Origin of the sequence: Ensifer sp. M14, from assembly GCF_003355565.1 — a bacterium.
GTDB lineage: Bacteria > Pseudomonadota > Alphaproteobacteria > Rhizobiales > Rhizobiaceae > Ensifer.
This window is the reverse complement of record NZ_QJNR01000004.1, coordinates 3,526,282-3,581,609: the sequence shown is the minus strand read 5'-3', so window position 1 is coordinate 3,581,609 and position 55,328 is coordinate 3,526,282. Positions and strand designations below refer to the sequence as shown.

The window sequence follows — 55,328 nt, the reverse complement described above, 5'->3', positions numbered from 1 at the left end:
GGCATGGGCTCTATACGCTCGAGATGGCGCTGGCGCTGATGGCGCTGCCGATCATCTACCTGTTGCCTTTGACGCCGGTACCGCACGCCAAGGTGATCCAGCGCACGGATATCCTCAGCTACCTCCTGGTGGCCCTCGGCTTCGGCTGCATCGCCATCGTGCTGACCATGGGCCGGCTTTACTGGTGGTTCGAGGCGCCGTGGCTCGGTGTGCTTCTGGCCGTCGCGATCGTGGCTCTGACGGCGGTGGTGCTGATCGAGCTCAATCGCGCGCTGCCGCTGATCGACGTTCGCTGGCTCGCCTCGAAGGAAATTCTGCATTTTACCGCGGTGCTGCTGGTCTTTCGCTTGGTCGCCTCCGAACAATCGGCGATTGCGGCAAACTTCTATCAATTGCTCGGGCTGCAGTTCGAGCAGGTCGCGATGCTCTACTGGATCATTCTTGGCGCATCGATCGCCGGCGGGCTCCTGTGTGCGGCACTGATGAATCCTGACCATGCCGAGTTCGTGCATGTCCTGGCGCTAGGTCTGCTGGCAGCCGGTGCCTATATCGACAGCCAGGCGACCAATCTGACGCGGCCTGAGCAGATGTATATCAGCCAGGGGATGATCGCCGCGGGAACCGCCCTGTTTCTGCCGCCCGCCATGGCCAGCGGCTTCAAGGCGGCGCTGATGAAGGGGCCGAGCTACATTCTTAGCTTCATCGTCATCTTCCTTTTCACACAGAGCATCGGTGGCCTGATCGGCACGGCCGCCTTTGGCAGCTTCATCACGCTGCGTGAGAAGTTTCACTCCAACATACTCGCCGAGCAGGTCGTGATGCAGAACCCGCTCATCGCCCAGCGCATCAGCCAACTGGCGGCAGCCTATGGCCGGGTCATCGGCGACAGGGCCCTGCTGAACGGCGAGGGCATCGCGCTGCTCGGGCAGCAGGTGACCCGCGAGGCGAACATTCTTGCCTACAACGATGCTTTCCTGCTGGCGTCGATCATCGCGCTTTGCGCCTTGGCCGGCCTGCTGGCGCATATCCTTTACAAGCGGATTGCGGGGCGCCTTGTGCCTCCCGCAGCTGCGCTCACGTCTTGACGAACAGAGTTGACGACCATGTTGAAATTCCTGCGTTCACCCACAACGATTATCGTGCTGCTCGCCGGCCTCTCGGGCCTGACTCTGGTGCTCTATGCCTGGCGGCTGCCGCCGTTCCATAGCTCCGTGGAGATGACCGAAAACGCCTATGTCAGGGGCTACCTGACGATCATGAGCCCGCAGCTGTCAGGTTATGTCGCCGAGGTTCCGGTGCACGACTACGAGGAGGTCAAGGCCGGGCAATTGCTCGTCAAGATCGATGATCGCATCTACGTGCAGAAGGTGGCTCAGGCTGAGGCGACCCTTGCCGCGCAGAATGCAGCGCTTGCCAATTCACGTCAGCAGGAACTGTCCGCCAAGGCCAGCATTGCTGCAAGTGAAGCGCAGCTGGACAGCGCGAAGGCGGCATTCAACAGGGCCAGTGCGTCCTGGGACCGGATCCGGCCGCTGGCGGAAAAGGGCATTTCGACACGCAGCGATGCGGACCAGTCGAAAGCCGCGTTTGAGCAAGCCATTGCAGCCGTCAACCAGGCGGAGGCCGGCCTGGAGGTTTCGAGGCAGGCGTTGGCCACCACGCTTGGCGCCCGCGCCGGCCTGCAGGCAGCCGTTGCCGGTGCCGAGGCCGCTGTCGAACTGGCGCGGATCGATCTGGGCAACACCCGCATCGTCGCCCCCCGCGATGGCAAGCTCGGCGAGATCGGCGCACGCCTCGGCCAATACGTAACGCCCGGCTCGCAACTGCTGTTCGTCGTGCCGCACGACGTGTGGGTGCTGGCGAATTTCAAGGAGACGCAGCTCGATGGCATGAAGGCCGGTCAGCCGGTGACCATTTCCGTCGATGCACTGCAAAAGAGCACGTTGACCGGGCATATCGAGCGTTTCTCTCCGGCCGCAGGCTCCGAGTTCAGCATCATCCGCCCTGATAATGCCACCGGCAATTTCACCAAGGTCGCCCAGCGCGTTGGTGTGCGGATCGCGGTTGACCCCGGCCAGCCGCTTGCCGATCTGCTGTCGCCCGGCCTTTCCGTTGTGGTGCGCGTCGACAAGGACGCCGCGCCCGTGGCCGAGCTCGCCCATAGCTGAAGCCACGGCGGTGTAAAAGAAAAAGCCCGGATCCTGGGATCCGGGCTCTCTCAATCAGAATGGCCAGTAAGGCTTATTCTTCTTCGCCGTCGAAGTCGGCTTCCGGGTTGAAGAAGTCTTCCGGCTTCAGCGCGTCTTCGTCAACGCCGTAGATGGCGTCGGCCGAGGTCAGGCTTTCGCCCTTGGACTGGCGCTCAGCTTCTTCTGCCGAACGGGCAACGTTGACTTCAACTGCGATTTCGACTTCCGAATGCAGGTGCAGCGTGACGTTGTGCAGGCCGATCGACTTGATCGGGTGGTTCAGGTCGACCTGGTTGCGGCCGATGTTGAAGCCGGCGGCAGCCAGGATTTCGATAACGTCGCGAGCAGCAACCGAACCGTAGAGCTGGCCGGTTTCGCCAGCCGAACGGACGATGATGAAGGACTTACCTTCGAGCTTTTCAGCAACCTTCTGGGCTTCCGACTTGCGCTCGAGGTTACGAGCTTCGAGCGTCGAGCGCTCGGCTTCAAAGCGGGTCTTGTTGGCAGCGTTGGCGCGCAGTGCCTTGCCGAGCGGCAGCAGGTAGTTGCGTGCGAAGCCGTCGCGAACCTTTACGGTTTCGCCCATCTGGCCGAGCTTGGCGATACGTTCGAGAAGAATGACTTCCATGTTCTTATCCTTTCAGAGTTCAGGTTTGGTGAGGTCAGTTTTTTCCCACCGGGGTGACCGCGATGGTGCGTCGCGTATCGGTCAGTCCCGTCAGGAGGAAGAAGATTGCCGGGATCGTGAACACGAGCACCGACAGGTATGCGATCCACAGAACGGGAAGCCGCCAGGACTTGCCGCGCGTGCGGAAATGGAATGATGCGAAGCCGGCAAGCAGGAAGCCCGCGCCGAAGGTTCCGCAGACGAGCGCACCGATCGTCGCCGGAGCGCCGCCCATAAAGGTCAGGACCAGTCCGCCGAGAAAGATGAAGATCGCATTGCGATGCATGCGCAGCGTCGACGGAATGTCTTCACGCGGACGCAGCGACTTGCCCGACATCTGCACGATGCGGGTGGCGACGTAATAGGCGGTAAACAGCATAACGACCCAGACGGCGCCCTGGATGAGGGGCAGCGCCAGCGTGAAGATCGACTTGATCTGGGAAATTGCCGCAGCGTCGGGGTTGTAGAGCGGTTCTTGTGCCTTCACCGCCTCGATGACGATGTCGACCATGCGGTCCGATACACCGGAATCATATCCGACGATGAAGCCGACGATGATCATGCCGGCGGTCACCAGGCCGGCGAGGTGGCTGAGAATGTCGGAAAGCGGATACCACGCAAGCGCGCCATCAGGGCCGCCGAGTTCGGTTGCCGGGCGCGCCAGGTTGGCGAGATGGCTGAGCCAGCCAGCCGGGATCAGCGTCACGACGAGAATCAGCAGCGCGAAATAGGGTGAGATCAGAGCGGCAGCGGTCGCGCCGGCGCTGATGATGGCCGTGATCGCAGCTGCATTGCCCCAACCGAGGCCGGCAATGAGAATGGGGAGTGCCGAAGCGGCATAGAGAACGATCGCAAGCGACGACTGCGTGTTCGCGCCCATCGACAGGAGGGCAGCGGTAACGCCGGCGAGAGCGCCGGTCAGCAGCGATGTCTTGTTCAAGGTCTTCACGTTCGCTGTCCTGCTTCGTGCAGTTAGGGGATGGCCAAGGCTCAGCCCCAACATGGGATTTTCACGTGTTTCCACACGCGGGTTCCGATCCGCGCCCAACGCGGAAGGGAGAGGGCAAGGCGTCACGTAAAGGGAGCGCCTTGCCCGAGAGTCGGTTTCCGTTGAGTCAGGCGACCAACGGAAGGTCAGCCGTTGTTACGAAACGACGTAAGGCAGCAGGCCGAGGAAGCGGGCGCGCTTGATCGCCTGGGCGAGTTCGCGCTGCTTCTTCTGGGAAACGGCCGTGATACGGGAAGGAACGATCTTGCCGCGCTCGGAAATGTAGCGCTGCAGAAGACGGATGTCCTTGTAGTCGATCCGCGGAGCGTTTGCACCCGAGAAGGGGCAGGTCTTGCGGCGGCGGTGGAACGGGCGACGAACCGGAGCGGAAGAAACTTCAGCCATTGTCTTTAATCTCCTAAAGCTTCTTGATTACGCGCGGTCTTCGCGCGGACGACGCGGGCGGTCTTCGCGGTCGCCACGGTCCGGACGCGGACCACGGTCGCCGAAGCCACGCTCCGGACGGTCGCCATCGCGGCGCGGACGGTCGTCGCGGTCGCGCTTCTGCATCATGGCAGACGGGCCTTCTTCGTGCTTCTCGACGGCGATCGTCATGTAGCGCAGGACGTCTTCGTTGATGCGCATCTGACGTTCGATTTCGTGAACAGCCGCTGCCGGAGCGTCGATGTCCATGAGAACGTAGTGAGCCTTGCGGTTCTTCTTGATGCGGTAGGTGAGGGACTTGAGGCCCCAGTTCTCGACGCGACCGACCTTGCCGCCGTTTGCTTCGAGTACGCCCTTGTACTGCTCGACGAGACCGTCGACCTGCTGGGGCGTGATGTCCTGGCGGGCCAGGAATACGTGTTCATAAAGAGCCATTGTGGCTTACCTTTCTTGCGTTAATCAGCCCGGACATCGGCGGCTAAGCCTCAACGACTGTTCTTAGTGGCTGCGGGCAGCCGGCAAGAAAGTGTTGTATCGAGACGGTCGAGAGCGGAGACACGGGAGGCCGGAAAGACTTGCAATCCTAACGGCTCCCCTCGAGGAAGCCGGCCCTCCGTTCAGCCACCAGCCAGAAGACCGGGCATTTCGAACAGCGCGCTTATACGCATATTTCAGCGAAAGGCAAGGCTTGCGCGGTCTTTTCGCCTCTGTTTGCCTTTCAGGTGGCTCCCTCGGTCTTCTTCCAAGCGCGCAAACGGCCTCGTGCATTGGCATAGGGGGAGGACGTGTTGAACTGGATCATCCTTCCGAGTGGCCATTTCCCGTACCACGCCTGACCATAGAGCGCTTGATCATCGCGCGCCTCGATCAGCGCGACCAATCTATCCTTGCTGGCTGTGAGGCGCGATAGGCGTTCGGCGGGCGAAAGCGCCCGGTAGTCATTATAGAATTTCTGCGCGAGCCGGCCGAGTTCGTTCCACTTGTATCCCGTCTCCGGAAAATCGATCGGCAGACCTTGCTCGCCCCGTTCGATCCATTTGATCACCAGTTCGCCCCAACCGGTGAGGTAGGCGACGAGGTCGCCCACGCTCATCATCGTGCCCTTGGCATGCCCCTCCAGCGACGGTTCCGCGAATCGCTCCGGCGGAATGCCATCGAGTTCACGCCGGAGCTTGGCGAACTCCGTCTCGATGGCATCAAGCAGTTCCGCTTTTGTCTGGGGCACGGGCATGTGCGGGTTCGTGCTCAGATCGGCATGGGGTAGAGGCGGTGCAGGCGGCGAATGCCGTTCATGACGTCCTGTGAGAGCGTCATGCCGGCCGCGCCGAGATCCGTCTTCAGCTGTTCCATCGAGGTCGCGCCGATGATGGCGGATGCCATGAACGGTCGGGAGAGGCAGAAGGCGATCGCCAGCTGCGAAGGGTCGATCCCATGCTCGCGGGCCAGCGCCACGTAGCCGGCGACGGCCGGTTCCTGGTGGGGCGTGAAGCGGCCGCCGAGATCGCCGTTGATGGCAAGGCGCGACCCCGTCGGCCGGACGCCGTCGAGATACTTGCCGGTCAACAGGCCGGCGGCGAGTGGCGAATAGGCCAGCAGCCCGACATCTTCATGATGCGAAAGCTCCGCGAGATCCAGGTCGTAGGCTCTATAGAGAAGATTGTATTCGTTCTGGATCGAGGCGACCCGCGGCAGGCCGTGCCGTTCCGCCATGTCGATGAGCTTCATCGTGCCCCAGGCGGTGTCGTTCGAAAGGCCGATCGCCCGCACCTTGCCTGCCTTCACCACGTCGCCGAGCTTTTCGAGGATCGCCTTCAGGTCGGCGGCCACATGGGCCTTGTTCTGTTTGGCTGGCTCGTAGGACCAGGCATTGCGGAAATGGTAGTGACCGCGGTTCGGCCAGTGGATCTGGTAGAGATCGATATAATCGGTCCCCAGTCGCTTGAGGCTGGCGTCGACCGCCTCGCCGATGCCTTCCGGCGTGATCGGGCCGCCGTTGCGGATATAGGGTCGGCCGGAGCCGGCGACCTTGGTGGCGACGACGACGTCATCGCGACGGCCACGCTTTTGCAGCCACGTGCCGATGAAGCGCTCCGTATCGCCGTAGGTCTCGGCCGAAAGCGGCGTCGTCGGGTAGAGTTCGGCAGTGTCGATGAAGTTCACGCCGTTCTCGAACGCATAGTCGAGTTGTTCGTGCGCCTCTGCTTCCGAGTTTTGCGAACCCCAGGTCATTGTACCCAGGCAGATTTCGGAAACCTTGATGCCAGTCCGGCCAAGCGTGTTGTAACGCATTGCGTGATGGTCCTTGTGGAAGGCGGGTCTCGACCCGGGAGTAGGGGTGCCCGCGATAGAAATGGGTGAGGGCCGCAAGCCCAGGGAGGTCTGTCGAGCAGGGCGGCGATGCGCGGCAAACTTACGCCTTGATTGGCGAAGATCAAGGGCAAAAGGCCGGCCGAAGCCCGCAAAGCCGGGCCTGCGCGCTTGACTCACCGTTCAGGAATGTGAATGGAGAGGAAAACTAGGGAAGGGAAAATCCCATGAGTATTGCATTCACGTTCCCGGGGCAGGGCAGCCAGGCTGTCGGTATGGGCAAGGATCTGGCGGACGCGTTTCCGGAAGCGGCGGCAGTCTTTGCCGAGGTTGACGAAGCGCTCGGCGAGAAGCTTTCCGAGATCATGTGGAACGGCCCCGAGGAAACGCTGACGCTGACGGCCAATGCCCAACCGGCGCTGATGGCCGTGTCGATGGCGGTGATCCGGGTACTGGAAGCCAAGGGCCTTGATCTGAAGAGCAAGGTCTCGTTCGTCGCCGGCCATTCGCTCGGCGAATACTCAGCGCTCTGTGCGGCCGGGTCTTTCTCGATCGCCGACACGGCGCGTCTCTTGCGCATCCGTGGCAACGCCATGCAGGCGGCCGTTCCCGTCGGCAAGGGCGCGATGGCGGCGATCATCGGTCTTGAGCATGCGGATGTCGATGCCATCTGCCGCGAAGCCTCGGCGCTCGGCTCCTGCCAGATCGCCAACGACAATGGTGGCGGTCAGCTGGTGATCTCCGGCGAGAAGGCGGCCGTCGAAAAGGCTGCGGCACTTGCGTCGGAAAAAGGCGCCAAGCGCGCCCTGATGCTGCCGGTTTCTGCTCCTTTCCATTCGAGCCTGATGGCGCCCGCGGCCGATGCGATGCGCGAGGCGCTTGCCAAGGTCGAAAAGCACGATCCGTCGGTGCCTGTCATCGCCAACGTTCTGGCCGCTCCGGTCAGTGACGCTGACGAGATTGCGCGCCTCCTCGTCGAGCAGGTGACGGGCCAGGTTCGCTGGCGCGAGACGGTGGAATGGTTCGCGGCCAACAACATCACGACACTTTATGAAGTGGGTTCCGGCAAAGTGCTCACCGGACTTGCCCGCCGGATCGACAAGTCCGTCACCGGCATTACCGTCAACACGCCTGCCGATATCGACACCGCGCTCTCGGCGCTTCTGGCCTGAGTGCTCCAGTTATAAGGAATCAATCCGATGTTCGATCTTTCCGGCCGTAAGGCTCTTGTAACCGGTGCATCCGGTGGTATCGGCGAAGAAATCGCCCGCATGCTGCACGCCCAGGGCGCCATTGTCGGCCTTCACGGCACGCGCGTCGAAAAGCTCGAGGCGCTTGCCAACGAACTCGGCGAGCGCGTCCAGCTGTTCCCGGCCAATCTGTCTGACCGCGCCGAAGTCAAGGCGCTCGGCGAGAAGGCCGAGGCCGAGCTGGGCGGCGTCGACATCCTCGTCAACAATGCCGGCATCACCAAGGACGGCCTGTTCGTTCGCATGAGCGACGAGGACTGGGACAATGTGCTCGAGGTCAACCTGACCGCCGTGTTCCGCCTGACCCGCGAGCTCACCCATCCGATGATGCGCCGCCGCTTCGGCCGCATCGTCAACATCACCTCGATCGTCGGCGTCACCGGTAATCCCGGCCAGGCAAACTACTGTGCCTCGAAGGCCGGCATGATCGGCTTTTCGAAGTCGCTCGCCCAGGAAATCGCGACCCGCAACGTCACCGTAAACTGCGTTGCGCCCGGCTTCATCGAAAGCGCCATGACCGGCAAGCTGAACGACAAGCAGAAGGACGCCATCATGGGAGCGATCCCGATGCGGCGCATGGGCACCGGCGCCGAGATTGCGTCTGCCGTCGCTTATCTTGCTTCGAACGAAGCAGGTTACGTCACCGGCCAGACCATTCACGTCAATGGTGGCATGGCAATGATCTGATGCGGTGTCCGGGGCCTGTGTGCCATGCACGCCAATTGGGTGTGATCTTGGCCTGCAATGCTCCGGCATCTCCCCTGCCAAATGCCTGAAATTCAATGTTGAGCAAGCGATTGTCAGGCATTTTCGCACTTTGCGGCAGAGTTAAACCGTGTTAATCGGGCCATGACTGTTAGCAGTCGACCGGCCCCGCCAGGTGTCCGGCAGCCTTGGCTGCCTTGGGTTTGCCGCGGTTCCGGTTGGATGGATTGCCCGTTGGACCGTCTTGGTCTATCAGGCGTATTGAGAGTACCGGTGCCAGAAAGGCGCCCAGAGAAACGAAGGTCGAGGAACTCCGACATGAGCGATATCGCAGAACGCGTAAAGAAAATTGTTATTGATCATCTTGGCGTCGACGCCGAAAAGGTCAGCGAAGGCGCAAGCTTTATCGATGACCTCGGCGCGGACTCGCTCGACACCGTCGAACTGGTCATGGCATTCGAAGAAGAATTCGGCGTCGAAATCCCGGATGATGCCGCGGATTCGATCCTGACTGTCGGCGACGCCGTCAAGTTCATCGAAAAGGCCCAGGCCTAATATTTCACGGCTAAGCCGTAGACGGGCCGCGTTCAGCGGCCCGTGCCAGCCCAGGGGAAGTGGGCTGTCCCGTGCTGAGCGCGGGGTTCTCGATCAGCAATGCGGTCCGGCATTTCCCTCTGATCGTTGCTACAAGAACTTAAAATGGATGCACGGATCGGGTTCGTCACACGTGGTCCGATCCGGCTCTGAAATTGAACAGTCAGGGTGGGTCGCGGACTATGAGACGTGTCGTTATCACCGGTACCGGCATGGTATCTCCGTTGGGTTGCGGTACCGAGGCAACTTGGGCGCGCCTGATCGCGGGCGACAATGCTGCGCGCAGGGTCACGGAATTCGAAGTCGAGGATCTGCCCGCGAAGATCGCGTGCCGCCTTCCATTCGGCGACGGCTCGAACAACACCTTCAATGCCGATGACTGGATGGAGCCGAAGGAGCAGCGCAAGGTTGATTCCTTCATTGTCTATGCGATGGCCGCTGCCGACATGGCGCTGGCTGACGCCGGCTGGAAACCCGAAAACGACGAAGACCAGATTGCAACCGGCGTCCTGATCGGTTCGGGCATCGGTGGTCTCGAAGGCATTGTCGAAGGTGGCTACACGCTGCGCGACAAGGGGCCTCGGCGCATTTCGCCGTTCTTCATCCCTGGCCGTCTGATCAACCTTGCCTCGGGGCAGGTTTCGATCCGCCACAAGCTGCGCGGCCCCAATCACTCCGTCGTCACCGCCTGCTCGACCGGTGCGCACGCCATCGGCGACGCGATGCGCCTGATTGCGCTCGGCGACGCCGACGTCATGGTTGCCGGTGGTGCCGAATCGCCGATTTGCCGGATCTCGCTGGCCGGTTTTGCCGCCTGCAAGGCGCTGTCGACGCAGCATAACGACGATCCGCAAAAGGCATCGCGCCCCTATGATGTCGATCGCGACGGTTTCGTCATGGGCGAAGGCGCCGGCATCGTCATCCTGGAAGAACTGGAACATGCCAAGGCGCGCGGCGCGAAGATCTATGCCGAAGTCGTCGGCTACGGCCTTTCCGGCGATGCCTACCACATCACGGCACCATCAGAAGATGGCGACGGTGCCTATCGCTGCATGCAGATGGCGCTGAAGCGGGCCGGACTGACGGCGGCCGAGGTCGACTATATCAACGCCCACGGCACCTCGACCATGGCTGACACGATCGAGCTTGGTGCCGTCGAGCGGCTCGTTGGCGAACATGCCTCGAAGATCTCGATGTCATCGACCAAATCGGCGATCGGCCATCTGCTGGGTGCTGCCGGTGCGGTCGAAGCGATCTTTTCTGCCCTGGCGATCCGCGACAACATCGCGCCGCCGACGCTGAACCTCGACAATCCTTCCGTCGAGACCAAGATCGATCTGGTGCCGCATGTTGCCCGCAAGCGCGAGATCAACGTCGCTCTGTCGAACTCCTTCGGCTTCGGCGGGACAAACGCGTCTCTGGTTCTGCGCCGCTATACCGGCGCTTGATATTGCCGATGTTATCAACGGGGCGATGTTCGTCACAGCCCCGTTGATCCTGCTTTTGCCGCATTGCTCGCTACAAGCATGTAGCAGGAGGACGTGCCGCCTTTCTGAAGGGATTGGCACTGTCTGACAGCTACGTTCGCGCAAGGCACATCTGACAGTCTGTTGTATCGCTATTGCCGCGCGCATGCTGGCTGTCGTCGAGCGAAAATGCCGTTGACTGGCGAGTGCGCCGAAACCATTTATTCCACTGTCGGCCCCGAGGGCTGGCTGCGGCTCAAACGTTTTGATTTATACCTGCCACGGTCCAGGCCGAAATTCGCACCGCGGCAGCTAGAATGAGGATGCGAATTTCGGGTTCGGGACAATCGTGAGCGACTCAAACGAGAACGGCGCGGCGCAATTCGGCCGCAGTGACACCGGGAACAACGGGCCGATCATTCCGAAATCGGCCAGCGAAGCCTTGCGGCCCGAGAAGGCACCGCAGCCGCCGAAGCGTTCGCGCAAGGCGCGCAGCCAGGTTGTGATCTTCCTGAATTTCGTCATGACCGTTATCGTTTTCGCCGCACTTGCAGCGGCCGGCGCGGTCTACTACGCCATGCACCAGTACGAGAAGGCAGGCCCGCTCGAAGCCAACAAGAACTTCATCGTCAGAAGCGGCGCCGGTATCAGCGAGATCGCCAGCGGTCTCGAACGTGGCAACATCATCACCGATGGCCGCGTCTTCAGGTTCGTCTCGGAGGCTTACCTCGACAACGACACGCTCAAAGCCGGCGAATACGAGATCAAGGCCGGGTCTTCGATGCAGGAGATCATGCAACTGCTGAAATCCGGCAAATCCATTCTCTACTCCGTGTCGCTGCCGGAAGGTTTGACCGTGAAGCAGATGTTCGGCCGGTTGTCCGATGACGAGGTCCTCGTCGGCGATCTGCCGAAGGAACTGCCTGTCGAAGGCTCGTTGAAGCCCGACACCTATAAATTTACCCGCGGCACCAAGCGTGTGGAAATCGTCCAGCAAATGGCGGCCGCCCAGAAGGCACTGGTCGATCAGATCTGGGAGAAGCGCGATCCGAACCTTCCTGTCTCGACCGTCGAGGAATTCGTCACCCTCGCTTCGATCGTGGAAAAGGAAACCGGTCGCGCCGACGAACGTCCGCGGGTTGCCTCCGTCTTCATCAACCGGCTCGACAAGGGCATGCGCCTGCAGTCCGACCCGACGATCATCTACGGCATTTTCGGCGGTGACGGGAAGCCGGCAGACCGGCCGATCCTGAAGTCGGACCTCGACAAGGATACGCCCTACAACACCTACATCATCAAGGGCCTGCCGCCGACGCCGATCGCCAATCCGGGTCGCGCAGCGCTTGAAGCCGTTGCCAACCCGTCGCGCACACCGGAACTCTACTTCGTTGCCGACGGCACGGGTGGCCACGTTTTTGCCGTCACATTGGATGAACATAACGCCAATGTTCGCCGCTGGCGCAAGGTAGAAGCCGAAAAGGCAGCCGAAGCGGCAAAGGCCGCCCAGGACGCAGCGACGGCGGCGCAGCCTCAGTAACAACAGCCTTGCATTGTGGACGGACTTACCACGGCGCGGATATCCCTTGCGGGATACCGCGCCGTCGCCTTATTGCTTCTCCAGAAAATGCAACGGAGGTGAGGATGCCGCTCCAATCGATGACCGGCTTTGCCCGGAGAGAAGGCAGCAGCGGCCGCCATCGCTGGGCTTGGGAACTGCGCTCCGTCAACGGCAAGGGCCTTGATGTCAGGCTACGCTTGCCGCAAGGGCTTGAGCGGTTCGAGCCGGGCGTACGCCGGCTTGCTGCGGAATTCTTTTCCCGCGGCAATCTGCAGGTCAGCCTGTCCGTCAGCGGAGCGGAGAACGTTGTCGAAGCGGTGGTGAACCAGGCGGCGCTGACAGCGGTCCTGGGCCTGCGTGAACAGCTCGGCGACCTCGTCGACCCCGCGCCGCTCAAGTTCGACACGCTGCTGGCAATCCGGGGCATCGTCGATTTCCGCGAGCCCGAGGAGAGCGAAGCGCAACGTGCGGCCCTCGACGACGATATCATGACGGGACTCAAGTTCGCTCTGAATGATCTGCGCGATATGCGCGAGGAAGAGGGCGGTGCGCTCTGTCAGATTCTGTTGGCGCAGGTCGATACCATCGAGACGCTGACGGCAACGGTCGAAACCGATCCCTCGCGCAGCCCGGCGGCAATTGCCGAAAAGCTGGCGCAGCAGGTGGCGCTGGTGGTGGGCAACGGCTCTTCGCTCGATCGCGAGCGGCTATATGCCGAAGTGGCCCTGCTCGCCACCAAGGCCGATCTGAGGGAGGAGCTGGACAGGCTTGGCTCTCATGTTGTCGCTGCCCGCGACTTGCTTTCGAAAGGCGGGCCGGTCGGCCGCAAGCTTGATTTCCTGGCACAGGAATTTAACCGGGAATCGAATACGATCTGTTCCAAGTCGAATGCGGCTGCGGTCTCTGCCGCCGGCATCGAGTTGAAAGTTGTGATCGATCAGTTCCGCGAACAGGTTCAGAATCTGGAGTAACGCATGAAACCGGCGACCCCTTCGCCCATCAAGATCGCCCGCCGCGGGCTGATGCTGGTCATTTCCTCGCCCTCGGGTGCTGGAAAATCGACGATCGCGCGCAACCTGCTGGAAGCCGATCCCGACATGAGCATCTCGGTCAGCGTAACCACGCGTCAGCGTCGTCCAAGCGAAATTGACGGGCGGCACTATCACTTCAAGTCGATCCGCGAATTCGAAGCGCTGCGGGCGACCGACTCGCTGCTGGAATGGGCTGAGGTTCACGGTAATTTCTACGGCACGCCGCGCGATGCCGTCGAAGCGGCGATGGCCGCCGGTCGCGACATGCTCTTCGATATCGACTGGCAAGGCGCCCAGCAGCTTCAGGAGAAGATGGCCGGCGACGTCGTCTCGATCTTCATCCTGCCGCCTTCGATGGCGGAGCTGCAATCGCGGCTGCATCGCCGGGCCGAAGACAGCGAGGAAGTGATCGCCACGCGCCTGGCCAATTCGCGTGCCGAAATTGAACATTGGCGCGAATACGACTACATCGTTCTCAACGACGATCTCGACCGCGCCTTTTCGTCAGTGCGCGCGATCGTCGAGGCGGAACGCCTGCGTCGGGACCGTCGTCCGGGGCTATTCGAATTCGTCAACGGACTTCTGACGGAAAATCCGTTCTGAGATCGCAATGACGGCCGGGTAATGCCGGCCGTTCACCCTGCAGCGGGTGCCCCACAAGCGTGCGCGCAAGGCGATGCACCCCACGACAAGTGCCACCATGGTTTCCGTCAGGAAACGCGTGGAAACAAAGAGATAGAGCGTCTTGGTGATTCCGTTTCACCGGAAGCGCTCACGTCCTCTATCCAGCCCCCCCAAAGATCGCTCGTGCGCGAGAGCCTAGAGGAAGTTTGCCAGACGGCAGAATTCTTCCACGGAAAGCGTTTCCGCGCGGCGCTGCGGATCGATATCGGCTTTTGCCAAAAGGGCCTCGCCACCAAGCGGCTTCAGGCTCTGGCGCAGCATCTTGCGACGCTGCCCGAAGGCGGCATGGGTGACCTTTTCGAGCGAGGTCACCGCGCACGGGATAGGATTGGCAATCGGCTCCAGATGCACCACCGAAGACGTCACCTTTGGCGGTGGGGTGAAGGCCTGGGGCGGCACGTCGAAGGCCATGCGTGCATTCGTCCGCCAGCCACACAGGACACCCAGGCGACCGTAGTGATCGTCATCCGCATCAGCGACGATCCGCAAGCCCACCTCGCGCTGAAACATCAGTGTCAGCGATTGCCAGAAGGGGGGCCATGTCTTTGGCAGGAGCCAGTTGACGAGAAGCTGCGTGCCGACATTGTAAGGCAGGTTGGCAATGATCTTGACGGGGCCGCCACCGCTGATCGCCTCGAAATCGATCTTCAGCGCATCGCCTTCGATGACCTCAAGCCGGTTCGGATAGTGATCGGAGATTTCGGCAAGTGCTGGCAGGCAGCGGGAATCCCGCTCGATCGCCACCACCTTCTTTGCGCCCAGCGCCAGGATCGCACGCGTCAGGCCTCCCGGCCCAGGTCCGACCTCGATGACCGTCGCATCCTCGAGTGCCCCGGCCGTCCGGGCGATCTTCTGGGTGAGATTGAGGTCGAGCAGGAAGTTCTGCCCAAGCGCCTTCTTGGCGTCTAGGCCATGGCGCTGAATTACGTCCCGTAGCGGCGGGAGCCCGTCGAGAGCGGCCATCAGACGATAACTCCTGCGGTATTCTTGGAAAGCTCTGCCGCGAGCGTCAGGGCCGCGAACAGGCTGTCGTCACGGGCGATACCCCTGCCGGCGAGACTGAAAGCAGTGCCGTGGTCAGGCGACGTACGGATGAAGGGAAGGCCAAGCGTGACGTTGACGCTGTCGTCGAAACCAAGTGCCTTGGCCGGAATCAGCGCCTGATCGTGGTACATGCAGATCGCGACGTCGTAGGTTGCGCGCGCCCGGTCGTGAAACATCGTATCGGCGGGCAGTGGCCCGGTGGCGTTGATGCCTTCCGCGCGCAACCGCTCGACGACAGGGCGGATGATCGCATCGTCCTCGGTGCCCAGAGCACCGCCTTCACCTGCATGCGGATTGAGCCCGGCGATCGCCAGCTTCGGCTTGTGGATGCCGAAGCGCGTGCGAAGGTCGGTGGCGGTGATTGTGCAGGTCCGGTAGATCAAGTCAGCTGTGAGCTGGGCCGGAACGTCCTTCAACGGGATGTGGATCGTGACAGGCACGGCCCGAAGCTTGGGGCCGGCCAGCATCATCACCGGCAACAGGGTTTCGCCGGTGGCCTTCTGCGCGAGATCCGCCAGGTACTCGGTATGGCCCGGAAAGCGAAAGCCGGCGGCATAGAGCACGGCCTTGGCAATGGGGTTCGTGACCACGGCCGAAGCTTCGCCATTCATGACCAGCCGCACCGCCGTGTCGATGGCACCCGTTACGACCATCGCGTTGGCAGAATCTGCCTCGCCTGCGATGACGGGAGCCACGCAGCGCACGGGCAGAACGGGCAGGGCATCATTAAAATGGGAGATTGCGTTCGCGCAATCGGTCTCACGGATCGAGACCGCATGGCCGAGCAAGTCGGCTCTGGCGGCCAGAGCGGCGGGATCACCGATGAAAAGGAACGGCGGCGTTGAGCGTTCGCGGCGACCCAGCCACGCGGTCAGGCTAACGTCCAATCCGATCCCGGCAGGATCGCCCATGGTCAGGGCGAGGGGTCCGCCGGTTGTATCTCGCATTTTTGCCCGCTGATCTTACTTGTTGACGATCTGCGCCTTCTTGCGCAGTTCCTCGAGATATTTTTCGCTGTTCGGATCTTCGCCGCCGGCCTTCTTCTTGCCGAGGTCCTCGGCGCGGAAGACGATTTCGGCAGCGGTGTCGTCATTGACCTGGCGCTTCTTGCAGATGGCGAGAAACTCGACGCCCTTTTCGGTCACGCGCGTTCCCGTCGTGTTGCCGTCGCCGGCCTTCTCGACCAGTGGCTTCCATTCGTCCGGCAATTGCTGGGCCAGCATGCGGCCGAGATCGCGAATGGAAACGTCGCGATAGTTCGCCGCAAAAGCCTTTGCCGTATCGCATCCCGGGAACTGGGCACGCGCTGCGTTGGCTTCCGCTTGGCGCTTGCCGGTGATGGCGCCGCGCTTCTTCTCCGGAATGACGAAGATGACCTGCTTGAAATAGTATTCCGTCGTGACGGGCTTGCTGCCGCCACCCTCCATCATCCGCTTGACGAGATCGGCGCCCTGCAGGCGGTTTCCACTACCGAAGCGGAAATTGACGGCGCGCGGCCAGCTCATCTGGACGGCAATGAACTGCTTGAAGTGATCGGAGCCAACACCGGCCTGGTCGAGGATCTTGCCAAGCTGCTCGGGAGAGAGCTTGTTGCCGGCCGCAAAGCGCGCAAAGGCCGCGTCCACGTCCTGCGTGCTGACCGACTGGCCGATCCGCGCGATTTCTGCGCGCTTCAATACTTCGTCGACGAGTTGCTTCTTGGCTTCCTCTGCACTGCCGCCCTGGCGTTGCAGGCGAAGGAAGGCGACGCGCTTGGCAATGTCTCCGGAGGTGATCACGGTGTTGTTGACCGTTACCTTCACCTGGCTCGCAGCCTGCGCGCTGGCGCAAACGGCAATGCTCAGGCTGCCGGCCAAAGCCATTACCGAAAGCGTCCTCAAGATCGACATTTTCCCGCCCATCATCTTTTCCTGTCCTTGGCGCGGTCGAAATGTGGTGCTTCGATCCGCATCCCGGCTCACGCCGTTGATCTATCTTGTCGGAGGGAATGCATAATACATGCGGCCAAACGATGACAAGACCGTTTGGCCGGCCCGATAGCGGGCAGAGGGGCAATCCTTTGGCGAATGCCCCTCCGGCTAAAGCGTATCAATAGTAGTCCAGCTCTTCGAACTTGGTGTCGCCGACATTGACGTCGCCGAGTGTACGGAAGCTGATGCGGGCACCGATCGACCAGTCGTTCGCAATCGTGCTGTCGGTATCGCGTTCCTGCTTGTAGACGAGCGAGAACAGCGTGTCCTGATCGTCATAGGTGATGCCGAAGCCGTTGCGCGAAATGACATCGTCGTTGATGTCGTAGGTTATCGCGCCGAAGACCGACCAGTAATCATGGAACCTGTAGGCGGCCGCGGTCTGGATTTCGTCCTGATTGCTCTGCGAGCCATAAAGCGGCTGCGCCTCGATGCGCGTATAGGTCATGGCTGCCTGCCAGGTCAGGCCGAGATAGCCGACGGTGGCATCGGCGCGACGCAGCGCCAAATCCTCTTCGTCGAGACGGCCGGAAAGATTTGCCATCAGGCCAGACGGCGCATCGATACCGAACATGGCGACGTAGTCGGACCGTTTGCTTTCGAGGCCCGAATTCGCTCCCGCCTTGACCAGGTCGTCCGTTGCGAACGAGTTCAGGCCGCCGAGATGGTAGGATTGACCGAGGATGCCGCGCAAGCCGTAGCCGCTGTCGAATGTCCCGGTATAGCGAAGACCGACATTGGCGCGGGTGCCGCCTTCGATGCGATCGAAGCCTGAGAACTTGTCGCGATCGAACAGGTTGGTCGCGTCGAAGACGAAGCTCTGCGCATCCTCGTTTGGCAGACCGCCGGCATATTGCTCGTCGGGACGGGCATAGACCTGGGCGATCGGCTCGAGGACGTGGCTGCTATTGTCGCCCACGAACAGGATCGGGTAGCGCGCCTCCAGGCCTGCCGTCAGCATGCGCCGCGTGGCGGCATCGCTGTTGTTGTAGTCCCCCGTATAGCCGGCACCCGGGGCCGTCATGTTCAGGCCGAGCGCGTCACCGCGAGCGGCCAGCAACGGAGTCAGGACGATCCCGCCCGGAGCGATGTAGGTCCGCTTCCATTCGAGTTCCGCAGTCAGGCGATGCGACGTTCCTTCGAGACCGCGGTACCGATTGACCACGCCTGAAATGGGATCGAGGTCGAGCCGGTTGCGCTTTATGTTGGTGAGGTTCACCGTTCCCGAAAGTTCGCCGCCCAGTACCGCCTGAGGTGCCTTGTAGGAATAGTCCAGAACCTGTGCTGCCGGCTGTTGGTTTTCGGCGACGCTGCTTGCGTCTGCGTCCTGGATGTCGAAATAGAAGGCGCGCAGGTCGAAGTAGTTCCGCTTGCCAAGACCGGTCAGGTACGCCTGGTTGACGTAGGTCGTTCCGTCGAACGTCGACAGTTCATAGGTCTTGGCGAAGTTGTTGTCGGACTGAACGAGGACGTTCCAGCCGAAAGTCCAGCGCGGATTGATCTCGAAATCGCCCTTGGAGGCGATCATGCCGCGATTGGTTTCGAGCGCATCGACCGTTCCGGGCGTAAACCGGCTCCTGTCGAGCTGGCTGATGCCGGCAACGCTCAAGGTGTGAAGGCCGTTGTGGAATCTCTGGCGGAACTCGCCTTCCAGCAGGAAGCCCTGCCGGCTGAGACCTGTCACTGTGGCAGTCGCGTCCATGTGGGGCGAGATCGCCCAGTAGTAGGGAATCCCGACGCCGGCACCGAGCTTCTGCGTGTAGCGGAACTTCGGAAACAGGAAGCCGCTCTTGCGCTTTACAGTGTGGTCCGGAAGTTCCATCACCGGAATGTGGGCGATCGGCTTGCCAAAAAGCTCGAAGCGGGCGTTTTCCAGCCTGATCGTCCGTGTGCGTCCGTTCTGGACGATGCGTTGCGCCTTGATGTGCCACAGCGAACGGTGATCGGGCTTCGTCGTGCACGGTGTGCACGCCGTGTAGACGGCCTCGTTGAGGATGAATTCTTCGCCGTTCCGGCGCTCGCCGCTCGTCGCAGCAAGCCGCGTCAGATCTGTCGTCTCGATCCGCATGGCATCGACGAAGCCGTTGCCGAAGTCGTCGGTCACGTCCATCTTTTCGGCGTAGACGACATTGCCGCCCGGCTCGATCAGCTGGATTTCGCCGGTGGCATGAATGCGGCCCGACTTCTGGTCGTATTCGACCTGCCGGGCCACCATCTTGTAACCGCCGTAGTCGATCTGCACGTTGCCGCGCACGATCACCTTCTCGGCGTCCTTGTTGTAGACAAGCTCATTGGCGGACAGAAGCAGCTTGGCATCTTCCGGCATGTTCGGGCGCAGCGAATCAAGGCGCTCCGAAGTCTGCTGCGCGAGCGCGGGCGCACTCATTCCCATGGCAAGTGTCTGCAGCGCCACGCCTGCGAACAGGGCAGCGTTGATCAGCTTTGTACGTTTGCGGTTGCCTGCCGCCACTAGCCGTCCTCCTGGTTTAAAAGAATCGTCGAGCCCAGCGCCATCGCTACAACAACTGGCAACCAGGCTGCAACGAAAGGAGGCACAATACCGCTGCTCCCGAATGCTTTGACAAGCACGGTGACGACATAAAGCACGAAGCCCGATAGGATTCCACCGAGAATTACCGAGCGCGATTGGTTGAACCGGCTAAATTTCAGCGACACGCACGCGGCGATCAGCGTCATGGCGACAAGTAGCAGCGGCAAGGACAAAAGGGAGTGGAATTGGGTTTCCATGCCGTTGGTCGAAAAGCCGAACGAACGAGCCACTTCAATCTTCCGAGGGAGGTCGAAAAACTGAATGGAATCAGCCTTTGCAAGCCTTTCCTGAACAAACTCCGGCTTCAAATTGGTGCGCAGCTGTGCCGTTTGCAGACGACGAGGCAGCTGTCCGCTGCGTGTTTCCGCCACGTCGTTAAGAAGCCAGTAACCATCTTCCAGTTTCGCCGAAGCGGCATCCTGTCTCAGAATGATCGAACCCTGTGGATCGAAGTGTATCACGGTGACGTTCAGAAGCGTCGTGCCACCGTCCTGAACCGAGCGCGCGCCGATGATCGTATCGGTTCCCTGATAGATCTGTCTGAGCCACGGGATCGAGCCGGCATCCGTGGTCCGCGAGGAACCGAGGGCGGCAAGCATGGCCTCTTCCTTCTTGGCTCCCCAGGCTGCCAGCGGGTTGAGTGCGAGCACGGCGAGCACGCCGAACAGGAAGGCGCCAAGGACGAACGGACGCAGGAACTGCCACACCGAAATTCCTGCAGCCCGGGTGACCACGAGTTCGTAACGCCTGTTGAGCGAGATCAGGGCGGCCATCGCAGAGAAAAGCGCGACGAAGGGAACGGTCTGCTGCAGAATGGTCGGGATCCGGAAGGCACTGATCAGCAACGCGGCCGTTATCGAATAATGCGGCAGGTTGGACAGGCGGCTCGCCTGTTCGCTGAAGTCGATGATGAAGACCAGCGAAAAGATGCCGACCAGAAACCAGAAGGTTGTGACGACGTAACGGGTGAGGAAGTAGCGACCGAGCGTGGTGAAGATCACGATGCGTTGCTCCCGTCGGAGGCCGGGCGCACGAGACGAAGGCGCACCATCAGCTCGGACAGCTTTTCCTGCCAGGTCATGGGAATGTCGAGCCGTCTGTTGCTGGCGAGCTGGTGAATGGCAAGCGCGCCGGTGGCAAGGGGAACGACATACATCAGCGGAACGAACCAGACCGAATCTTCGGCACTGTTGCCCGCATAGAAAGTCATCCAGCGAATGACCAGGGCGGAACCGAGGGCGCTGACCATCGGGTGGACGCGCGCCTCGCGGTGCGAGCGGGCATCGCTGCAGAAGACAAGCGCGACCAGGCCGAACAGCAGCGGGAACGTCCATTCCGTCAGGCGGCGGTGCAGCTCGGCGGTGAAGGCAAGCGGGTTGCCCTGATAGACGGGATCGTTGGGGTCCGGGTTGAAAAGATTGGGAAGGTCGCGATCCTTGGCGCGGATCGTCGCTTCGCGCGTCGTCTTCGTCATGTCGGCGAGATCGAAGGCGTAGGAATCGAACTTGATGATCGACACACCGCCATCGGGCAGCTTTCGCTGAACTTCGCCATCCTTCATCACCAGTGCCGAACTCTTCTCGTCCACGGCACCTTCGCGCGCATAATAGACCAGTTCGAAAGCCGGGTTGCGCGAATCGGCGACGAAGATCCCTTCGAGCACGCCACCGCCGCGTCGACCGCCAACCTGCACATAGAGACCGTCGGTAATCTTGCGGAAGGCGTTCTCCTGGACGACCGAGGAAAGCAGGTCCGCATTGGCCGTTGCCAGCATTTTGCGCACGGCGACGCGCGAATAGGGCTCGACAAAATTGTCGACCACGAAGGAGAGCACGCTCAGGCCGGCGGCGAGCAGGATGATCGGACGGATGATCGTCATGCGCGAGCTTCCGGCAGCATTCAGCACCGTCAACTCCGAATCGGTGTTCATCGTCGTCAGGGTCTGGGTCACGCCGATGACCAGAGCGAAGGGCAGAATGATCGGCACGACCGATGGCAGGATGAGCGTTGCCAGCTTGAGGAAGGCAAAGACGGACTGCCCGCTATCGGTCACCAGATTGACGTTGGTCAGAGCCTGCGTCGTCCACACGATGCCGAGCAGCGGCAAAAGTGTCGCGAGGAACATGGTCAGGGCACGCCGGAAAATGTAGCGTTCGATCAGCTTCATGTCCGTTTCCGGTCCAAATTCCTGCTCATGTTTCTGTGCCGCACCGCCGCATCGAAACGCTTGTTTCTACCGCCGCCATCAGCGGGAACCGTGCTTTCGTCTCACGTCCGGCGTTGCTCAAAGTGTAAAGCAACTGGGATAATTTAAGGCGAAGAACCTCGGTTAACCGCATGTAAACATCTGCGGGCATCTTGCCAAGCCGTTGAAAAGCGAGAAGGGTGCCGACCACAGCTTTGACGGCGGCAGACGCAGCGAATGTTTGTCACTGTAACCGCCCGGTAACAGGGTGGGGCGCGTAAGACCGAGAAATGTCCGGAGTTTTGTAATGTCTATGAAATTTGAGTTCACCTTCGCCAAGTCTCATCGCCCGGCGGGTGGTGTCGCAGTCCTCTTGAAAGCTGCCGCCGGACTGGCAGCGGGCGCCGATGTCGCCGATCCGGAAGGCGTACTGGCCAAGGCGACCAAGGTTAAGAAGTTCAGCGGCAAGGCATTCTCTACCCTCGATATCCTTGCACCGCATGGCTCGCCCGCAGATCGGATCCTCGTGCTTGGCCTCGGCAATCCCGATACGTTGACCGATCACGATTGGCTGAAGGCTGGCGGCGCTGCCGCAGCGAAGTTGCGTGGGGCAGAAAAGGCCACGATCTTCATCGACGTTCCCGAGCTCGAAGTCAGCGGCAAGGCGGCGGCAGACTTCGCACTCGGCATGGAAATGAACGCCTACAGTTTCGATGGTTACAAGACGAAAAAGGCCGACGACGAGGCCAAGCCCGCGGGCAAGCCGGTGAAGGTCACCATTGTGACCGGCGCGGTGATTGCGGCGAAGAAGGCTTTTGCGACGGCGCAGGCGGTCGGCGAGGGCGTTTTCCTCGCCCGCGACCTGGTCAACGAGCCGGCAAACGTCCTCGGCCCGCTGGAGTTCGCAGCCAAGGCGAAGGAGCTGGAGAAACTCGGCGTCGAGGTGGAAATCCTCACCGAAAAGGAAATGAAGAAGCTGGGAATGGGCGCGCTTCTTGGTGTAGCCCAAGGCTCGACGCGTCCGCCGCGACTGGTCGTGATGCAGTGGAAGGGCGGCAAGTCCAAGGAGCGCCCGGTTGCCTTCGTCGGCAAGGGCGTCGTGTTCGACAGCGGCGGCATCTCGATCAAGCCTGCGGCCGGCATGGAAGAGATGAAGGGTGACATGGGTGGCGCCGCGGCCGTCACCGGTTTGATGCACGTGCTTGCGGCGCGTCACGCCAAGGTCAACGTCGTCGGCATCATCGGGCTTGTGGAAAACATGCCTGACGGTAGCGCGCAGCGTCCGGGTGATATCGTGACGTCGATGTCCGGACAGACGATCGAGGTCATCAACACCGATGCCGAGGGACGTCTCGTGCTGTGTGATGCGCTCTGGTATTGCAACGACCGCTTCAAGCCGCAGGCGATGATCGATCTTGCGACGCTGACGGGAGCCATCATGGTCGCGCTTGCGACCCATCACGCCGGCCTGTTTTCGAATGACGACCGCCTGGCCGGCCAATTGCTGGCCGCCGGCATTGCCACGCAGGAGCGCCTCTGGCGCATGCCGCTCGGCAAGGAATACGACAAGATGATCGACAGCAAGTTTGCCGACATGAAAAACACCGGCGGACGTTATGGTGGTGCGATTACGGCAGCGCAGTTCCTGAAGCGTTTCGTTGGCGATACGCCCTGGGCCCATCTCGACGTCGCCGGCACCGCGATGGGTTCGCCGACCGATGAGGTCAATCAGTCGTGGGCCTCCGGCTTCGGCGTTCGCCTGCTGGATGAACTGGTCCGCGCGAGCTACGAGTCATGAGCGGCATCGCAAGCCGTGGCGAAGGCCGAGGAGAGATCGGTATGACCGAGATCCTTTTCTATCATCTGACGGAATCGAAGCTTGAGGACGCGCTTCCGCCGTTGCTCGACAAGAGTGTCGAGCGCGGCTGGAGGGTGGCAGTACAGACGGTCGACGCCGAGAGGCGCGATGCGCTCGACACGCATCTCTGGGTCTACCGGGACGAGAGCTTCCTGCCGCATGGGACCGATGCCGGGGACCTTGCTGCCGAGCAACCGGTTTTACTCGTCGCCGACGAAGGCAACCTCAACGCCGCGACGGTTCGCTTCCTTGTCGACGGCGCCAATCCGCCGCCGGTTGAGAGTTATGAGCGCATCGTCTTCATGTTCGACGGCTACGACCAGCAACAACTCGAAGCCGCCCGCGGGCACTGGAAACGGCTGAAGGGTGAGGGCCACAGCCTCACCTATTGGCAGCAGAACCGCGATGGCCGCTGGGAAAAGAAGGCCTGATCGTCACATTCGAAATGCTTGACGACGACAAAACCCGCGGCAAACCGCGGGTTTTGTCTTTCGCCGTTGTCTCGGCGCTTAATCGTGGAAGGCTTCGACGAACTTGCGACGGCCGAGCATGAACGCATCGGCGACGTGGCGCAGCGGCGCGAGATCGACATCCGATGTCTTGGCTCTGATGATTTCGGCGAAGCGCTTGTAGAGCATCGGATATTCCTGCTCCGGCTCCTCGTGCACGATCTTGCCGTCGATTGAAAGTTTCGCACCGCCTTCCGACAGCACCATTTCGCCAGCGTCGGTCTGCGCTACGATATCCCAGCTCTGCTTGCCGGTCTGGCGCCAGTCGAATTCTGCCGAAACCGCCAGCTTGTCCGCATCGGTAAAGGCGATCGTGGCGGCGATCGGGGCATCGCGGTTTTCCGGGAACTCCAGCGTGGCCGCGGTAATGAACAGTGGTCGCGGCAGGATATGCGTGACGATCGACAGCGCATTGATACCAGGATCGAAAATGCCAAGACCGCCCGCCGCCCAGATCCATTCCTGGTTCGGGTGCCACTGCCGCACATCCTCTTTCCAGACGATCTTCACATCGCGGATTGTCGTTGCCGCGAGAAACGACTTTGCCGCGTCGACGGCAGGCGCATAGCGCGAATGCCAGCTCGCAAACAGCGACAGCCCCTTGGAAGCCGCGAGTGATTCGAGGTCAGCGACCTCACTCAAGGTGGCGCCTGGCGGCTTTTCAAGAAAGACATGCTTGCCGGCATCAAGGGCGGTACGCGCCGCCTCATATCGGTATTGCGGCGGCATGCAGAGCGACACCGCATCGATTGCGGGAACGGCCTTAAGCATTGCCTCGATTGACTTGAAGTTATCGATGCCATCGACGGTGCCGTGGCGGCTCGCTGCGGCAATCAGCCGGTAGTCGTCGTTCTTGGCGATGGCAGGCAAATGCTGGTCACGAACGATCTTGCCGACGCCGACAAGCGCGATTTGAATGGGAGGCATGGTGTTTCGCTCATATTAGTATGATTTATTGCCGGTTCTTGTAGCAGATTGCGCGGCGCGGGCAAGCTCTGGCGAGAAAAGCTGGTCCGGTTTGCCGAACGGCATACAAACGGCAGCGGCCCCATTTTATCTGGCCTCCCGTGCCCTAGCTTCTACAATCCATGATGCCAATCCACTTGGTCAGCAAGCGCGACACGAGTGGCAACCGGCAGAACGAGGAGAGATTATGGACCAGCACATCCGCCACGCCAGCCGCGACGAACTTGATGCCATCATCGATTGGGCGGCTCGCGAGGGCTGGAACCCGGGGCTCGACGATGCGGCGGCGTTCTGGGCGGCGGATCCGGAAGGGTACTGGGTGACGGAGCGCGAGGACAGGCTGGCAGCCTCCATCTCATTGGTGCGGTATGACGAGACCTATGCTTTTCTCGGTTTCTACATAACGGCCCCGGAGTTTCGCCGGCAGGGCATCGGCGGGCAGATGTGGCAGCGGGCGCTGACGGCAGCCGGGCAGCGCATCGTCGGTCTCGATGGCGTCGTTGCCGAGCAGGAGAATTATCGCCGGTCCGGCTTCGTTCTCGCCCACGCCAATATCCGATATGGCGGCATCGTCGACGTGGTCGAACCTCCGGGCACGGAGCTGATCGAGGTCGCGCCGGTCCACATTCCGATGCTGATCGACTACGACCGCCGCTTCATGCCGGCCCAGCGCGACGCCTTTCTCACGGAATGGCTGAGACCTAGCCGGACACGTCGAAGCATCGTGCTGTTTCGCGACGGTGCGGTTTCCGGCTATGGCACGCTGCGATCCTGCCGACAGGGCTATAAGATCGGCCCGCTCTTTTCCGAAAGCGAGACGGTGGCAGACCTGGTGTTTCGAAAGCTGGCCGCGACGGTGAAAGGCGAGGAGGTTTTTCTCGACATTCCGGAGCCGAACGCCTCCGCGCGGGCGCTCTGCGAGCGCTACAACATGAAACCGGTATTCGAAACAGCGCGGATGTATCGAGGCATTGCGCCCGATCTGCCCCTTGCCCGGATCTACGGAATCACCACCTTCGAACTTGGCTGACCGGCGATCACACGCCGCAAGAACCAGTCCTAAAGCGTTGGATCAACTGGCCATCGCCTCTTCGTATTCGGACGAGAGCTCAAGCCATTGTTCCTCCGCGTGCGCCAGTTTTTCAACCGCGTCCGAGCGTTCCTTAGCCTTCTGCGCGGCTTTCGCCGGCGTCTTTTCATAGAGCGCAGGATTGGCGAGTTCGGCGTCGAGTGCTTGAATCACTTTCTCCAGCTTTCCCGTCAGCGATTCGATTTCGTTGATCTTTTTCCTCAACGGGGCGAGGGAGGCGCGCTTGTCCGCATTGGCTTTGCGCTGGTCCGCCTTCGACAGCGAATCGTCCGCGCCGGCTGACTTGGACTTGTCTTCCTTCGCCTTCGGGCCACCGACGATCAGGCTTCGATAGTCCTCGAGGTCGCCGTCGTAGCTCGTTACCGTTCCGTCCCGCACGAGCCACAGTCGGTCGGCGGTCGCCTCGATCAGGTGGCGGTCGTGCGAGATCAGGATCACCGCGCCGGAATAGTCGTTGAGCGCGGTGATTAGCGCATTGCGGCTGTCGATATCCAAATGGTTGGTCGGCTCGTCGAGGATCAGGAGGTTGGGAGCGTCGAAGGCGGCAAGCCCCATCAGCAGGCGTGCCTTTTCGCCGCCCGACAGGTCCTTGGCCGGCGTCTCCATCTTCTCGGTCGCCAGGCCCATCTGCGCCACGCGGGCACGCACCTTCGCTTCCGGTGCCTCCGGCATGCGGCGCCGCACGTGTTCGACGGCGCTTTGTGTCGGGATCAGATCGTCCAGCTGGTGCTGCGCGAAGAAACCGACCTTGAGGTTCGGCGCGATCTTCAGTTCGCCGGATTCCGGCGCAAGCCGCCCGGAAATGAACTTGGCGAAGGTCGACTTGCCGTTGCCGTTCGAGCCGAGCAAAGCGATGCGATCGTCGGTGTCGATGCGGAGGTTCAGGCGCTTGAGGATCGGTTTTCCCGGCTCGTATCCGACGGTGCCGCTCGTGACGGCGATGATCGGCGATGCGGCTTCCTTCTCCGGATCGGGGAAGGAGAAACCTTGGACATGATCCTCGATTACGGCCGCAATCGTGCCCATGCGCTCCAGCGCCTTGACGCGGCTCTGAGCCTGACGTGCCTTGGTGGCCTTGGCCTTGAAGCGGTCGATGAAGCTCTGGAGGTGCTTTCGCGCCGCGTCGTTCTTCGCCTTCGCCTTCATCTGCAGCTCGTCGGCTTCCGCCTTCTGCCGCTCGAACTGGTCGTAGGGACCGCGATAGTAGGTGAGCTTCTTCTGGTCGAGATGCACGATGGCGTTGACAGCCGTATTCAACAGGTCGCGGTCGTGGCTGATGATGATGACCGTGTGCGGATAGCGGCGAATGTAATCCTCGAGCCAGAGCGTGCCTTCAAGGTCGAGATAGTTGGTCGGCTCGTCGAGCAGCAGCAGGTCCGGCTCGGAAAAGAGCACGCCGGCCAGCGCCACCCGCATTCGCCAGCCGCCGGAGAAGGAGGAGGCAGGGCGCAGCTGCGCCTCATGGTCAAAGCCGAGGCCTGCGAGAATGCTTGCCGCGCGCGCTTCGGCCGAGTGGGCTCCAATATCGGCAAGCCGCGTCTGGATTTCGGCAATGCGGTGCGGATCCGTCGCTGTCTCCGCTTCGGTGACCAGTGCCGTGCGTTCCTTATCGGCCTTGAGCACGATCTCGATCAGCGGTTCCTCGGTGCCGGGCGCTTCCTGCGCCACCTGGCCGATGCGCGCGTTCTTCGGCAGCGCGATCGTGCCGGCTTCCGACGCGAATTCGCCGGTGATGATGCGGAACAGCGTCGATTTTCCGGCGCCGTTTCGCCCCACAAGCCCGGCCTTCGTGCCTGCAGGCAGCGTCACGGATGCGTTTTCGATGAGGAGACGGCCCGCGATGCGGGCGGAAAGGCCGGAAATCTGGATCATTGCGGCCTTTTGCCCGGAGTCAGGGCGGAAGGCAAGAGCTGTGCGGCGGCTGTCGTTTCGAGCCTCCGCCTTGAGGCGAGGTTCGCGGTTTTCAAGGGGCGATTGTTATCAATTCATGAACAACGCGTTCCGACAATCGATACTACACATCCTCATCGTGAGGGACCATCTGTTTAAGCGAAGGGCAGCGAAAGGCTCTTCCGACCGCCTCGATCGACTGAACGCCATCGGCAAGGCCACCGCGTTCCAGGAAAGACCGATCCGGCCAAACATAGTTTTGACGAAACCCTCGTTCAATCGAACGAGCCTCCCAGGAGCAAAGACGATGAAAACCTCGATCCACACCGCACTCGCCGCAGCCCTCGTTGCAACTGCCGTAATCGGCGGCGCCTCCGCTGCTTTTGCCGGCGGCAGCTATTACGAAGGCATCAGCCCGACCCCGCTGTTTACCGAACGCGCGCCGAAGGCCGCCGGTAGCTCCACCCTGAACATCCGTGGTTCGGAAGCCGGCTATATCGACCGCACGGCCACCGGCTCGGTTTACAACTACGACGCCAAGCCGCGGCTCGCTCAAGGCGGCGAAGGCGAATACTACCAGGGCATCTCCCGCTAGTCTAAGGCGCACTGTGCCGCCGGCCATGGGGCTTCCGGCCCCATGGCACTCCATCCCCATCAAGGAACAGACCCATGACTAAGTCCATCGCAACGCTTCTCGTTGCAGCAGCGACGTTTGCCAGCGCATCCGCGGCCATTGCCGGCGGCAGCTACTATGAAGGCGTCAGCCCGGCGCCGCTGTTTACCGGTCGCGCTGCCGCTTCGGCAGGTACAGGCGTATCCGCAAGCACGGTCGAAAGCGGTGACTATTACGCCGGAATCGAGAACAGGTCGGTTGATGCCGCCGCGACCGGTGCGATTGCCAACGGCCACGCAAAGGCATTCGGCAAGGCCAGCCAGGACAATCAATAACCCACGCCAGACGGACGACCAGATAACCCGGTCCCGCCACGCGGGGCCGGGTTATCTCGTTTTGGCGTTGCCAATGAGGTGATTTGCCATGACAGAAAAAATTCAAGTCGCAGAAAGGCTCTTTGAACTCTATCACCGCGTCCATCGCCTGGTGAACGCGTCGATGAGTGAAGAAGGCGTCTCGCTTGCGCGCAGCAAGTTCCTGTTCTACCTCAGTGAACTCGGCCCTTGCCGCTGTGCCGACATCGCTTCAGCGCTCAACTTTGCTCCGCGAACGGTGACCGAGGCGATCGATGGACTGGAGCGGGACGGCATGGTTGTCCGCGTGCCGGACCCCGAGGATCGGCGGGCGAAGATCATTTCGATTACCGATCTCGGCCGGACCGGTCTGGAGGCAGCGCTTCAGCCCCGTCGCCAGGTGATCGAGGACCTTTTCTCGGCGCTCGATGATGCGGAGCGCACGGATCTCTACCGGCTGCTCGGCCGGCTCGGTGACAAGGCTTGCGAGATCGGCACGAGCCGGATGATTGGCTATGAGCGGCAGGCCGAGGCCGCATAGGTAAAGGCGCACGCGGCCAAGGCATGTCACGCAAAACCAACCGCTTGAAGCGCGGCAGGCGGATTCTCGCGATTGCGATGTGCCTCAGGCGGCGTGCGGCGAATAGGTCCTGGCCCGCCTGCCGCCAAGCTCTGCCGAATAAACGAGAACGCCCGAGCGGGAGCCCGCGCGCAGCGCAGCAAGCGCCAATTCTGCCTGCTGCACGACATCGGTCGGCGGCGCCATCGGCTGGGCCATCGCGATCCCGGCCGCGAGCGAAAGCGTTTCGGCCGTGAAGGCGCGGCCAGGCAGGGCGACGCGCAACGCCTCCACCGATTGCCGGATGCGTTGCGCAATCGCTTGGGCATTCTCCTCTGTGACATCGCTGCAGAGGAAAGCAAACTCCTGGCCGCCGACGCGCGCAACGAAGTCGCTCTTCTTGATCGACTTGCGAAACAGTGTCGAAAGCTTGCCGAGCGCCTTTTCCGCGGTGGCGGCGCCATGCTGCTCCGCGATGCCGCGCAGCCCTTCGACGGACGCCACAATCAGGGCAACCGGCTGTGTTTCGCCTTCGGATTCAAGCAGTGTTTTCAAGCGTGCTGACAGGGCCAGGCGATTGGGCAGGCCAGTGACGGGGTCTCGGGTCAGCGGCTTGCGGCTTTCGGCGAACGCGCCTTCCAGCGCTGCAAAGCGCTCGGCACTTGATTGCAAGGCCGTCAGAAACGCCTGTTCCTCGTTCATCAGCAAGCCGGCCGCATCCCGCAGCCTTGCTGCGTCATCGGCAAATTCCGTAAGGCCCGCAACCGGATCTGAGGCAAGGCGGTCTTTGAAGCGGTCAAGCTGACTTCTGAAGGCATGCCGTTGCGCCAGGCTGTGCCTCAGCTGCAGGGCAAGGTCGCTGAGTTCTTCCTGTGCCGTTGCCCTCGCTCGATCGGCAGCAAGCGCTCCATGGGCTATGAGGTGATGCTTGAAACCGAGTTCGTCGAGGGCCTCCTGCTGCGGTGTGGCGCCGAGCGCGGATAGGTCGCGCGAAAGCTGCGGCAACCGGCCGGACAAGGCTTCGTAGACAAGCTCATAGTTGCGCGGCAGCGCCGCGATACCAAGCTGAGACATGGAGTGCGCCACCTTCAAAATGATGGCGGTGCTCTTCGTCTGAGATCGGCTGGTGTTCGCAGCGGCTTGCCTGGTCATTCCGTGGTCGTCCTCGATGCCTGTATCGGATCTGCGGACACTATGCGCGGGCCGCATTTAAGGGAGTCTGAAGACAGCGGACGCGCGGCCTAATCCGCGCGGTATGGTTGCCGAAATCCCACCGAAGGAGAGGTCGACGCAACCGATCGGAGCAGGCGTGTCAAAACTTGCTGTTTTGGTTCATGTTTATAGTTGACGGAGCCAGTCAGCAATTATATGCCGCCTTGCTAAAACGGGCGGGAGGCTCGAATGCAGAGTGGCGGTTCGACAATGCCCCCTTCGTTCATTGCGGGCCTGGCGACATGGGGCGAGCGTGCCGCTCTGGTTCTTCCCGGCCAGCGCCTGGTGAGCTACCGCGAACTGCACGAAAGGGTTGACCGTCAGGCCGCACAGTTTCCGCGCAGCCGCGCGCTGGTGACGCTTGAGCCCGAGCTTTCCGAACACGCGATCATTGCCTATCTGGCAGCGTTGAAGGCCGGACATGCGGTTGCCATGCAGGCACCGCGTGGCGCCGGCGCCGCAGCCTGGACCGACACGTTCGAGCCGGACTGCGCCTATCGGTGCACAGACGGCCGCTGGCGAACGGAACACCTTCGCGGCAGCGATGAGCCCCTTCATCCGGATCTCAGCGTCCTGCTGTCGACCTCAGGCAGTACAGGGTGCTGCAAGGCGGTGCGGCTTTCCACCGCCAATATTACGGCCAATGCCCGCTCGATCGTCGAGTATCTCGACCTTGGTGCCGACGATCGCGCCTGCCTGATCCTGCCGCTGCATTACTCTTACGGTCTTTCAGTGCTGAATGCCCATCTGAGCGTCGGCGCCGGCCTCTACATTCCGAGCGGCTCGATCCTTGATCGGGGGTTCCTCGACGGTCTTGCGGCCAGCAACTGCACCAATCTTTCCGGCGTGCCTTACTCGTATGAACTGCTGGAAAAGGTCGGGTTTCGCGATCGTTTGTTCCCGCAGCTGCGCTTTATGACGGTTGCCGGTGGACGTCTGGCGCCCGAGCGCGTCCGTGCCTACGACGCGTATCTTCGCGCCCAAGGCGCCAATCTGTTCGTCATGTACGGTCAAACCGAAGCGACGGCCCGCATCGCCTATGTGCCTCCGGCTCGGCTTGCGGGCAATGAGGATCGGATCGGCATTGCCATTCCCGGGGGCACGCTGTCGATCGAGGATGAACAGGGGCGTCCGGTTGCCGGTGCAGGTGTCGCCGGCGAGCTCGTCTATCGCGGCCCCAATGTGATGATGGGCTACGCCTCGTCGCGGCAGGACCTGGCCCGCGGCGCCGACCTCACGGAACTGCATACGGGCGACCTGGCGGTCCGCGAGGCAGATGGTCTTTTCCGCATTGTTGGGCGCATGAAGCGCATGTCGAAGATTGCCGGCCTGCGCATCGGGCACGACGCCCTCGAGCAGGCGCTGGAACGGCGCGGTATCGTGGCGGCGATCGTCGGCGATGACGAAGGGCTGCATGCATTTTTCCAGGGCGAAGGCAAACCCGAGGATGTGCGACGCCTGCTCGTCGCGGCGAGCGGCCTGACACTTGCCCATATCGGGGCCACGCATGTGCCGGATATCCCGAGATTGCCGTCTGGCAAGGTCGACTACACCGCATTGAACCGTGCAGCAAAGCAGGCGGTCGCGGCAGGTGACGGTGATCGCCAAGGCATCGAGAGCCTTTTCCGGCAGGTGTTCTATCCTGCAAGGGTTAAGCCGGAGGACAGTTTCCTCTCGCTTGGCGGAGATTCGCTGCGTTTCGTGCAGCTCTCGATCGGTCTCGAGAAGGCGCTCGGCCAAGCGCCGGAAATGTGGGAATCCATGCCGATTGCAACGCTCGCGGCGCTGGAAAGGCGAGAAACGGCGACCACGCGGATTGGAATGGATCTCATCATCCGCGCCTTGGCGATCCTGCTCGTTGTTCTTCACCACGAGACCTTGTGGCCGCTGCCGGGCGGCTCGGCGGCGATGGTCATCCTTGCCGGCTTCAGTCTTGCCCGCTTCCAGATGGGGCCGCTTCTGGCCGGTGACGGTCTTGCCATCCTGCGGCCGCTGACGCAGATCCTGGTGCCTTACTATCTCATCGTCGCCGGCTATGCTGCCGTTTGGGGTGAGGTCCCCTGGGCCTCCGTCTTTCTCGTCGGCAATTTCGGATTTGCCGATCCGGAGACCCGTGGGATGGTGCCCTACCTCTACTGGTTCATCGAAGCCTATTGCCAGATGATGCTTGTCTTCGTGGCGCTGTTTGCGATCCCGCGTTTGCAGTGGATTGCGGCTCGGCAACCTTTTGCAACAGGCATGCTCTTGCTCGGTGTGGCGCTGGCCGCCCGGCTGGCTTTGCCGCTGTTGTGGCCAATCGGCAACCGGCAGATCTTCACCCTGCCGTGGATCTTCTATCTCGCGGTGATCGGGTGGTGCGCGGCGATCGCCGAAACGCATCTGCAGCGACTGCTGCTGGTGTCGGCGGGAACGGGTGCGTTCCTGTTCTTTGGTCTCTATGAGGGTGTGTGGATCGGTACGAAGATCAAATACCTGCTGTTGATTGCGGTGCTCGTCCTGCTGGTCTATGCGCCCCGCGTCAGCGTGCCGCGCTGGGCCGCACAGCTCGTGCTGCCGCTATCGGCTGCCGGTTTCCATATCTACATCCTGCATCGTTTCGTGCCGGAACTGTTGCTGGCGCCGGCGCAGGGGCAGCTTCCGACAGTACTGTTCTCGATGATGTCGATCGCAGGCGGTATTGCGCTTGGCCTCGCCGCATGGTTGCTGCAAAGCCGGCTGCTCAAGATGGCTGCCGGCGCGAGGCTGAGTCCAAATCGTGTTCGGTTGGGCAGTCGGTGGACCGCTCTATCTCGCCCACTTCTCGCCTTCACTCCACAGAAAGAACGCGAGATCCAGCACAATAGACGGCCGGCCTAGCGCCGTCAGCGTCGCGTGTGCCTGGCCGCGATGATGGGTCTGGTGGTTGAAGACATGGGCGAGTGTTGGCCCGAGCTTCTGCGTGATGATCACTGGTGAGCTCAGCGTCGTGTAATTGAAGGTGGCGGCAAGCCGCGCTTCGTCGAGACCGGCAAGCCACGCGACTATCCGTGCATCTTCCCGCTCGCGGGCGTCGGCAAGGTTGGCAAAATCGTCGTGGAGGGTCACATCGAGCGCCGTCGGTGCTTCGCCTTCGCCGGTGAAGCGCTTCATCCAGATCCGATCGGCGGCAAGGATATGATTGAGTGTTGCAAGGACCGAGCCGAAGAACGCACCCGTGCTCTGCCTCAATTCGCTGTCAGGCAGTTCTGCCGCCGCCGCGTAGAGCCGGCGGTTGGCCCATTTGTTGTAGTCGGCGAACATGCGAAAGTGATCGAGCATCTGTTTCTCCCGTGCGGGGGAAAGATTAGCGCAGATCCGCATTCCCGGGGCGAATGCCACCCATGAAATTTAATGATTTGATCGTGCGGCCCGTCTGGCCTCCAATGGGAGACGCCAATTCATTCTCGCAGGGAGATCACGTGAGCAGGAAGCTTTATTTGCTTTGCGGTGCCGACAGGGCCCGCCCTTTCTCGCCGCATGTCTGGAAGACCAAGCTGTCGCTCGCGCACAAGGGGCTCGACTTCGACGTCGTGCCGGTCGGTTTTACCGAGATCCCGAAGGTGGAGGAGGGCGCCACCAAGCTCGTGCCGCTCCTGCGCGACGGCGACCGGCTGGTACAGGACAGTTTCGCGATTGCCGTCTATCTCGAGGAGAACTACGCGGATCGACCATCGCTGTTTGGCGGCCCGGGTGGCGTGGCCATGGCTCGCTTTGTCGAGGGCTGGTCACAGACGACGCTGCACCCGGCGATCGCCCGCATCGTCATCACGGATATTCACGACAGTCTCGATCCGGTCGACCGGGTCTATTTCCGTGAAAGCCGCGAGGCCCGTTTCGGCACAACTCTCGAAGCGGTGGCCGGAACCGGTGGGGCGACCCTGTCGACCTTCTCCGAGAAGCTTGAGCCGTTGCGCCATATTCTGAAGTTTCAGCCCTATCTCGGCGGCGAGCGCCCGCTCTTTGCCGACTACATCGTCTTCGGTGCACTGCAATGGGCGCGGATCGTTTCGCCGCAACGCCTGCTTTCTCCGGGCGATCCGGTTACCGACTGGTTCGAGCGTTGCCTTGACCTGCACGGGGGCATCGGGCGCTCTGTGACAGCGGCGTGAAACCCGCAACGCCCGCAGCGAATCGTGAGCGAACCCCCTTGTTTTGCGCGGAATTGGCGGCTAATGAACCGCCACTTCTCAAGAAAACAAGGGAATTGAGCCAATGGCGATTGAACGTACCTTTTCGATGATCAAGCCGGACGCAACGAAGCGTAACCTGACCGGCGCCATCACCAAGATGCTTGAAGACGCCGGCCTGCGCGTCGTTGCTTCCAAGCGCGTCTGGATGAGCCGCCGCGAAGCTGAAGGCTTCTACGCCGTTCACAAGGAACGTCCGTTCTTCGGCGAACTCGTCGAGTCCATGTCCTCCGGCCCGACCATCGTTCAGGTTCTCGAAGGCGAAAACGCCATCGCCAAGAACCGCGAAATCATGGGCGCCACCAACCCGGCAAATGCTGACGAAGGCACGATCCGCAAGGTTCACGCTCTTTCGATCGGCGAAAACTCGGTTCACGGTTCGGACGCTCCGGCAACGGCTGCTGAAGAAATCGCATACTGGTTCTCCGGCACCGAAATCGTCGGCTGAATCAACATCTGCATTTCCGGCCGTAACGGCTTGAAATGACTCTGATTGAACCGGAGCGGAAACGCTCCGGTTTTTTCATGTCGGGCACGTTGCCGTTTCAAAATGCTCCGGCGCATTGCCGTCCGTGAAGACCGCCGGGTTCTTGTCATAGGCAGGCCCTTCGACCAGCGGCTTCGCCGGCATCATGTCCTGGTCGATATCGGAGGTCACGGTCGTTTCCAACGTCTGCAGCGCCTCTCCGGCCGGTCCCTTGACCTCGATCGTCACCGCATAGGGCCTTTCCTTCTTCACGCAGGTGATGTCGGGGCTTTCGAGCACTACTTTTTCCAGCTTCGGAAAGAGTTTGCGCGTCAGGGTCAAAGGCTCGCCGCCGGCCGGATTCTCGAAGGTCGCAACGACGATGCTGCCCTCCGGCACCGGTTCGAGCTTGCTCAGCGTGATCATGTAGGTTGCGTAGGCAAGCCGGTAGTTGAAGACGAACATCTTGCCCGTCAGCTTCAGCGGATCGGGTCCAGTCTCCCGCTGGCAGCCCGCCATCAGCAGCGCCGCCATCATCGCGGCAAGCATTACGATCGGCCTCGTCATCTCTACGCTTCCTCCTTGCTGCGATGGTAGTGGCGCCTGACCTTGCTGCGATTGCCGCAGACCGCCATGTCGCACCAGGTCCGGCTGCGGTTGCGGCTTCTGTCCAGAAACAGCCAGCCGCAATTGGGGCAGATCTTCATTCGGTCGGGTTCGGGATTGGCGGCAAGGCTGAGGGCGGAATGGGCCGTTGCAGTGTCGAGCGCAATGGCGTCTTCGCTGTTGCCGGCGCCACGCAGCACCGAGGCGATTGCCTCGAGCAGGTCGGCCATCAGCTCTGGCCGATACCCGGCCGTCACAGTTGCGCGAAAATGCCGATCCGTCGCCTCGCGCAACACCAGGAGCCCGCCTCGTTTCCGTTCAGGAACGGGCAGCAATGTGCCGAAGCGCGGGCTCTCGGCGCAGAACCGGTTGGCGGCGAGGGCGAAGGCGTCGAGCGCGGCGACGTCGGCAAAGCGATCGATGCACCTTGCCGGATCGAAGCGCAAAATCACGGAGTTGGCGACATCCAGCGCCAGTGCGCCGCCGGCAAATCGGTGTGCGGTCCAGGTGAAGGTCATCAGCGATTCCTAACTAGCAAAAGTGATTTTACCAGTTATATTGATGTTGTCACGCTCCGGATGCGCCATGCTCTATCTCCTGCAGCAGATCGCCAATGCCGTTCCGATTGCCGCGCTCTATGCCGCGCTGGCCTTCGGTTACGCGATCGCCTTTGCCGTGACCCGTAGGGCCGATCTCACCTATGGCGCACTCTTTGCGTTCTCCGGCCAGATGTTTGTGCTGTTTGCCGATTTCGGTTGGAACCAGCTATGGCTGGTGCTGCCGGCGGCGCTCGGCATCGGTGCTGCCGCCGGTCTGACGCTCGGCGTCGGGGCAGGGCTCGTCGCGGGGCGCTATGTGATGCGGCCGCTCGCCTTCTCGTCCGCCAACACGGTCGTCGTCGCCTCGCTCGGCTGTCTGCTGGTGCTGATGGAGGTGGCGCGGTTGGCGTCTGACACTAGGAGTCTGTGGCTGCCGCCGTTCCTGAACGAAAACATCATCTTCTGGTCCGACGCCAAATTCCCAGTGACGCTGACGCTGATCCAGTTGCTCAACACGCTGTTGATGGTGGTCCTGGTCGCGGGCGGCCACTGGTTTCTGGCGCATAGCCGCGCCGGCCGATCGTGGCGGGCGGTGTCGGAGGATCGTGGCGCCGCCGCCCTGTGCGGCATCGATGCCGCCCGCGTCTACATCATTGCCTATGGTGCCGCTTCGCTGATTGCCGCCTGCTGCGGCATTCTGGCTGCGTCCTATTACGGCAACATGGATTTCGGCACCGGGCTCACCTTCGGCGTCAAGGTCCTGTTCATCGCGGCAATCGGCGGCCAGACTTCGCCGCTTTACGCCGCATTGGGCGCCGCGGCTATTGGCCTGCTTGAGACACTTTGGGGCGCCTACGGCCCGATCCTCTGGCGAGATTTTGCCATCTTCGGCTTCCTGGTCATCGTGCTTGCGGTGACGCGGCAGGAGAAAATCATACCGTGACGTCACGCGGCGCCGCGGCAATGACAAATCTGACGTTGATCCGGTTCGGGTGCGCGCCTCAGCGCTTCCAGCGATCTCGCGCCGTGTCGTCGGCATCTTTGGCGCTGACCCAGCCGCCGCTCGTGCCGTCGGCCAGATGTTCCTTCTTCCAGAACGGCGCCGAAGTCTTCAAGAAGTCCATGATGAAGTTGGCGCCGTCGAAGGCGGCCTGGCGGTGCGGCGAGGCGGTGACGACGAGCACGATGTTCTCTCCGGGACTGATCCTGCCATAGCGGTGGATCGCCGTTGCCGCCTGCAGCCCGAAGCGTTCGATCGCAAGCTGGCAGATACGGGTGATTTCAGCCTCCGCCATCCCTGGATAGTGCTCCAGTTCGAGAGCGGTCAGCGTGCCGGCTTCGTCGCGGCAGAGGCCCGAAAACGTCACGACCGCCCCGATGTCGGGGCGGTCGGAGGAAAGGCGGGAAACCTCGGCCGAAAGGTCGAAGTCTTCGCGCTGCACGCGCACGATGACGGGCGCGCTCATCGTCTCAGCCGCCGGTCATCGGCGGGAAGAGGGCAATCTCGCGTGCCCCGGCGATCGGTTCGTCATGCTCGACGTGTTCCTGGTTGATCGCCGCACGGATGACGTTCTGGTGCTCGAGCGCCATCTCGTATTCTTCCCCCAGCGTCTTCAGATGGGCAAGCAGGTCGGCAATGGTGACGACGTCGGCCGGAACCTCCAGCGTTTCCTCACCCTTGCCGATGCGCTCGCGCACCCAGGAGAAATAGACGAGATTGACGGTGCTCATTCGTTGACCACGTGCTTCAGGCCGGCGCGGAAATAGTCGTAGCCGCTATAGAGCGTGATCGCAGCGGCGATCCACAACAGACCAATGCCGATCTCCGTCGTATAGGGCAGGATCTTGTCGCCGGCGGGGCCAGCCAGAAGGAAGACGATCGCCACCATCTGGATCGTCGTCTTCCACTTGGCGATGCGCGTCACCGGCACGCTGACCTTCAGCGCGGCGAGATACTCGCGCAGGCCCGAGACGAGAATTTCGCGGCACAGGATGATGATGGCTGCCCAGATCGACCAGCCGGCAATCGTGCCGTCGGCTGCAACGAGCAGCAGGATCGAAGCAACCAGCAGCTTGTCGGCGATCGGGTCGAGCATCTTGCCGATGTTCGACGTCTGCTTCCAGATGCGGGCGAGATAGCCGTCGAAGAAGTCGGTAATCGAGGCGATGGCAAAGAGAGAGACCGCCGTCCAGCGCGCGAAATCCGAACTGTGCAGCCGGCCCTCGATGAAGAAGCAGAGCACGATCAGCGGCACGATCAGGATTCGGAAATAGGTGAGCAGGTTCGGGATGCTGTAGGCGACGGGCGTGGGCATGGATTCGGGTTCTCTGTCTTCCTCGGAGGTACAGAATGACTTTGCGACCCTCAGGTCAACAAATCATTGTGCGAAGGGTGTCATAATTGGCGCATCCGACCTGAACGCCCGGTGAATTGTGCATGGTCATTTTGCCGCGTCCTCATGGAAATGCTCGTAGACCAGCCGCGCCACTGCTTCGGAAATCCCGTTGACGGCCATCAGGTCGTTCATCCCGGCGCGCGAAACGGCCTTGGCGGTGCCGAAATGCGTGAGCAGGGCGCGTTTGCGCGTTGGCCCGATGCCGGCGATCTCGTCGAGCGGGTTTTTCACCATCTCCTTCTTGCGCCGGGCGCGATGCGAACCGATGGCAAAACGGTGCGCTTCGTCGCGCAGGCGCTGGATGAAATAGAGCACGGGATCTCGTGGTGGTAGCGTGAAGCTGTCGCGCCCGAGCGCGAAGAAGCGCTCGCGTCCGGCATCGCGGTCGACGCCCTTGGCGACGCCGATCGCGGTCACACAGTCCTCGACATTGAGTTCTTTCAGGATCGCGCGTACTGCCGTCATCTGTCCCTGGCCGCCGTCGATCAGGATGACGTCAGGCCATGCCGGGAAAGCGGCATCCTCGGCGATCTCGGCTGTGCGGTCCGGTTTGCCTTCTTCCTTGAGCAGGCGCGAGAAACGACGGGTCATCACCTCGCGCATCATGCCGAAGTCGTCGCCGGGTGTGATGTCGGTCGATTTGATGTTGAACTTGCGATACTGGCCTTTGACGAAACCTTCCGGGCCGGCGACCACCATGCCGCCGACGGCATTGGTGCCCATGATGTGGGAGTTGTCGTAGATCTCGATGCGGCGCGGCGTGCGTTCGAGCTTGAACGTTTCAGCAAAACCGTCGAGCAGGCGCGATTGCGAAGCGGTTTCCGCCAGCTTGCGGCCATGCGCTTCGCGGGCGTTGGCGAGCGCGTGATCGACAAGGTCCTTCTTCTCGCCGCGTTGCGGCACCTGGATCGACACCTTGTAACCGGACTTTTCGCTGAGCGCCTGGCCGAGCAGCTCCTGCTCCTCGACCGCCTCGCACAACAGGATCTGCCGCGGACAGGGCTTGTCGTCGTAGAATTGGGCGAGAAACGCCGAAAGCACTTCTGCCGTCGATAGCGACGGATCCGCCTTCGGGAAATAGGCGCGGTTGCCCCAGTTCTGCCCGGTGCGGAAGAAGAACACCTGGATGCAGGAGGTGCCGCCTTCATGGTGGATCGCAAAGACATCCGCCTCTTCGACGCCGGAAGGGTTGATCCCCTGGTGGCTCTGGACATGGCTGAGGGCGGCGAGCCGGTCGCGATAAAGCGCGGCACGCTCGAAGTCGAGGTTTTCCGAGGCCTCGCCCATCGCGGCCGCAATCGTCGCCTTCACCGCCTGGCTCTTGCCGGACAGGAAGTCTTTGGCCTCGGACACCAGTTCGGCATAGCCGTCATTGCTGATTTCGCCCGTGCAGGGCGCCGAACAGCGCTTGATCTGGTGCAGAAGACAAGGACGCGTGCGCGTCTCGAAGACGCTGTCGGTGCAGGTCCGCAACAGGAAGGCGCGCTGCAGCGAATTGATCGTGCGCCCAACGGCGCCGGCCGAGGCGAAGGGGCCGAAATAGTCGCCCTTGCGGCTGCGCGCGCCGCGGTGTTTGTAAAGGGCAGGTGCGCGGCTGTCGCCGGTCACCAGAATATAGGGAAAGGACTTGTCGTCGCGCAAAAGCACATTGAAGCGCGGCCGAAGTCGCTTGATCAGATTTGCTTCGAGCAGAAGCGCCTCGATCTCGGTGCGGGTGGTGACGAACTCCATGTTCGCGGTTTCGCGAATCATCCGCGAAATACGGTTGGAGTGGCCACGCCCCTGCGCATAATTGCCGACGCGCTTTTTCAGGCTGCGCGCCTTGCCGACGTAGAGAACGTCGCCGTCCTCGTTGAACATGCGATAGACACCGGGACCGTTCGGAAGCCGCTTGACGAAGGCCTGGATCAGTTCTGCGCCCTTGAGGCCCTCGACCTCGTTACGGTTCTCTGCCCACTCGATGGCGGGAACTGCGGACGCGCCTTCGGGTACCTCGATCAGGTCGTCGTCGTCTTCGGCGTCATTGCCGTCATAAAGGATGCCGCCGTCGGTCGGCACGCGTCCGTTCATTCCACTATCTCCCTGATGTCAGGCGTTTCCCAGGCAAGGTGCTGGCCGCCGTCCAGCGCGATCATCTGCCCGGTAATCGACGGCGTGTCGAACAGGAAGCGGATCGTCCGCCCGAATTCGCCGAGCGCCGGACCGCGCCTGAGGATAAGCGCATCGACCTGTGCCTGGAAATCGCGCGGATCCTGCCGCTCGTTCGGCAATGTCGGCCCGGGGCCGATGCCGTTGACGCGGATATCCGGCGCGAGCGCCTGAGCCATCGTTTGTGTTGCCGTCCACAGCGCGGACTTCGATAACATATAGGAATAAAAGCGCGGGTTTGGAGACCAGACGCGCTGGTCGATCACATTGACGACGAGGCCGGAGACGCCGCGTGGCAGCTGGCGGGCAAAATCACGCGTGAGCAGGGACGGGGCTTTGACGTGCAAGGCGAAATGCCGGTCCCATGCCGTTTCGTCGAACGCATCGAGGCTGTCTTTCTTGAACAGCGACGCATTGTTGACGATCAGGTCGATCGGTCCGAGCGCCGCGTTGACCTGCGCCATCAGCGCGGACGTTTCCTGGGTGTCCGTAAGATCTGCCTTCACCGCAACGGCGACTTTTTTCGAGAGTGATGCCGCAAGTGCCTTTGCCTCATCGAGCGAGCCGTTGGCGTGGATGGCGACCGCGAAGCCGTGCGCCGCGAGGTCTTCAACTATAGCCTTGCCGATCCGTTTGGCGCCACCGGTTACGAGTGCCACCTTCAGTGCTTTCTTCAACGTTCCATCCCGCTTTTCGAATCTTCGTGCCAGCGGACGAAGATATAGGCAAGAAACGCCGCCCTGAAACTCTCCCTGATGAAACATTTCGCAAAAATTAATGGAATTCGCGTAAATTGTATTGTTTTGAAGTTATATAGTATAGCTTCCGTTAATCTTGAAAGATGGTTAATAAATTCCCTGTGGCGTGAAAGCAACATCAAATTTTGGACGTTATTGTGCCACTAAAATTTCACATTTTGGCTCTTGTGAATCCTCATTTGCTGGCCAATTTCAGCTCAACCGGGCGGGTTAATTGAAAGTTGTCCGATGTTTCATTGAGGGATCCCAACCCTTGGGGCATCGGTTCGTAAAGGAGAATATTTATGCGTACGCTCATCACCACCCTCATGGCTTCGGCCGTATCCCTCATCGCCTTCCAGGCCGCCCAGGCTGCAGACGCGATCGACGAAGTTCCGGCAGCTCCGGCAGCCGAGTACACGGAGCCGGCGGCCAAGAACTGGTCGGGCGCCTATGTCGGTGGTACCGCTGATTGGCACCATGGTCAGGCCGACGCGACCGGCAACAACACCGCAGCTGGTTTCGGTGGCGGTCTCTACGGCGGTTACAACATGCAGAGCGGCCAGATCGTATACGGCGGTGAAGCTGACGTCGGTTACTCCGGCCAGGATTCCACCAGCGGCAACCTGCGCATGAAGCAGGGCGTTAACGGCTCGCTGCGCGCTCGCGTCGGTGTCGATCTGAACCCGGTACTGCTCTACGGTACGGCAGGTCTCGCTGTTGGCCAGGCCAAGGCATCGACCTCGGCTGGCTCGGACAAGAACACCATGGTCGGCTGGACGGCTGGTGCCGGTGCGGAAACTTTCGTCACCGACAACATCACTGCACGCGTCGAATACCGTTACACCGATTACGGTTCGAAGGACTTCAACGTTGGTGGCACCAACGTTTCGTCCGGCTACGACGAGCACAGCGTGCGCGTCGGTATGGGCGTGAAGTTCTGATCGGTTTCTGCCTGATCAAGGAAAAGGCCGGGGTGACCCGGCCTTTTTTCATGCCTTGAATTTGGAGTATTCGGGAAAGTGCTTCTCGAATTTGCTCGGCCAGTTCTTCAGCTTGGCGCGGCCCCGCTGCCATTCTCCGCTGAAGCGCAGCTCGACGTAGCGAAGCAGTGCCGCGAGCGCGAAATGCCCGGCATGCAGCTTGGCTCCTGTCTTCGGCAGGTTTTCGTTCAGGTGGTCGAGGCCGCGTTCGACCTTGGTCCACTGCATATCGATCCAGGGCTGGTGCACCTTTTCCGGCGGATGGATGCGCTTCTCGTAGACGATGGCCAGCAGGCAGTCACATATGCCGTCACACAGCGCCTCGAGAATGTCGACATCGGTGCGTTTCCCGCCATTCTTCGGGTAGAGCTTGCCCTTCGTTTCCCGATCGATGAAGTTCATGATCGCACGGCTGTCGTAGATCGATTTTCCGTCGCCGGTGATCAGCGTCGGAATCTTGCCGAGCGGATTGCTGCCGATAAGCTCAGGCGAGTTTGCATTGGTGTCGGTCAGGGCGCTCTCCACCGCAAAGCCGGCATAATGCGCAGCCATGCGGACCTTGTTGGAATACGGGGACGTGGGCGAGTAGAGTATTTTCATCGAGCATCTTTCCCTTTCGCGCATGGCTCCCGAACAGAAGAACGGAAGGCCAGGCGCTGTTTCAAAATGGCGGACCGCATGTGGTGCCCCCCGGCATCGACCTAGGATGCCGGCGGCAGGATGACGGTGTCCCTTCGGCAGGCCTGGCGGTCGACCTCCGGGCACGGGCGGAAGTTCAGCCTCTTGTCGAAGCAGATCCTGATTTCCTCCAGCCGCTTGCCCTCGCAGGTAACAGCGACCGCGTTGGTCGTCATGCCGGGATTTCTGGCCACGAAGCCCGCCTCTATCGCGCTGACGGAAAGCGAATTTTCCCGACGCGGTACACTGAGTTCCTCCGGCAATACGACGCGCTCATGCGCCGCCCGGGTGACGGCGAAATAGTCCTGCTGGCTGAGGCCCGAACAGGTGCCATGCTTGCGCCATTGGTGTCCGATCAGCCCCATGGACGGGATAAGATCGAGATACTGGCGGCCGAGTGTGTCCGGTACACGATCCGATTGCCGCGTCGGGCAGAAATCGGGGTAGCCCCGATCGTTCTGCGGCCACAGCCCATGCACGATCAGCCCGCGATTGCTGCCTGTCTTGCACTGACCGGTCTTGCCGGAGGGGTCGTTGTCGTCACACCAGGTCGGCGACCACGAGAGCGAGAGAACGTAGAAGTCGAAGCCCTGGCCAATCGGAACGGCGATATCGGCCTTTTGGGGCTCAGGAGCTTGCGCTGGCGGCTTCTTCTGCGCGCTGTCGTCGCTGCAGCCCGCAAGCGCCAGCGCAAAGAAAAGCGCCGGCAGGAGCCGGCGCTGTCGGCAATGCCGTGGCATGATCAGCGAAGCGAAGCGCAATGTGCGCCGTAGACGTACCAGGGGTCGAGGCCCCCAACGCAGAACTCGATGCTCCGGCCGATGCCGGCAAAGCCCCAGTTGCGCTCGATAAGGTAATAGAGCGACCGCTGCTCTCCGTCGGTCATGACGGCTGTTGCGCGGCAGTATTCGCGCTCGACACGGTGTGTGTAGTCCCGCAGCTCAAGCCGGTTCTGGCCCATGTTGCGGATCTCGGCAATCGAGAGATTGGCGTGCAGATAGTTCGTGGCCCTGTACTCGAACCGCGAGGTGATGAAGCCGAGGACCGAGGCGTCGCCACACACACCCGCGCTATAGGATGTTGGCTGGTCGCGGTAAGTCCCGAGATAGTCGGCGGCCGTGGCCGTGGGCGCCGTCGCGGCGGCGAAGGAAAGCGAGGCCAGAAGCGTTGCGGCGAGCTTGCGAGTCATGGGCGTCTCCCTGGATCGTCTCGCAAGATTGCGGCCTTCCGAGCCTTTCAGTCAAGGGCACGGGTTGCTGCTTCTTCGCCACGCAGCCAGAAGCAGCGCGACGAAGCGAAACGGTCCTGTCCGAGCCGGGTTTTCAGGAAAGGCAACAGCACGTCGAGTTCGCCCTTGAGCGTGAAGGGCGGGTTGACGATGATGAGGCCCGAGCCCGAAAGCCCGGTCGTCTCGCGGTCGCTGCGGACCGAAAGCTCGGCGCAGAGCATCTTCGGGATTTCGAGCGCCTTGAGCGTCTCATGGAACGCCTTGATCGGCGCATTTTTTTTCAGCGGATACCACAGGCAGAAGGTGCCGCCCGTAAAGCGGCGATAGCCTTTGGCAAGGCCGTCGGCGAGCCGCTCGTATTCGCCCTCGATCTCGAAGGGCGGATCGACGAGGATCAGGCCGCGCTTTTCCTTGGGCGGCAGGTGGGCGCCGAGCGCCAGCCAGCCGTCGAGCTCGGTGATCCGGCTCTGGAAGTCGCCGTCGAAGAGCCGGTGCAGCGTCTCGTAGTCATCCGGGTGCAATTCCATCGCCGACAGACGGTCCTGCGGGCGAAAGAGCATGCGGACCAGCTTCGGAGAGCCTGGGTAACGCGTCAGTTCAGAGGCGGGATTGAGCTCGCGAACGGTCGCGAGATAGGGTTCTAGGATCGCAGCGACCGGTGCCGGCAGGTCACCGTCGAGCAGCCGGCCGATGCCGTCGCGCCATTCGCCCGTCTTCTGGGCCTCTTCGCTCGACAGGTCGTAGAGACCGATACCCGCGTGGGTGTCGAGAACTCGAAACGCCTTCTCCTTCTGCTGGAGATAGGTGACGAGCCGGGCCAGCACCGCATGCTTGAGAACATCGGCGAAATTGCCCGCGTGATAGATATGCCGATAATTCATGAGGGCCGCCGATGGCTGTTATCAATTGTTTCGATGGGTGAGTGTTTGGCTCTTTGAGCCCGATTGTCGATGCCATATAGAAAAGCCATGAACGTTGCGACCCCCATCAAAGCAGAAAAGTCGATCGGCCACTCCGTCTGTCCGCACGACTGTCCCTCGGCCTGCGCACTCGAAGTCGACCTGACGGCCGAAGGCCGGATCGGCCGCGTCCGTGGCGCCGCCGCCAACACATATACCGCTGGCGTCATCTGCGCCAAGGTCGCTCGCTATTCCGAGCGCATCTATCATCCCGACAGGCTGATGGTGCCACAGCGCCGCGTCGGACCAAAGGGCGGCGGCAACTGGCAGGAGATTTCCTGGGAGGCGGCGCTCGACGAAATCGCCGACCAATTCGTCAAGGCCGAGCAGAAGCATGGAGCCGAGGCCATCTGGCCCTATTTCTACGCCGGCACCATGGGCCAGGTGCAGCGCGATTCCATCGACCGCTTACGCCACGCCAAGCGCTATTCCGGCTTCTTCGGCTCGATCTGCACCAATATGGCCTGGACCGGTTTTTCGATGGCGACCGGGTCGCTGCGTGGCCCCGATCCGCGTGAGATGGCGAAATCCGACTGCGTGGTGATCTGGGGGACGAATGCGGTTGCCACCCAGGTCAACGTCATGACCCACGCGGTCAAGGCCCGCAAGGAGCGCGGTGCCAAGATCGTGGTCATCGACATCTACGACAATCCCACGGTCAAGCAGGCCGATATGGGCCTGGTGCTGAAACCGGGAACGGATGCAGCACTCGCCTGTGCGGTCATGCATGTCGCCTTCCGCGACGGTTATGCCGACCGCGCCTATATGGCCGAATTCGCCGATGATCCGGCAGGGCTCGAAGCGCACCTGAAGTCGCGCACGCCCGAATGGGCATCCGTGATAACAGGGCTTTCCGTCGAGGAAATCGAGGCGTTTGCCCAACTCGCTGGTACGACGCCAAAGAGCTATTTCCGCCTCGGTTACGGCTTTACCCGCCAGCGCAACGGCTCTGTGGCGATCCATGCGGCCGCTTCGATCGCCACGGTGCTGGGCTCGTGGAAACACGAAGGCGGCGGTGCATTTCATTCCAACAATGACATCTTCAAACTGGACAAGCGCGAACTTGTCGGTACCGCATTCCACGACCCCGATGTGCGCATGCTCGACCAGTCGCAGATCGGCCGGGTCCTGACCGGCGATGCCGAGGCGCTGCGCCATGGCGGCCCGGTGACGGCCATGCTGATCCAGAACACCAATCCGGTGAACGTCGCACCGGAACAACGGCTGGTGAAACGTGGATTCCTGAGGGACGACCTGTTCGTCGCGGTACACGAACAGTTCATGACCGACACGGCGCAGCTCGCCGATATCGTGCTGCCAGCAACGATGTTCCTGGAGCATGACGACCTCTATCGGGGCGGCGGGCATCAGCACATCCTGATCGGGCCCAAGGTGGTGGAACCGCCATCGACCGTGCGCACCAATCTCTTCGTCATCGAGGAACTGGCGAGGCGCCTCGGTGTTGCCGATCATTCCGGCTTCGGGTTGAGCGAGCGCGAACATATCGACCGGCTGCTTGCCAATTACGGCATCGGCTATGACGAGATGAAGCGCGAGAAGTGGCTCGACTGTCAGCCGGCATTCGAGGACGCGCATTATCTGAACGGCTTCGGCCATCCCGACGGCAAGTTCCGCTTCAAGGCGGACTGGACCGGCACGCCGGCGCCGAACCGCCCGCCGAAGTCGATGGGTCTGCAGGGGCCGCATGCGGCGCTGCCGGAATTCCCCGACCATGTCGATCTGATCGAAGTCGCAGACGCGGACCATCCTTTCCGTTTGGCGACGTCGCCGGCCCGATCCTTCCTCAACTCGACCTTCGCCGAGACCCCGTCCTCGATCCAGAAGGAAGTGCGCCCGCTGGTGATGATGCATGCGGACGATGCCGCGTCGCTCGGTGTCGGCGACGGTGACATCGTCAAGCTCGGCAATCAACGCGGCGAGGTGCGCCTGCACGTCACAGTCGGGGGCGGCGCGCGGCGCGGCGTGGTGATCGCCGAGGGCCTGTGGCCCAACGGCGCCCACCTCGACGGCGAGGGCATCAACGTGCTTACCGGTGCCGACGCGGTTGCGCCCTACGGCGGCGCGGCATTCCACGACAACAGGGTCTGGGTCCGACCCGCCCCCTAGCCACGGGATGCATCGATGAGCGGCGACCATCAACATGCGGATGTCAGCAACACGCCGGTCTCGCGCCTCTGGGGCGCGCTCGGGCTGACTGGCGGCTTCATGCTGGCCGAGGTCGTAGGCGGCATTCTGACCGGCAGCTTGGCGCTGATCTCGGATGCGATGCACATGCTGACCGATGCGGCCGCTCTCGCGATTGCGCTGGTCGCCATCCATGTCGGCCGCCGGCCGTCGGATCTGCTGCGCACCTATGGCTATGCCCGCTTCGAGATTCTCGCTGCGGCCTTCAACGCCCTGCTATTGCTCGCCGTTGCCTTCTACATCCTCTACGAGGCCTGGCAGCGCCTGTCGTTGCCGCAGGAGATCCAGTCCGGCGGCATGCTGCTGATCGCTGTCATCGGCCTGGTGGTCAATCTGATTTCGATGCGGCTTCTGACCAGCCACAAGGACGCGAGCCTCAACGTCAAGGGCGCTTATCTTGAGGTCTGGTCCGACATGCTCGGATCGGTGGCGGTGATAGCAGGTGCGGCGATCATCTGGTTCACCGGCTGGCAGTGGGTCGATTCGTTGCTCGCCGTCGGCATCGGCTTCATGGTTTTCCCGCGCACCTGGGTTCTCTTGAAAGAGTGCGTCAACATTCTCTTGGAAGGCGTGCCACCGGGCATGCGCCTGGCGGATGTCCATGCGGCGATCACCACCGTGCCTGACGTCGCCTCTGTGCATGACCTGCACCTCTGGGCGATCACCCAGAGCCAGCCGTCGCTGACGGCGCATGTCGTTCTGGCGGAAGAGGCCGACGGCGAAATGGTCCGCCGTGCGATCGAACAGCGCTTGCGCGACGAGTTCGACCTGCACCACACGACCTTGCAGATGGAGCGCGAAAGCTGCGCGCCTTCGGAACATATTCATTGACGGTCGGCTGCGACCGCTTTCCATCCTTTCCCGATCAAGGACCACCTATGACGAAACACCAAGACCCGCGCGTTAGGATCATCGGGCGGCGCACGCTCTCGGAAGGTTTCATCCATCTGGAGGAAATCACGCTTGAGCAGGACATGTCCGACGGCGAAACCGTGACGCTCACGCGTGAAGTTCATGACCACGGCCGCGCCGCGACCATCCTGCTATTCGATCCAAAGCGGCAAAGCATCGTGCTCGTTCGCCAGTTGCGCGTGCCGGTGCTGCTGCAGGGCGATCCCGCCTACATGATCGAGGCGCCGGCCGGCCTGCTCGACGATGATACTCCAGAGGTGGCGATCTGCCGCGAGGCTTTGGAGGAGACCGGCTATCACGTCGGCAAGGTCACCCACCTGTTCGATGCCTATATGAGCCCGGGTTCGCTTACCGAGCGGACCAGCTTTTTCGTCGGCCTCATCGATGTCACCGAAAAGGCCGGCGACGGCGGCGGTCTGGCGCACGAGGGCGAAGATATCGAAGTGCTTGAAATTCCATTCGACGAAGCGTTCGGCATGATCGTGACCGGCGAGATCTGCGATGGCAAAACCATCATGCTGCTACAGTGGGCGCAACTGAACCGGGCCAAGCTTAGTGCATAAGGTGTTGTTTTGTAAGCAAACAATACATTACGGATATTTCACTTTTTGATCGTTCTCCGGTAGGCTACAGCGCTGATGTCTTCATCAATGACATGGGCCACCCATGACGTCCTCCCTTGCGGAACGTGCAGCCAAAGACGATCAGCAGGTCGAGGCAGGGTGGAGGCCCTTCCTGCGTCGTAACCGGCGCTACCTTCAGGCGCTCGCAACCTTGCTGGTCATCGGCCTCTTCGGCCTTGCGATCTTCCATCTGACCTCTGAGGTTCAATATGACGACGTGGTCCAGGCGCTTGCCGATACCAGCTGGACTTCCGTCGTTGCGGCTATTCTCTTCACCGCCCTGAGCTTCTTCGCACTTACCTTCTATGACGTCGGCGCGCTCGATTATGTCCGGCGAAAGCTCCCCTATGCTGATGTCGCGTTGACGGCGGCCTGCGCCTACGCGGTCGGCAATACGGCCGGATTTGGCGCCTTGAGCGGCGGCGCCATCCGCTATCGCGCCTATTCGCGCCTGGGCATCGAACCGGAAAACATCGCCCGGATCATTGCCTTCGTCACGCTGGCCTTCGGCCTTGGGCTCTTGACGGTCACGTGCCTGAGCCTGCTTGCCGTCGGCGAATATGTGGCGCCCCTGACGGGGCTCGACCCCTTCTGGCTGCGCATGATCGCCGTGGCCATCCTCGGCACCGTGCTTGCCGTCTTCGTCAAAGGGCGAGACGGGCATGAGGTGACCATTGGGCGCTTTGCGCTGCGGATGCCGGATTCGCGCACGTCCTCGCGCCAGTTCCTCATCACGGCGCTGGATCTGGCGGCATCGGCCACCGTGCTCTACGTGCTGCTTCCCGCAGGCACGATCGGATGGCCCGCCTTCCTAGCGATCTATTCGCTGGCCGTCGGCATCGGTGTGCTCAGCCACGTGCCGGCCGGTCTCGGTGTATTTGAGACGATCATCATCGCCACGCTGGGTCACAGCGCCGATGTCGACACGATCCTCGGCGCGCTGGTTCTCTACCGCGTCATCTACCATGTCCTGCCGCTGCTGATCGCGATCGGCGTCGTCATCGGCATCGAGCTGCGCCAACTGTCCGGCCATCCCGTCGCCTCCAGCGTGCGCCGAATCGGCGGCCGCATCACGCCGCTTTTGTTGGCGACACTCGGCATCGTACTGGCGATCATGCTGGTGCTGTCGAGCGTCACACCGACGCCGGATGAAAACCTTGCGTTCCTCGAGGGCTTGCTGCCGCTGCCGATCGTCGAGGGTGCGCATTTTCTGGCAAGCCTGCTCGGCTTGGCTCTCGTTATCGTATCGCGCGGCCTGGCACAGCGGCTCGATGGTGCCTGGTGGGCGTCGGTCGCAATCGCCGTTGCCGCACTGCTGCTTTCGCTGATCAAGGCGGTTGCGCTGGTCGAGGCCGGCATGCTGGCCTTCTTCCTTGTCGGCCTCATCGTCAGCCGCCGCCTGTTCGTGCGGCCGGCTTCGCTCTTCGGCCAGGCGCTGACGCTGCCGTGGCTGACCGCGCTCGGCGTCATCTGCCTCGGCGGATTTGTCGTTCTCATGTTCGTCTATCGCGACGTCGACTACAGCCATGAACTCTGGTGGCAGTTCGAATTCTCCGCTGAAGCGCCGCGCGGTCTGCGGGCGCTGCTCGGCGTCACCATCGGCGCCAGCGCCATTGCCATCTGGAGCCTGATGCGCCCGGCGGCCTCGGGGGCAGAGCCGGCAAGCGACGATGCCATGGAGCAGGCCCTGGCGATCGTCGAGGCGCAGGACATGTCGGATGCCAATCTGGTGCGCATGGGCGACAAGAGCCTGATGTTTTCCGCCGACGGCCGCGCCTTCATCATGTATGGCCAGCGCGCCCGCTCGTGGATCGCGCTGTTCGATCCGGTGGGTCCTGTCGATGCCTGGCCGGAATTGATCTGGCAATTCATCGAGACGGCGCGCGCCAGCGGCTGCCGCGCGGTGTTCTATCAGGTTTCGCCGCTCGGGCTTGCCTACTACGCCGATGCGGGGCTGCGGGCCTTCAGGCTTGGAGAACTCGCCCATGTCGATCTCTCACGGTTCGAGATGAAGGGCGGCAAATGGGCCAATCTTCGCCAGCAGGTCAGCCGCGCCCAGCGGGACGGGCTCGAGTTCAAGATGGTCGCGCCGGCAGACGTTCCCTCGATCATGGGCGAACTGACCGCGATTTCCGATGCCTGGCTCGCCCACCACAACGCCAAGGAGAAGGGTTTTTCCCTCGGGGCCTTCGACCCTGATTATGTGGCCGAACAACCAGTCGCCGTCCTGACTTACGAGGGGCGGATCGTCGCCTTTGCCAATATCCTGGTGACCGCGACGAAGCAGGAAGGCACCGTCGATCTCATGCGCTTTGCGCCGGATGCACCCAAGGGATCGATGGATTTCCTCTTCGCCCAGGTGATGGAATACCTGAAGGCGGAAGGATACCGCACCTTCAATCTCGGCATGGCGCCGCTCTCGGGCATGTCCTCGCGCCAGATCGCGCCGGTCTGGGACTGGGCCGGGCGGACCTTCTTCGAACACGGCGAACGCTTCTACAACTTCAAGGGACTTCGTGCCTTCAAGTCGAAATTCCACCCACACTGGCAGCCGCGCTACCTCGTGGCGAGTGGCGGCATCAATCCGATCCTTGCCTTGATGGATGCGACATTCCTGATCGGCGGCGGCCTCAAGGGAGTGATGAAGAAATGATGCGGATCTCTGACCTTTGGAAGCCTCTGGCAGGCGCCGCCCTTCTGGCGACCATGGCGGTTGCGCCGGTCTTTGCGCAGGAGAAGCCGACGACCTACGATACGGGCATGATCCCGGCACCCCACGTCCTCGTCCCGCAGGACACGGCGTCTGCTCTTGTCGTCCTGTTGTCCGGCGGCGCCGGCTGGAGCGACAAGGAAGACACCGTCGCCCGCACCCTTGTCGATGACAAGGCGATCGTCATCGGCATCGATCTCAAGGCCTACCTGGCCGCTCTCGCCAAGGATGACGGCGACTGCATCTACATGGTCTCGGATATCGAAGCGCTGAGCCAGCAGGTCCAGCGCGCGCTGAAGAGCGATGCCTATCTGCCGCCGATCGTTGCCGGCGTCGGGGCAGGCGGAGCCATGGCGCTGGCGATCGCGGCGCAGACGCCGGCCGCAACTATCGGCCAGACGCTTGCGGTCGACCCGGAGGAAGGCATCGCGCTGACGAAGCAACTCTGCACGCCGGCGGACAAGACCCGGAAGGCAGACCGCATGGTCTATGGCCTGACGGATGGCCCCTTGCCGGACCCGATCACCGTCGTCTTCACGCCGGCGGCATCCGACGACGAGCGAAGCCATGTGGCCGCCCTCATCGAGAAACATGCCGATATCACGCAGGAAGACAGCGATGACGAAGCCTATGCCGCACTATCCGGCCATCTGACGGACCTGATCGACAGTGAGGTCGCATCCGACAATCCCTTCGGATTGCCCTTGACCGTGCTCGATACCAAGCCGACACGCGACACCATGGCGGTGATCTATTCCGGCGACGGCGGCTGGCGCGATATCGACAAGCAGGTTGGCGACGTTCTGCAGCAGCAAGGCGTGCCCGTCGTCGGTATCGATTCGCTCCGCTATTTCTGGTCCGAGCGTGATCCGCAGGCGACCGCCGACGATCTCGCCAAGGTGATGGATTATTATCGCAAGCGCTGGAATGTCCGAAACGTCTTGCTGATCGGCTATTCCTTCGGCGCCGATATCCTGCCACGCACGTTTAACCTGCTGCCGCCTGCCGAGCGCGCCCGTGTGCGGCAGGTCACGCTGATGGCGTTGTCGCATCGGGTCGATTACAAGATCTCGGTGTTTGGCTGGCTCGGCGCATCCGGGCAGGGCGATGCGGGCGATCCCATCGACGATATCAAGCGCATCGACCCATCGCTGGTGCAATGCATCCATGGCACGGAGGAAGAAGACGATGCCTGCCCTGATCTGAAGGGCACGGGTGTCGATGTCATCGCGATCGAAGGTGGTCACCATTTCGACGAGGATTACCCGGCGCTGACCCGGCGGGTGCTCGACGCACTTGACCGGCGGCTGGCTTCCGCGAAGTAGTCTGCCCTTAGGCCGCCGGCGAAATCAGGATCGAGGAAGCGGGTTCGGGGGCGACATCCTGCGTGATGACCCGTCCGCCCTCCATACGCACCTTGCCTTCGGCCAGCAGCCGGAGCGCCATCGGGTAGATCCGGTGCTCGACCGTCAGCACACGGGCGGCAAGAGTGTCGGCCGTGTCGCCGTCGACGACGGGTACGACCGCCTGCGCGACGATGGGGCCTTCATCCATGCCTTCCGTGACGAAATGCACGGTGCAACCCGCTACTTTCATGCCGGCGTCGATGGCACGTTGATGGGTATGGAGACCTGCGAAAAGCGGCAGAAGCGACGGATGGATGTTGATGATCCGGCCTTCGTGACGCTTTATGAAGGTCGCCGACAGCAACCGCATGTAACCGGCAAGGCAGATGATATCAGGGGACAGCCGATCAAGCTCCGCAAGGATCGCGGCTTCGTGCGCGTCCTTGCTGTCGAAATCCTTGCGCAGGAACGCGTGGGTCGGGATGCCGAGCGCTGCCGCCTTGGCAAGCCCTCCTGCGTCTGCCTTGTCGGCGATCACTGCAACGATCTCGGCTGGAAAACCAGGCTCAGCCGCGGCCTTGGCCAGCGCAAGCATGTTGGAGCCGCCGCCCGAGATGAAGACGACGACTTTTTTCCGGCCTGCCGTCACGTCGTTCGTCATAGGGCGAGGCTGCCCTTGTAGATCGTGCCATGAGCGCCCTCAGTGCGGGCGACCATGCGGCCGAGCGTGAAGACGGTTTCGCCTTCGGCCTCAAGCACGGATGCAACCTCTTGCGCCTTTTCGACCGGAACGACGGCGATCATGCCGACGCCACAGTTGAAGGTGCGCAGCATTTCGTTGGCCGCGACGCCGCCGGTCTGGGCCAGCCAGGAGAACACCTTCGGTGCCTTGATGGCATCAAGATCGATCTCGGCTGCAAGATGCTTCGGCAGCACACGCGGAATGTTTTCGGGGAACCCCCCGCCGGTGATGTGCGCTAGCGCCTTGATCGAGCCGGTTTCGCGGATCGCCTTCAGGAGCGGCTTCACATAGATGCGCGTCGGCGTCATCAGCAGGTCAGCAAGCGTCCCTTCGCCGAAGGGGGCAGGCGCGTCCCACGCAAGACCCGACAACGCGACGATCTTGCGCACGAGCGAATAACCGTTGGAGTGAACGCCCGACGAGGCGAGGCCGAGGATGACGTCGCCTTCGCCGATATCGCCGACTGGCAGCAACTGGCCGCGTTCGGCGGCGCCGACGGCAAAGCCGGCAAGGTCATAGTCGCCGCCGGAATACATGCCCGGCATTTCCGCCGTCTCGCCACCGATCAGCGCGCAACCGGATTGGCGGCAGCCGTCGGCAATGCCGGCGACGATCGCGGCACCCTGATCGGGGTCGAGCTTGCCCGTGGCGAAGTAGTCGAGGAAGAACAGCGGTTCGGCACCCTGGACCACCAGATCGTTGACGCACATGGCAACCAGGTCGATGCCAACCGTATCGTGCTTGTTGGCGTCGATGGCGATCTTGAGCTTGGTGCCGACACCGTCATTGGCGGCAACGAGCACCGGATCGATGAAACCGGCCGCCTTGAGGTCGAAAAGGCCCCCGAAGCCGCCGATCTCGCCGTCGGCACCCGGGCGCCGGGTCGAGCGCACATGCGGCTTGATTTTTTCCACCATCAGATTGCCGGCATCGATATCCACGCCTGCGTCACTATAGGTGAGGCCGTTCTTTCCCGACTGGCTCATGCTGGTTCTCCAAGGCTGGTCGCGCGACAGGTATTTTGCGGATGCGAATTGCACGGCGGGCAAGGGAGTGCAAGCCGACAGCCTGTATTCTCGGCCTTTTTTCACCATTTTGCCCATATCCCACCGGCAAGAATGCGATGGAGAGTTCAATTTGCCGGCCTGGGAGGCACGCAGAC

At 61.9% G+C, this 55,328-nt stretch carries 54 protein-coding genes (1 of these 54 running past the window's edge); 25 read left to right on the top strand and 29 right to left on the bottom strand.

Translation table 11 applies throughout. From position 1 onward, the window contains the following. Both BLJAPNOD_RS17430 and BLJAPNOD_RS17425 read left to right on the top strand, forming a co-directional pair. A protein-coding gene (locus BLJAPNOD_RS17430) for an MFS transporter (protein ID WP_115421335.1) crosses the window boundary here: on the top strand, positions 1-1,085 show its 3' portion. 484 nt of this gene lie to the left of the window's left edge; only the last 1,085 of its 1,569 coding nucleotides appear in the window; its start codon lies off the left edge, out of view; it ends in the stop codon at positions 1,083-1,085. Between the two features lie 18 nt (positions 1,086-1,103). Further along, positions 1,104-2,168, top strand: coding sequence for an HlyD family secretion protein (locus tag BLJAPNOD_RS17425; RefSeq protein WP_115420621.1), 1,065 nt, complete (start codon positions 1,104-1,106; stop codon positions 2,166-2,168). A 73-nt stretch (positions 2,169-2,241) separates the two neighbouring features. Here the strand turns inward: BLJAPNOD_RS17425 and rplI are convergent, their stop codons facing one another. The 6 genes from rplI to BLJAPNOD_RS17390 all read right to left on the bottom strand — a co-directional run bounded on the left by rplI (position 2,242) and on the right by BLJAPNOD_RS17390 (position 6,577). Beyond that, the gene (gene rplI, locus BLJAPNOD_RS17420; protein ID WP_077498695.1) at positions 2,242-2,817 is read right to left on the bottom strand and encodes a 50S ribosomal protein L9; all 576 of its coding nucleotides are present in this window, start codon (positions 2,815-2,817) and stop codon (positions 2,242-2,244) included. Between the two features lie 34 nt (positions 2,818-2,851). After that, positions 2,852-3,805 carry a DUF2232 domain-containing protein gene (locus BLJAPNOD_RS17415; RefSeq protein ID WP_115420620.1) on the bottom strand — a complete coding sequence of 318 codons (954 nt, stop codon included), beginning with the start codon at positions 3,803-3,805 and terminating at the stop codon, positions 2,852-2,854. Positions 3,806-4,000: 195 nt separating this feature from the next. Then, on the bottom strand, positions 4,001-4,249 hold the full coding sequence (rpsR, locus tag BLJAPNOD_RS17410) for a 30S ribosomal protein S18 (protein WP_025426448.1): 249 nt from the start codon (positions 4,247-4,249) through the stop codon (positions 4,001-4,003). A 27-nt stretch (positions 4,250-4,276) separates the two neighbouring features. Further along, complete coding sequence (gene rpsF, locus BLJAPNOD_RS17405) at positions 4,277-4,723, bottom strand: 30S ribosomal protein S6 (RefSeq protein ID WP_025426449.1); 447 nt, start codon at positions 4,721-4,723, stop codon at positions 4,277-4,279. 283 nt (positions 4,724-5,006) lie between these two features. Continuing rightward, positions 5,007-5,519: a ClbS/DfsB family four-helix bundle protein gene (locus tag BLJAPNOD_RS17395; RefSeq protein ID WP_115420619.1), complete on the bottom strand. Its 513-nt coding sequence runs from the start codon at positions 5,517-5,519 to the stop codon at positions 5,007-5,009. Positions 5,520-5,533: 14 nt separating this feature from the next. Beyond that, a complete protein-coding gene (locus BLJAPNOD_RS17390) occupies positions 5,534-6,577 on the bottom strand; it encodes an aldo/keto reductase (protein ID WP_115420618.1) in 1,044 nt (347 codons plus the stop codon). A gap of 245 nt (positions 6,578-6,822) precedes the next feature. On the opposite strand from BLJAPNOD_RS17390, the gene fabD reads away from it, so the two are divergent. The 7 genes from fabD to gmk all read left to right on the top strand — a co-directional run bounded on the left by fabD (position 6,823) and on the right by gmk (position 13,802). Then, positions 6,823-7,767, top strand: a complete 945-nt coding sequence (fabD, locus tag BLJAPNOD_RS17385) for an ACP S-malonyltransferase (RefSeq protein WP_115420617.1) — start codon at positions 6,823-6,825, stop codon at positions 7,765-7,767. 27 nt (positions 7,768-7,794) lie between these two features. After that, a complete protein-coding gene (gene fabG, locus BLJAPNOD_RS17380; RefSeq protein ID WP_077498685.1) occupies positions 7,795-8,532 on the top strand; it encodes a 3-oxoacyl-[acyl-carrier-protein] reductase in 738 nt (245 codons plus the stop codon). A gap of 336 nt (positions 8,533-8,868) precedes the next feature. After that, the gene (locus tag BLJAPNOD_RS17375) at positions 8,869-9,105 is read left to right on the top strand and encodes an acyl carrier protein (RefSeq protein ID WP_003531676.1); all 237 of its coding nucleotides are present in this window, start codon (positions 8,869-8,871) and stop codon (positions 9,103-9,105) included. A gap of 221 nt (positions 9,106-9,326) precedes the next feature. Further along, entirely contained in the window at positions 9,327-10,592 is a 1,266-nt protein-coding gene (gene fabF / locus BLJAPNOD_RS17370; protein ID WP_115420616.1) for a beta-ketoacyl-ACP synthase II, read from the top strand. A gap of 367 nt (positions 10,593-10,959) precedes the next feature. Continuing rightward, positions 10,960-12,147, top strand: coding sequence for an endolytic transglycosylase MltG (gene mltG / locus BLJAPNOD_RS17365; protein ID WP_077498681.1), 1,188 nt, complete (start codon positions 10,960-10,962; stop codon positions 12,145-12,147). 104 nt (positions 12,148-12,251) lie between these two features. Continuing rightward, positions 12,252-13,139 carry a YicC/YloC family endoribonuclease gene (locus tag BLJAPNOD_RS17360; protein ID WP_115420615.1) on the top strand — a complete coding sequence of 296 codons (888 nt, stop codon included), beginning with the start codon at positions 12,252-12,254 and terminating at the stop codon, positions 13,137-13,139. Positions 13,140-13,142: 3 nt separating this feature from the next. Continuing rightward, positions 13,143-13,802 carry a guanylate kinase gene (gene gmk, locus BLJAPNOD_RS17355; protein WP_077498677.1) on the top strand — a complete coding sequence of 220 codons (660 nt, stop codon included), beginning with the start codon at positions 13,143-13,145 and terminating at the stop codon, positions 13,800-13,802. A gap of 216 nt (positions 13,803-14,018) precedes the next feature. Here the strand turns inward: gmk and rsmA are convergent, their stop codons facing one another. The 6 genes from rsmA to lptF form a co-directional block, all read right to left on the bottom strand. Next, positions 14,019-14,846, bottom strand: coding sequence for a 16S rRNA (adenine(1518)-N(6)/adenine(1519)-N(6))-dimethyltransferase RsmA (gene rsmA / locus BLJAPNOD_RS17350; protein ID WP_077498675.1), 828 nt, complete (start codon positions 14,844-14,846; stop codon positions 14,019-14,021). After that, entirely contained in the window at positions 14,846-15,874 is a 1,029-nt protein-coding gene (pdxA, locus tag BLJAPNOD_RS17345) for a 4-hydroxythreonine-4-phosphate dehydrogenase PdxA (protein WP_115420614.1), read from the bottom strand. The genes rsmA and pdxA overlap by 1 nt, the downstream gene beginning before the upstream one ends. Positions 15,875-15,889: 15 nt before the next feature. After that, positions 15,890-16,831 carry a peptidylprolyl isomerase gene (locus tag BLJAPNOD_RS17340; RefSeq protein ID WP_077498671.1) on the bottom strand — a complete coding sequence of 314 codons (942 nt, stop codon included), beginning with the start codon at positions 16,829-16,831 and terminating at the stop codon, positions 15,890-15,892. Between the two features lie 184 nt (positions 16,832-17,015). After that, positions 17,016-19,367 carry an LPS-assembly protein LptD gene (locus BLJAPNOD_RS17335; protein WP_115420612.1) on the bottom strand — a complete coding sequence of 784 codons (2,352 nt, stop codon included), beginning with the start codon at positions 19,365-19,367 and terminating at the stop codon, positions 17,016-17,018. Further along, a complete protein-coding gene (gene lptG, locus BLJAPNOD_RS17330) occupies positions 19,367-20,449 on the bottom strand; it encodes an LPS export ABC transporter permease LptG (protein ID WP_115420611.1) in 1,083 nt (360 codons plus the stop codon). Before lptG ends, BLJAPNOD_RS17335 begins: the two co-directional genes overlap by 1 nt. Next, entirely contained in the window at positions 20,446-21,615 is a 1,170-nt protein-coding gene (gene lptF / locus BLJAPNOD_RS17325; protein WP_077498665.1) for an LPS export ABC transporter permease LptF, read from the bottom strand. The genes lptG and lptF overlap by 4 nt, the downstream gene beginning before the upstream one ends. A gap of 325 nt (positions 21,616-21,940) precedes the next feature. On the opposite strand from lptF, the gene BLJAPNOD_RS17315 reads away from it, so the two are divergent. Beyond that, positions 21,941-23,431 (top strand): leucyl aminopeptidase, encoded by a 1,491-nt coding sequence (locus BLJAPNOD_RS17315; protein ID WP_115420610.1) that lies wholly within the window; start codon positions 21,941-21,943, stop codon positions 23,429-23,431. Positions 23,432-23,472: 41 nt separating this feature from the next. Then, the gene (locus tag BLJAPNOD_RS17310; RefSeq protein ID WP_077498659.1) at positions 23,473-23,922 is read left to right on the top strand and encodes a DNA polymerase III subunit chi; all 450 of its coding nucleotides are present in this window, start codon (positions 23,473-23,475) and stop codon (positions 23,920-23,922) included. A 78-nt stretch (positions 23,923-24,000) separates the two neighbouring features. Here BLJAPNOD_RS17310 and BLJAPNOD_RS17305 read toward each other — a convergent pair whose 3' ends face one another. Then, positions 24,001-24,927 carry a Gfo/Idh/MocA family oxidoreductase gene (locus BLJAPNOD_RS17305; RefSeq protein WP_115420609.1) on the bottom strand — a complete coding sequence of 309 codons (927 nt, stop codon included), beginning with the start codon at positions 24,925-24,927 and terminating at the stop codon, positions 24,001-24,003. Positions 24,928-25,153: 226 nt separating this feature from the next. On the opposite strand from BLJAPNOD_RS17305, the gene BLJAPNOD_RS17300 reads away from it, so the two are divergent. Further along, entirely contained in the window at positions 25,154-25,996 is an 843-nt protein-coding gene (locus BLJAPNOD_RS17300) for a GNAT family N-acetyltransferase (protein WP_115420608.1), read from the top strand. A 42-nt stretch (positions 25,997-26,038) separates the two neighbouring features. Here the strand turns inward: BLJAPNOD_RS17300 and BLJAPNOD_RS17295 are convergent, their stop codons facing one another. Further along, positions 26,039-27,928 (bottom strand): ABC-F family ATP-binding cassette domain-containing protein, encoded by a 1,890-nt coding sequence (locus BLJAPNOD_RS17295; protein WP_077498653.1) that lies wholly within the window; start codon positions 27,926-27,928, stop codon positions 26,039-26,041. A gap of 325 nt (positions 27,929-28,253) precedes the next feature. Here BLJAPNOD_RS17295 and BLJAPNOD_RS17290 point away from each other — a divergent pair, with 325 nt between their 5' ends. From BLJAPNOD_RS17290 to BLJAPNOD_RS17280, 3 genes are all read left to right on the top strand, one after another. Continuing rightward, a complete protein-coding gene (locus BLJAPNOD_RS17290) occupies positions 28,254-28,541 on the top strand; it encodes a hypothetical protein (RefSeq protein WP_115420607.1) in 288 nt (95 codons plus the stop codon). A 74-nt stretch (positions 28,542-28,615) separates the two neighbouring features. Beyond that, positions 28,616-28,894, top strand: coding sequence for a hypothetical protein (locus BLJAPNOD_RS17285; RefSeq protein WP_077498649.1), 279 nt, complete (start codon positions 28,616-28,618; stop codon positions 28,892-28,894). 88 nt (positions 28,895-28,982) lie between these two features. After that, complete coding sequence (locus BLJAPNOD_RS17280) at positions 28,983-29,453, top strand: MarR family transcriptional regulator (RefSeq protein ID WP_115420606.1); 471 nt, start codon at positions 28,983-28,985, stop codon at positions 29,451-29,453. Between the two features lie 84 nt (positions 29,454-29,537). Here the strand turns inward: BLJAPNOD_RS17280 and BLJAPNOD_RS17275 are convergent, their stop codons facing one another. After that, a complete protein-coding gene (locus tag BLJAPNOD_RS17275; RefSeq protein ID WP_158556134.1) occupies positions 29,538-30,545 on the bottom strand; it encodes a GGDEF domain-containing protein in 1,008 nt (335 codons plus the stop codon). A gap of 348 nt (positions 30,546-30,893) precedes the next feature. Between BLJAPNOD_RS17275 and BLJAPNOD_RS17270 the strand changes: the two genes are divergently transcribed. Next, a complete protein-coding gene (locus tag BLJAPNOD_RS17270; RefSeq protein WP_244610957.1) occupies positions 30,894-33,539 on the top strand; it encodes an AMP-binding protein in 2,646 nt (881 codons plus the stop codon). On the opposite strand, the gene BLJAPNOD_RS17265 is transcribed toward BLJAPNOD_RS17270, so the two are convergent. After that, the gene (locus BLJAPNOD_RS17265) at positions 33,468-33,980 is read right to left on the bottom strand and encodes a DinB family protein (RefSeq protein ID WP_115420604.1); all 513 of its coding nucleotides are present in this window, start codon (positions 33,978-33,980) and stop codon (positions 33,468-33,470) included. The genes BLJAPNOD_RS17270 and BLJAPNOD_RS17265 overlap by 72 nt on opposite strands. A 140-nt stretch (positions 33,981-34,120) precedes the next feature. On the opposite strand from BLJAPNOD_RS17265, the gene BLJAPNOD_RS17260 reads away from it, so the two are divergent. Next, positions 34,121-34,810, top strand: coding sequence for a glutathione S-transferase family protein (locus tag BLJAPNOD_RS17260; RefSeq protein ID WP_115420603.1), 690 nt, complete (start codon positions 34,121-34,123; stop codon positions 34,808-34,810). A 103-nt stretch (positions 34,811-34,913) separates the two neighbouring features. Then, positions 34,914-35,336: a nucleoside-diphosphate kinase gene (gene ndk, locus BLJAPNOD_RS17255; RefSeq protein WP_025426476.1), complete on the top strand. Its 423-nt coding sequence runs from the start codon at positions 34,914-34,916 to the stop codon at positions 35,334-35,336. Positions 35,337-35,411: 75 nt separating this feature from the next. Here ndk and BLJAPNOD_RS17250 read toward each other — a convergent pair whose 3' ends face one another. Together BLJAPNOD_RS17250 and BLJAPNOD_RS17245 are read right to left on the bottom strand one after the other, a co-directional pair. After that, positions 35,412-35,921, bottom strand: coding sequence for a hypothetical protein (locus tag BLJAPNOD_RS17250; RefSeq protein ID WP_115420602.1), 510 nt, complete (start codon positions 35,919-35,921; stop codon positions 35,412-35,414). Between the two features lie 2 nt (positions 35,922-35,923). Then, complete coding sequence (locus BLJAPNOD_RS17245; RefSeq protein WP_115420601.1) at positions 35,924-36,478, bottom strand: CGNR zinc finger domain-containing protein; 555 nt, start codon at positions 36,476-36,478, stop codon at positions 35,924-35,926. Between the two features lie 67 nt (positions 36,479-36,545). Between BLJAPNOD_RS17245 and BLJAPNOD_RS17240 the strand changes: the two genes are divergently transcribed. Then, positions 36,546-37,442 carry a branched-chain amino acid ABC transporter permease gene (locus tag BLJAPNOD_RS17240; RefSeq protein WP_115420600.1) on the top strand — a complete coding sequence of 299 codons (897 nt, stop codon included), beginning with the start codon at positions 36,546-36,548 and terminating at the stop codon, positions 37,440-37,442. A gap of 58 nt (positions 37,443-37,500) precedes the next feature. On the opposite strand, the gene BLJAPNOD_RS17235 is transcribed toward BLJAPNOD_RS17240, so the two are convergent. The 5 genes from BLJAPNOD_RS17235 to BLJAPNOD_RS17215 form a co-directional block, all read right to left on the bottom strand. Next, on the bottom strand, positions 37,501-37,965 hold the full coding sequence (locus BLJAPNOD_RS17235) for a molybdenum cofactor biosynthesis protein MoaE (protein ID WP_115420599.1): 465 nt from the start codon (positions 37,963-37,965) through the stop codon (positions 37,501-37,503). Between the two features lie 4 nt (positions 37,966-37,969). Then, positions 37,970-38,230 carry a molybdopterin converting factor subunit 1 gene (gene moaD / locus BLJAPNOD_RS17230; protein ID WP_115420598.1) on the bottom strand — a complete coding sequence of 87 codons (261 nt, stop codon included), beginning with the start codon at positions 38,228-38,230 and terminating at the stop codon, positions 37,970-37,972. Continuing rightward, on the bottom strand, positions 38,227-38,814 hold the full coding sequence (gene pgsA, locus BLJAPNOD_RS17225) for a CDP-diacylglycerol--glycerol-3-phosphate 3-phosphatidyltransferase (RefSeq protein ID WP_115420597.1): 588 nt from the start codon (positions 38,812-38,814) through the stop codon (positions 38,227-38,229). The genes moaD and pgsA overlap by 4 nt, the downstream gene beginning before the upstream one ends. A gap of 126 nt (positions 38,815-38,940) precedes the next feature. Beyond that, positions 38,941-40,965 carry an excinuclease ABC subunit UvrC gene (gene uvrC, locus BLJAPNOD_RS17220; protein ID WP_115420596.1) on the bottom strand — a complete coding sequence of 675 codons (2,025 nt, stop codon included), beginning with the start codon at positions 40,963-40,965 and terminating at the stop codon, positions 38,941-38,943. Further along, a complete protein-coding gene (locus tag BLJAPNOD_RS17215; protein WP_115420595.1) occupies positions 40,962-41,720 on the bottom strand; it encodes an SDR family oxidoreductase in 759 nt (252 codons plus the stop codon). The genes uvrC and BLJAPNOD_RS17215 overlap by 4 nt, the downstream gene beginning before the upstream one ends. 365 nt (positions 41,721-42,085) lie before the next feature. Here BLJAPNOD_RS17215 and BLJAPNOD_RS17210 point away from each other — a divergent pair, with 365 nt between their 5' ends. After that, positions 42,086-42,724, top strand: a complete 639-nt coding sequence (locus BLJAPNOD_RS17210) for an outer membrane protein (RefSeq protein WP_077498621.1) — start codon at positions 42,086-42,088, stop codon at positions 42,722-42,724. Between the two features lie 48 nt (positions 42,725-42,772). Here the strand turns inward: BLJAPNOD_RS17210 and BLJAPNOD_RS17205 are convergent, their stop codons facing one another. The 4 genes from BLJAPNOD_RS17205 to BLJAPNOD_RS17190 all read right to left on the bottom strand — a co-directional run bounded on the left by BLJAPNOD_RS17205 (position 42,773) and on the right by BLJAPNOD_RS17190 (position 45,550). Further along, on the bottom strand, positions 42,773-43,363 hold the full coding sequence (locus tag BLJAPNOD_RS17205; protein WP_077498620.1) for a glutathione S-transferase: 591 nt from the start codon (positions 43,361-43,363) through the stop codon (positions 42,773-42,775). 101 nt (positions 43,364-43,464) lie between these two features. Continuing rightward, positions 43,465-44,181, bottom strand: coding sequence for a ribonuclease T(2) (locus BLJAPNOD_RS17200; protein WP_115421334.1), 717 nt, complete (start codon positions 44,179-44,181; stop codon positions 43,465-43,467). Between the two features lie 2 nt (positions 44,182-44,183). Continuing rightward, entirely contained in the window at positions 44,184-44,630 is a 447-nt protein-coding gene (locus BLJAPNOD_RS17195; RefSeq protein ID WP_115420593.1) for a hypothetical protein, read from the bottom strand. Positions 44,631-44,677: 47 nt separating this feature from the next. Further along, positions 44,678-45,550, bottom strand: coding sequence for a 23S rRNA (adenine(2030)-N(6))-methyltransferase RlmJ (locus BLJAPNOD_RS17190; RefSeq protein WP_115420592.1), 873 nt, complete (start codon positions 45,548-45,550; stop codon positions 44,678-44,680). A gap of 69 nt (positions 45,551-45,619) precedes the next feature. Between BLJAPNOD_RS17190 and BLJAPNOD_RS17185 the strand changes: the two genes are divergently transcribed. The 5 genes from BLJAPNOD_RS17185 (at position 45,620) to BLJAPNOD_RS17165 (ending at position 53,403) form a co-directional block, all read left to right on the top strand. Next, positions 45,620-47,755 (top strand): molybdopterin oxidoreductase family protein, encoded by a 2,136-nt coding sequence (locus tag BLJAPNOD_RS17185; protein ID WP_115420591.1) that lies wholly within the window; start codon positions 45,620-45,622, stop codon positions 47,753-47,755. A 15-nt stretch (positions 47,756-47,770) separates the two neighbouring features. Next, positions 47,771-48,664, top strand: coding sequence for a cation diffusion facilitator family transporter (locus tag BLJAPNOD_RS17180; RefSeq protein WP_115420590.1), 894 nt, complete (start codon positions 47,771-47,773; stop codon positions 48,662-48,664). A 47-nt stretch (positions 48,665-48,711) separates the two neighbouring features. Continuing rightward, positions 48,712-49,308, top strand: coding sequence for an NUDIX domain-containing protein (locus BLJAPNOD_RS17175; protein ID WP_077498610.1), 597 nt, complete (start codon positions 48,712-48,714; stop codon positions 49,306-49,308). Between the two features lie 103 nt (positions 49,309-49,411). Beyond that, positions 49,412-52,021 carry a bifunctional lysylphosphatidylglycerol flippase/synthetase MprF gene (gene mprF / locus BLJAPNOD_RS17170; protein ID WP_115420589.1) on the top strand — a complete coding sequence of 870 codons (2,610 nt, stop codon included), beginning with the start codon at positions 49,412-49,414 and terminating at the stop codon, positions 52,019-52,021. Positions 52,022-52,074: 53 nt separating this feature from the next. Next, positions 52,075-53,403, top strand: a complete 1,329-nt coding sequence (locus BLJAPNOD_RS17165; RefSeq protein ID WP_275540240.1) for an AcvB/VirJ family lysyl-phosphatidylglycerol hydrolase — start codon at positions 52,075-52,077, stop codon at positions 53,401-53,403. Positions 53,404-53,410: 7 nt separating this feature from the next. On the opposite strand, the gene purN is transcribed toward BLJAPNOD_RS17165, so the two are convergent. Continuing rightward, complete coding sequence (gene purN, locus BLJAPNOD_RS17160; RefSeq protein ID WP_115420587.1) at positions 53,411-54,085, bottom strand: phosphoribosylglycinamide formyltransferase; 675 nt, start codon at positions 54,083-54,085, stop codon at positions 53,411-53,413. Continuing rightward, positions 54,082-55,152 carry a phosphoribosylformylglycinamidine cyclo-ligase gene (gene purM / locus BLJAPNOD_RS17155; protein ID WP_115420586.1) on the bottom strand — a complete coding sequence of 357 codons (1,071 nt, stop codon included), beginning with the start codon at positions 55,150-55,152 and terminating at the stop codon, positions 54,082-54,084. The genes purN and purM overlap by 4 nt, the downstream gene beginning before the upstream one ends. Positions 55,153-55,328: the final 176 nt, after the last annotated feature.

Bases quoted from the DNA above. Each gene is read 5' to 3' on its own strand.
- BLJAPNOD_RS17250 (WP_115420602.1), bottom strand. From the start codon at position 35,921: ATGACGAGGCCGATCGTAATGCTTGCCGCGATGATGGCGGCGCTGCTG.
- BLJAPNOD_RS17195 (WP_115420593.1), bottom strand. From the start codon at position 44,630: ATGACTCGCAAGCTCGCCGCAACGCTTCTGGCCTCGCTTTCCTTCGCC.
- BLJAPNOD_RS17375 (WP_003531676.1), top strand. From the start codon at position 8,869: ATGAGCGATATCGCAGAACGCGTAAAGAAAATTGTTATTGATCATCTT.
- BLJAPNOD_RS17425 (WP_115420621.1), top strand. From the start codon at position 1,104: ATGTTGAAATTCCTGCGTTCACCCACAACGATTATCGTGCTGCTCGCC.
- BLJAPNOD_RS17240 (WP_115420600.1), top strand. From the start codon at position 36,546: ATGCTCTATCTCCTGCAGCAGATCGCCAATGCCGTTCCGATTGCCGCG.
- BLJAPNOD_RS17175 (WP_077498610.1), top strand. From the start codon at position 48,712: ATGACGAAACACCAAGACCCGCGCGTTAGGATCATCGGGCGGCGCACG.
- BLJAPNOD_RS17185 (WP_115420591.1), top strand. From the start codon at position 45,620: ATGCCATATAGAAAAGCCATGAACGTTGCGACCCCCATCAAAGCAGAA.
- rplI (WP_077498695.1), bottom strand. From the start codon at position 2,817: ATGGAAGTCATTCTTCTCGAACGTATCGCCAAGCTCGGCCAGATGGGC.
- BLJAPNOD_RS17395 (WP_115420619.1), bottom strand. From the start codon at position 5,519: ATGCCCGTGCCCCAGACAAAAGCGGAACTGCTTGATGCCATCGAGACG.
- purN (WP_115420587.1), bottom strand. From the start codon at position 54,085: ATGACGAACGACGTGACGGCAGGCCGGAAAAAAGTCGTCGTCTTCATC.
- purM (WP_115420586.1), bottom strand. From the start codon at position 55,152: ATGAGCCAGTCGGGAAAGAACGGCCTCACCTATAGTGACGCAGGCGTG.
- gmk (WP_077498677.1), top strand. From the start codon at position 13,143: ATGAAACCGGCGACCCCTTCGCCCATCAAGATCGCCCGCCGCGGGCTG.
- BLJAPNOD_RS17245 (WP_115420601.1), bottom strand. From the start codon at position 36,478: ATGACCTTCACCTGGACCGCACACCGATTTGCCGGCGGCGCACTGGCG.
- rpsR (WP_025426448.1), bottom strand. From the start codon at position 4,249: ATGGCTGAAGTTTCTTCCGCTCCGGTTCGTCGCCCGTTCCACCGCCGC.
- BLJAPNOD_RS17295 (WP_077498653.1), bottom strand. From the start codon at position 27,928: ATGATCCAGATTTCCGGCCTTTCCGCCCGCATCGCGGGCCGTCTCCTC.
- BLJAPNOD_RS17310 (WP_077498659.1), top strand. From the start codon at position 23,473: ATGACCGAGATCCTTTTCTATCATCTGACGGAATCGAAGCTTGAGGAC.
- BLJAPNOD_RS17300 (WP_115420608.1), top strand. From the start codon at position 25,154: ATGGACCAGCACATCCGCCACGCCAGCCGCGACGAACTTGATGCCATC.
- BLJAPNOD_RS17290 (WP_115420607.1), top strand. From the start codon at position 28,254: ATGAAAACCTCGATCCACACCGCACTCGCCGCAGCCCTCGTTGCAACT.
- BLJAPNOD_RS17235 (WP_115420599.1), bottom strand. From the start codon at position 37,965: ATGAGCGCGCCCGTCATCGTGCGCGTGCAGCGCGAAGACTTCGACCTT.
- rpsF (WP_025426449.1), bottom strand. From the start codon at position 4,723: ATGGCTCTTTATGAACACGTATTCCTGGCCCGCCAGGACATCACGCCC.
- lptF (WP_077498665.1), bottom strand. From the start codon at position 21,615: ATGAAGCTGATCGAACGCTACATTTTCCGGCGTGCCCTGACCATGTTC.
- BLJAPNOD_RS17205 (WP_077498620.1), bottom strand. From the start codon at position 43,363: ATGAAAATACTCTACTCGCCCACGTCCCCGTATTCCAACAAGGTCCGC.
- fabF (WP_115420616.1), top strand. From the start codon at position 9,327: ATGAGACGTGTCGTTATCACCGGTACCGGCATGGTATCTCCGTTGGGT.
- fabD (WP_115420617.1), top strand. From the start codon at position 6,823: ATGAGTATTGCATTCACGTTCCCGGGGCAGGGCAGCCAGGCTGTCGGT.
- moaD (WP_115420598.1), bottom strand. From the start codon at position 38,230: ATGAGCACCGTCAATCTCGTCTATTTCTCCTGGGTGCGCGAGCGCATC.
- BLJAPNOD_RS17280 (WP_115420606.1), top strand. From the start codon at position 28,983: ATGACAGAAAAAATTCAAGTCGCAGAAAGGCTCTTTGAACTCTATCAC.
- rsmA (WP_077498675.1), bottom strand. From the start codon at position 14,846: ATGGCCGCTCTCGACGGGCTCCCGCCGCTACGGGACGTAATTCAGCGC.
- BLJAPNOD_RS17315 (WP_115420610.1), top strand. From the start codon at position 21,941: ATGTCTATGAAATTTGAGTTCACCTTCGCCAAGTCTCATCGCCCGGCG.
- BLJAPNOD_RS17285 (WP_077498649.1), top strand. From the start codon at position 28,616: ATGACTAAGTCCATCGCAACGCTTCTCGTTGCAGCAGCGACGTTTGCC.
- BLJAPNOD_RS17200 (WP_115421334.1), bottom strand. From the start codon at position 44,181: ATGCCACGGCATTGCCGACAGCGCCGGCTCCTGCCGGCGCTTTTCTTT.
- BLJAPNOD_RS17390 (WP_115420618.1), bottom strand. From the start codon at position 6,577: ATGCGTTACAACACGCTTGGCCGGACTGGCATCAAGGTTTCCGAAATC.
- BLJAPNOD_RS17210 (WP_077498621.1), top strand. From the start codon at position 42,086: ATGCGTACGCTCATCACCACCCTCATGGCTTCGGCCGTATCCCTCATC.
- BLJAPNOD_RS17265 (WP_115420604.1), bottom strand. From the start codon at position 33,980: ATGCTCGATCACTTTCGCATGTTCGCCGACTACAACAAATGGGCCAAC.
- ndk (WP_025426476.1), top strand. From the start codon at position 34,914: ATGGCGATTGAACGTACCTTTTCGATGATCAAGCCGGACGCAACGAAG.
- uvrC (WP_115420596.1), bottom strand. From the start codon at position 40,965: ATGAACGGACGCGTGCCGACCGACGGCGGCATCCTTTATGACGGCAAT.
- BLJAPNOD_RS17360 (WP_115420615.1), top strand. From the start codon at position 12,252: ATGCCGCTCCAATCGATGACCGGCTTTGCCCGGAGAGAAGGCAGCAGC.
- BLJAPNOD_RS17305 (WP_115420609.1), bottom strand. From the start codon at position 24,927: ATGCCTCCCATTCAAATCGCGCTTGTCGGCGTCGGCAAGATCGTTCGT.
- BLJAPNOD_RS17190 (WP_115420592.1), bottom strand. From the start codon at position 45,550: ATGAATTATCGGCATATCTATCACGCGGGCAATTTCGCCGATGTTCTC.
- BLJAPNOD_RS17180 (WP_115420590.1), top strand. From the start codon at position 47,771: ATGAGCGGCGACCATCAACATGCGGATGTCAGCAACACGCCGGTCTCG.
- mprF (WP_115420589.1), top strand. From the start codon at position 49,412: ATGACGTCCTCCCTTGCGGAACGTGCAGCCAAAGACGATCAGCAGGTC.
- fabG (WP_077498685.1), top strand. From the start codon at position 7,795: ATGTTCGATCTTTCCGGCCGTAAGGCTCTTGTAACCGGTGCATCCGGT.
- BLJAPNOD_RS17165 (WP_275540240.1), top strand. From the start codon at position 52,075: ATGGCGGTTGCGCCGGTCTTTGCGCAGGAGAAGCCGACGACCTACGAT.
- pdxA (WP_115420614.1), bottom strand. From the start codon at position 15,874: ATGCGAGATACAACCGGCGGACCCCTCGCCCTGACCATGGGCGATCCT.
- pgsA (WP_115420597.1), bottom strand. From the start codon at position 38,814: ATGCCCACGCCCGTCGCCTACAGCATCCCGAACCTGCTCACCTATTTC.
- BLJAPNOD_RS17340 (WP_077498671.1), bottom strand. From the start codon at position 16,831: ATGATGGGCGGGAAAATGTCGATCTTGAGGACGCTTTCGGTAATGGCT.
- BLJAPNOD_RS17275 (WP_158556134.1), bottom strand. From the start codon at position 30,545: ATGTCTCAGCTTGGTATCGCGGCGCTGCCGCGCAACTATGAGCTTGTC.
- BLJAPNOD_RS17270 (WP_244610957.1), top strand. From the start codon at position 30,894: ATGCCCCCTTCGTTCATTGCGGGCCTGGCGACATGGGGCGAGCGTGCC.